The sequence below is a fragment of the Companilactobacillus kedongensis genome (assembly GCF_003946625.1).
In the GTDB taxonomy this organism is placed as follows: domain Bacteria; phylum Bacillota; class Bacilli; order Lactobacillales; family Lactobacillaceae; genus Companilactobacillus; species Companilactobacillus kedongensis.
On sequence record NZ_RHOR01000005.1, the window covers coordinates 1 to 57,671 of the forward strand.

Annotated in this window: 51 protein-coding genes (1 of these 51 running past the window's edge); 18 read left to right on the forward strand and 33 right to left on the reverse strand. The window is 36.5% G+C overall.

What is annotated here, in order from left to right; translation table 11 throughout:
- On the reverse strand, positions 1 to 518 hold a 518-nt coding region (locus EKM60_RS04390), incomplete at its 3' end, for an RNA-guided endonuclease TnpB family protein (RefSeq protein ID WP_164508315.1).
- A 211-nt stretch (positions 519 to 729) separates the two neighbouring features.
- Here EKM60_RS04390 and EKM60_RS04395 point away from each other — a divergent pair.
- Positions 730 to 1,110, forward strand: coding sequence for a DUF4430 domain-containing protein (locus EKM60_RS04395; RefSeq protein ID WP_125712838.1), 381 nt, complete (start codon positions 730 to 732; stop codon positions 1,108 to 1,110).
- Positions 1,111 to 1,205: 95 nt separating this feature from the next.
- On the opposite strand, the gene EKM60_RS04400 is transcribed toward EKM60_RS04395, so the two are convergent.
- Positions 1,206 to 1,520, reverse strand: coding sequence for a bacteriocin immunity protein (locus EKM60_RS04400; RefSeq protein ID WP_125712840.1), 315 nt, complete (start codon positions 1,518 to 1,520; stop codon positions 1,206 to 1,208).
- 240 nt (positions 1,521 to 1,760) lie between these two features.
- On the opposite strand from EKM60_RS04400, the gene EKM60_RS04405 reads away from it, so the two are divergent.
- Positions 1,761 to 2,120: a nuclear transport factor 2 family protein gene (locus EKM60_RS04405; RefSeq protein WP_125712842.1), complete on the forward strand. Its 360-nt coding sequence runs from the start codon at positions 1,761 to 1,763 to the stop codon at positions 2,118 to 2,120.
- On the opposite strand, the gene EKM60_RS04410 is transcribed toward EKM60_RS04405, so the two are convergent.
- Both EKM60_RS04410 and EKM60_RS04415 read right to left on the reverse strand, forming a co-directional pair.
- Complete coding sequence (locus EKM60_RS04410) at positions 2,100 to 2,768, reverse strand: ribose-5-phosphate isomerase A (RefSeq protein ID WP_125712844.1); 669 nt, start codon at positions 2,766 to 2,768, stop codon at positions 2,100 to 2,102. The two genes, EKM60_RS04405 and EKM60_RS04410, sit on opposite strands and share 21 nt — an antisense overlap.
- A gap of 49 nt (positions 2,769 to 2,817) precedes the next feature.
- Positions 2,818 to 3,390 (reverse strand): TetR/AcrR family transcriptional regulator, encoded by a 573-nt coding sequence (locus tag EKM60_RS04415; protein ID WP_125712846.1) that lies wholly within the window; start codon positions 3,388 to 3,390, stop codon positions 2,818 to 2,820.
- 210 nt (positions 3,391 to 3,600) lie between these two features.
- On the opposite strand from EKM60_RS04415, the gene EKM60_RS04420 reads away from it, so the two are divergent.
- Positions 3,601 to 3,867, forward strand: coding sequence for a hypothetical protein (locus EKM60_RS04420; protein WP_125712848.1), 267 nt, complete (start codon positions 3,601 to 3,603; stop codon positions 3,865 to 3,867).
- Positions 3,868 to 4,022: 155 nt separating this feature from the next.
- Positions 4,023 to 4,940 carry an L-lactate dehydrogenase gene (locus EKM60_RS04425; protein WP_125712850.1) on the forward strand — a complete coding sequence of 306 codons (918 nt, stop codon included), beginning with the start codon at positions 4,023 to 4,025 and terminating at the stop codon, positions 4,938 to 4,940.
- Positions 4,941 to 5,204: 264 nt separating this feature from the next.
- On the opposite strand, the gene EKM60_RS04430 is transcribed toward EKM60_RS04425, so the two are convergent.
- Positions 5,205 to 6,533, reverse strand: a complete 1,329-nt coding sequence (locus EKM60_RS04430) for an enolase C-terminal domain-like protein (protein ID WP_125712852.1) — start codon at positions 6,531 to 6,533, stop codon at positions 5,205 to 5,207.
- A 178-nt stretch (positions 6,534 to 6,711) separates the two neighbouring features.
- Between EKM60_RS04430 and EKM60_RS04435 the strand changes: the two genes are divergently transcribed.
- The gene (locus tag EKM60_RS04435) at positions 6,712 to 7,608 is read left to right on the forward strand and encodes a LysR family transcriptional regulator (protein WP_125712854.1); all 897 of its coding nucleotides are present in this window, start codon (positions 6,712 to 6,714) and stop codon (positions 7,606 to 7,608) included.
- A gap of 52 nt (positions 7,609 to 7,660) precedes the next feature.
- Here EKM60_RS04435 and EKM60_RS04440 read toward each other — a convergent pair whose 3' ends face one another.
- Complete coding sequence (locus EKM60_RS04440; RefSeq protein WP_125712856.1) at positions 7,661 to 8,788, reverse strand: lactonase family protein; 1,128 nt, start codon at positions 8,786 to 8,788, stop codon at positions 7,661 to 7,663.
- A gap of 30 nt (positions 8,789 to 8,818) precedes the next feature.
- A complete protein-coding gene (locus tag EKM60_RS04445) occupies positions 8,819 to 10,036 on the reverse strand; it encodes a mandelate racemase/muconate lactonizing enzyme family protein (protein WP_125712858.1) in 1,218 nt (405 codons plus the stop codon).
- A 355-nt stretch (positions 10,037 to 10,391) separates the two neighbouring features.
- Between EKM60_RS04445 and EKM60_RS04450 the strand changes: the two genes are divergently transcribed.
- From EKM60_RS04450 to EKM60_RS04460, 3 genes are all read left to right on the forward strand, one after another.
- Positions 10,392 to 11,369 carry a hydroxyacid dehydrogenase gene (locus EKM60_RS04450; RefSeq protein ID WP_125712861.1) on the forward strand — a complete coding sequence of 326 codons (978 nt, stop codon included), beginning with the start codon at positions 10,392 to 10,394 and terminating at the stop codon, positions 11,367 to 11,369.
- 31 nt (positions 11,370 to 11,400) lie between these two features.
- On the forward strand, positions 11,401 to 12,798 hold the full coding sequence (locus tag EKM60_RS04455; RefSeq protein WP_125712862.1) for an SLC13 family permease: 1,398 nt from the start codon (positions 11,401 to 11,403) through the stop codon (positions 12,796 to 12,798).
- 99 nt (positions 12,799 to 12,897) lie between these two features.
- Positions 12,898 to 14,235 carry a gluconate:H+ symporter gene (locus EKM60_RS04460; RefSeq protein ID WP_125712864.1) on the forward strand — a complete coding sequence of 446 codons (1,338 nt, stop codon included), beginning with the start codon at positions 12,898 to 12,900 and terminating at the stop codon, positions 14,233 to 14,235.
- A 143-nt stretch (positions 14,236 to 14,378) separates the two neighbouring features.
- Here EKM60_RS04460 and EKM60_RS04465 read toward each other — a convergent pair whose 3' ends face one another.
- Complete coding sequence (locus EKM60_RS04465) at positions 14,379 to 15,371, reverse strand: alcohol dehydrogenase catalytic domain-containing protein (protein ID WP_125712866.1); 993 nt, start codon at positions 15,369 to 15,371, stop codon at positions 14,379 to 14,381.
- A 221-nt stretch (positions 15,372 to 15,592) separates the two neighbouring features.
- Between EKM60_RS04465 and EKM60_RS04470 the strand changes: the two genes are divergently transcribed.
- On the forward strand, positions 15,593 to 17,218 hold the full coding sequence (locus EKM60_RS04470) for a bifunctional aspartate transaminase/aspartate 4-decarboxylase (RefSeq protein WP_125712868.1): 1,626 nt from the start codon (positions 15,593 to 15,595) through the stop codon (positions 17,216 to 17,218).
- 46 nt (positions 17,219 to 17,264) lie between these two features.
- On the opposite strand, the gene EKM60_RS04475 is transcribed toward EKM60_RS04470, so the two are convergent.
- From EKM60_RS04475 to EKM60_RS04485, 4 genes are all read right to left on the reverse strand, one after another.
- Complete coding sequence (locus tag EKM60_RS04475; protein WP_125712870.1) at positions 17,265 to 18,611, reverse strand: NCS2 family permease; 1,347 nt, start codon at positions 18,609 to 18,611, stop codon at positions 17,265 to 17,267.
- 186 nt (positions 18,612 to 18,797) lie between these two features.
- On the reverse strand, positions 18,798 to 18,926 hold the full coding sequence (locus tag EKM60_RS11285; protein WP_263853086.1) for a hypothetical protein: 129 nt from the start codon (positions 18,924 to 18,926) through the stop codon (positions 18,798 to 18,800).
- 20 nt (positions 18,927 to 18,946) lie between these two features.
- A complete protein-coding gene (locus tag EKM60_RS04480; protein WP_125712872.1) occupies positions 18,947 to 21,028 on the reverse strand; it encodes an AAA family ATPase in 2,082 nt (693 codons plus the stop codon).
- 12 nt (positions 21,029 to 21,040) lie between these two features.
- Positions 21,041 to 21,262, reverse strand: a complete 222-nt coding sequence (locus EKM60_RS04485; protein WP_125676834.1) for a transcriptional regulator — start codon at positions 21,260 to 21,262, stop codon at positions 21,041 to 21,043.
- A 134-nt stretch (positions 21,263 to 21,396) separates the two neighbouring features.
- Here EKM60_RS04485 and EKM60_RS04490 point away from each other — a divergent pair, with 134 nt between their 5' ends.
- A complete protein-coding gene (locus EKM60_RS04490) occupies positions 21,397 to 23,106 on the forward strand; it encodes a DUF6792 domain-containing protein (RefSeq protein WP_125712874.1) in 1,710 nt (569 codons plus the stop codon).
- 37 nt (positions 23,107 to 23,143) lie between these two features.
- Here EKM60_RS04490 and EKM60_RS04495 read toward each other — a convergent pair whose 3' ends face one another.
- The 6 genes from EKM60_RS04495 to EKM60_RS04525 all read right to left on the reverse strand — a co-directional run bounded on the left by EKM60_RS04495 (position 23,144) and on the right by EKM60_RS04525 (position 30,319).
- A complete protein-coding gene (locus EKM60_RS04495) occupies positions 23,144 to 24,346 on the reverse strand; it encodes an SLAP domain-containing protein (protein WP_125712876.1) in 1,203 nt (400 codons plus the stop codon).
- Positions 24,347 to 24,460: 114 nt separating this feature from the next.
- Entirely contained in the window at positions 24,461 to 25,852 is a 1,392-nt protein-coding gene (locus EKM60_RS04500) for an SLAP domain-containing protein (protein WP_164508316.1), read from the reverse strand.
- A 166-nt stretch (positions 25,853 to 26,018) separates the two neighbouring features.
- The gene (locus EKM60_RS04510) at positions 26,019 to 26,627 is read right to left on the reverse strand and encodes a TetR/AcrR family transcriptional regulator (RefSeq protein WP_125712880.1); all 609 of its coding nucleotides are present in this window, start codon (positions 26,625 to 26,627) and stop codon (positions 26,019 to 26,021) included.
- Between the two features lie 10 nt (positions 26,628 to 26,637).
- Entirely contained in the window at positions 26,638 to 28,002 is a 1,365-nt protein-coding gene (locus EKM60_RS04515; RefSeq protein WP_125712882.1) for an Nramp family divalent metal transporter, read from the reverse strand.
- A 305-nt stretch (positions 28,003 to 28,307) separates the two neighbouring features.
- Positions 28,308 to 29,648 carry a glucose-6-phosphate isomerase gene (locus EKM60_RS04520; RefSeq protein ID WP_125712884.1) on the reverse strand — a complete coding sequence of 447 codons (1,341 nt, stop codon included), beginning with the start codon at positions 29,646 to 29,648 and terminating at the stop codon, positions 28,308 to 28,310.
- A 53-nt stretch (positions 29,649 to 29,701) separates the two neighbouring features.
- Entirely contained in the window at positions 29,702 to 30,319 is a 618-nt protein-coding gene (locus EKM60_RS04525) for a VanZ family protein (protein WP_125712886.1), read from the reverse strand.
- Positions 30,320 to 30,424: 105 nt separating this feature from the next.
- Between EKM60_RS04525 and EKM60_RS04530 the strand changes: the two genes are divergently transcribed.
- Complete coding sequence (locus tag EKM60_RS04530) at positions 30,425 to 32,569, forward strand: LTA synthase family protein (RefSeq protein ID WP_125712888.1); 2,145 nt, start codon at positions 30,425 to 30,427, stop codon at positions 32,567 to 32,569.
- 483 nt (positions 32,570 to 33,052) lie between these two features.
- A complete protein-coding gene (locus tag EKM60_RS04535; RefSeq protein ID WP_225426996.1) occupies positions 33,053 to 34,447 on the forward strand; it encodes an amino acid permease in 1,395 nt (464 codons plus the stop codon).
- A gap of 44 nt (positions 34,448 to 34,491) precedes the next feature.
- Here EKM60_RS04535 and dagF read toward each other — a convergent pair whose 3' ends face one another.
- From dagF to EKM60_RS04590, 11 genes are all read right to left on the reverse strand, one after another.
- Entirely contained in the window at positions 34,492 to 35,232 is a 741-nt protein-coding gene (dagF, locus tag EKM60_RS04540; RefSeq protein WP_125712890.1) for a 2-dehydro-3-deoxy-phosphogluconate aldolase, read from the reverse strand.
- Between the two features lie 18 nt (positions 35,233 to 35,250).
- Positions 35,251 to 35,907, reverse strand: a complete 657-nt coding sequence (locus EKM60_RS04545) for a DUF4310 family protein (RefSeq protein ID WP_125712892.1) — start codon at positions 35,905 to 35,907, stop codon at positions 35,251 to 35,253.
- 13 nt (positions 35,908 to 35,920) lie between these two features.
- Complete coding sequence (locus EKM60_RS04550; protein ID WP_125712894.1) at positions 35,921 to 36,700, reverse strand: DUF4311 domain-containing protein; 780 nt, start codon at positions 36,698 to 36,700, stop codon at positions 35,921 to 35,923.
- Positions 36,701 to 36,702: 2 nt separating this feature from the next.
- A complete protein-coding gene (locus EKM60_RS04555) occupies positions 36,703 to 37,068 on the reverse strand; it encodes a DUF4312 family protein (RefSeq protein ID WP_125712896.1) in 366 nt (121 codons plus the stop codon).
- 9 nt (positions 37,069 to 37,077) lie between these two features.
- The gene (locus EKM60_RS04560; protein WP_125712898.1) at positions 37,078 to 37,431 is read right to left on the reverse strand and encodes an SFCGS family glycine-rich protein; all 354 of its coding nucleotides are present in this window, start codon (positions 37,429 to 37,431) and stop codon (positions 37,078 to 37,080) included.
- 12 nt (positions 37,432 to 37,443) lie between these two features.
- Positions 37,444 to 37,782: a PRD domain-containing protein gene (locus EKM60_RS04565; RefSeq protein ID WP_125712900.1), complete on the reverse strand. Its 339-nt coding sequence runs from the start codon at positions 37,780 to 37,782 to the stop codon at positions 37,444 to 37,446.
- A gap of 5 nt (positions 37,783 to 37,787) precedes the next feature.
- Positions 37,788 to 38,888 carry a DgaE family pyridoxal phosphate-dependent ammonia lyase gene (locus EKM60_RS04570; protein ID WP_125712902.1) on the reverse strand — a complete coding sequence of 367 codons (1,101 nt, stop codon included), beginning with the start codon at positions 38,886 to 38,888 and terminating at the stop codon, positions 37,788 to 37,790.
- Entirely contained in the window at positions 38,888 to 40,015 is a 1,128-nt protein-coding gene (locus EKM60_RS04575) for an amidohydrolase/deacetylase family metallohydrolase (protein ID WP_125712904.1), read from the reverse strand. The genes EKM60_RS04570 and EKM60_RS04575 overlap by 1 nt, the downstream gene beginning before the upstream one ends.
- Before the next feature lie 64 nt (positions 40,016 to 40,079).
- Entirely contained in the window at positions 40,080 to 40,784 is a 705-nt protein-coding gene (locus EKM60_RS04580; protein ID WP_125712906.1) for a GntR family transcriptional regulator, read from the reverse strand.
- Positions 40,785 to 41,365: 581 nt separating this feature from the next.
- Complete coding sequence (locus EKM60_RS04585) at positions 41,366 to 42,853, reverse strand: sensor histidine kinase (RefSeq protein ID WP_125712908.1); 1,488 nt, start codon at positions 42,851 to 42,853, stop codon at positions 41,366 to 41,368.
- A gap of 3 nt (positions 42,854 to 42,856) precedes the next feature.
- Complete coding sequence (locus tag EKM60_RS04590) at positions 42,857 to 43,600, reverse strand: response regulator transcription factor (protein WP_125712910.1); 744 nt, start codon at positions 43,598 to 43,600, stop codon at positions 42,857 to 42,859.
- Between the two features lie 93 nt (positions 43,601 to 43,693).
- Between EKM60_RS04590 and EKM60_RS04595 the strand changes: the two genes are divergently transcribed.
- Complete coding sequence (locus EKM60_RS04595; protein ID WP_125712912.1) at positions 43,694 to 44,470, forward strand: Cof-type HAD-IIB family hydrolase; 777 nt, start codon at positions 43,694 to 43,696, stop codon at positions 44,468 to 44,470.
- A gap of 60 nt (positions 44,471 to 44,530) precedes the next feature.
- On the opposite strand, the gene EKM60_RS04600 is transcribed toward EKM60_RS04595, so the two are convergent.
- Together EKM60_RS04600 and EKM60_RS11185 are read right to left on the reverse strand one after the other, a co-directional pair.
- On the reverse strand, positions 44,531 to 45,523 hold the full coding sequence (locus EKM60_RS04600; protein ID WP_125712914.1) for a zinc-binding alcohol dehydrogenase family protein: 993 nt from the start codon (positions 45,521 to 45,523) through the stop codon (positions 44,531 to 44,533).
- Between the two features lie 104 nt (positions 45,524 to 45,627).
- Positions 45,628 to 46,299 (reverse strand): hypothetical protein, encoded by a 672-nt coding sequence (locus EKM60_RS11185; RefSeq protein ID WP_225426997.1) that lies wholly within the window; start codon positions 46,297 to 46,299, stop codon positions 45,628 to 45,630.
- Between the two features lie 278 nt (positions 46,300 to 46,577).
- On the opposite strand from EKM60_RS11185, the gene EKM60_RS04610 reads away from it, so the two are divergent.
- Together EKM60_RS04610 and EKM60_RS04615 are read left to right on the forward strand one after the other, a co-directional pair.
- Positions 46,578 to 47,126 (forward strand): NADPH-dependent FMN reductase, encoded by a 549-nt coding sequence (locus EKM60_RS04610; RefSeq protein ID WP_125712916.1) that lies wholly within the window; start codon positions 46,578 to 46,580, stop codon positions 47,124 to 47,126.
- Positions 47,127 to 47,266: 140 nt separating this feature from the next.
- Positions 47,267 to 47,593, forward strand: coding sequence for a RodZ family helix-turn-helix domain-containing protein (locus tag EKM60_RS04615; protein ID WP_125712918.1), 327 nt, complete (start codon positions 47,267 to 47,269; stop codon positions 47,591 to 47,593).
- Positions 47,594 to 47,604: 11 nt separating this feature from the next.
- On the opposite strand, the gene EKM60_RS04620 is transcribed toward EKM60_RS04615, so the two are convergent.
- Entirely contained in the window at positions 47,605 to 50,196 is a 2,592-nt protein-coding gene (locus EKM60_RS04620) for a glycoside hydrolase family 3 protein (protein WP_125712920.1), read from the reverse strand.
- Between the two features lie 374 nt (positions 50,197 to 50,570).
- Between EKM60_RS04620 and coaBC the strand changes: the two genes are divergently transcribed.
- Together coaBC and EKM60_RS04630 are read left to right on the forward strand one after the other, a co-directional pair.
- Positions 50,571 to 51,773: a bifunctional phosphopantothenoylcysteine decarboxylase/phosphopantothenate--cysteine ligase CoaBC gene (gene coaBC, locus EKM60_RS04625; RefSeq protein ID WP_125712922.1), complete on the forward strand. Its 1,203-nt coding sequence runs from the start codon at positions 50,571 to 50,573 to the stop codon at positions 51,771 to 51,773.
- Between the two features lie 418 nt (positions 51,774 to 52,191).
- On the forward strand, positions 52,192 to 53,814 hold the full coding sequence (locus EKM60_RS04630) for an APC family permease (protein WP_125712924.1): 1,623 nt from the start codon (positions 52,192 to 52,194) through the stop codon (positions 53,812 to 53,814).
- Between the two features lie 42 nt (positions 53,815 to 53,856).
- Here the strand turns inward: EKM60_RS04630 and EKM60_RS04635 are convergent, their stop codons facing one another.
- On the reverse strand, positions 53,857 to 56,883 hold the full coding sequence (locus EKM60_RS04635) for an MMPL family transporter (RefSeq protein ID WP_125712926.1): 3,027 nt from the start codon (positions 56,881 to 56,883) through the stop codon (positions 53,857 to 53,859).
- Between the two features lie 294 nt (positions 56,884 to 57,177).
- On the opposite strand from EKM60_RS04635, the gene EKM60_RS04640 reads away from it, so the two are divergent.
- Positions 57,178 to 57,671 carry the 5' portion of a TetR/AcrR family transcriptional regulator gene (locus EKM60_RS04640; protein WP_125712928.1) on the forward strand. It continues 85 nt past the right edge of the window, so 494 of the gene's 579 nt are visible here — the first part of the coding sequence; the start codon lies at positions 57,178 to 57,180; its stop codon lies beyond the right edge, outside the window.

Below are 57,671 nucleotides of genomic sequence, written 5' to 3' on the forward strand. Positions count from 1 at the left end.
TGGTTCTCGCAATCAAGAGATAAGACGGCGTAGTATTTGTTGGTACTAGACTTACGAATTGTGACTGCTTTGATCTTGCCAACTATCTTTCGACCGGCACGATAACGCAAGTAGCCTAACTTAGGTAGCTTAATGAAATGATCATCTACCACTTCAATGTTATTTTTAACAAACTTACACTGATAGCTTTGCTTAGGAAATTTCTTACTTTTGAATCTAGGGTACTTCCTGATGTGTTTGAAGAAACCTTTGTAGGCTTCAATTAAATCATGATCAGTAACCTGTAAAGCTGTGCTTTCAGCCAGCTTTAACCAGATATATTCCTTCTTTAATTGAGTAAGCAAGTAGTTCAAGTCATACGCACTCAAGAAGTCAGAATCAGGATTATTATCATATCTTTGTTGGATCATATCCAGCATTTGATTCCAAACGAAACGGTTAGCACCAAAATTTAAAGTAATATGTTCAACCTGTTGTTTGTCAGGATAAATACGGAGTTTGATACCTTTTAAAACCATTGTTATCACCTCTTTTCTACCTACAATTATACATTAAAAGAACATATGTTTGTATAAAGCATTAAGAAAGAAACAAAAGTGCAGTTGCTCAAGACGATGATTCATCTAGCAAATAAATTAACGAGTTTTCTTATCTACCAACTCGTATAAACTAATTCTCTGATATAATTAGAAATCGTTGAACTATAACGACAAAAGGGAGAGTTCATTTATGAAAAAAAGAATTACTATTCTATTGATGTCATTGTTGATGCTTGTTAGCGTTATTGCACCAGCAACCGCCACAACCGTTGATGCTAAAACGAATAACATCAAGGTTACTTACATTCTAAAGAAGAACAAGAAACAAATTGCCAAGAAAACTGTTACTTTAAAGAAAAATGCAACAGTTATGGATGGAACAAAGAAAGCCTGGAAAGTTAAGCAAAAAGGCGGCTTCATCTCGGCCATTGATGGCAAGAAACAAAATAACAAAAAGAAAATTTATTGGACTTTTACAGTTAACGGCAAGCAAGTTAACGTCAGTGCTGATAAGAAGAAGTTGAAGAACAAAGATAAGGTTACTTTCACATTATCAAAATATAACGGTTAGTTTCCGCCTCCAAGACTGAAATTAATTTAGACATAAAAATAGGAGCTGTATCACAATTGATAAACAAATGTGATACAGCTCCTTTTAGTTAATTTTTAAAATTGTGCTCTGGGATCAGTTGGTCCCAATGGTGAACCTTGAAATCCTTCAGTTTTAGCTAACATTATCAATTGTTTCAAACGTTTCCAATTAGTTTCATCTAGTTTTGACTTACTAACTGTATTAGCTAACAAAATTCCATTAACTGTTTTAGAAGCAATTATTTGCGGAGCACTCTTCTTTTCACTTAAATAGATACCAGCTGTCATTAAAGTCTTAATAATTTCTGGATCAGTGTCCTCTTTTTTAGATAAAGAATTATACATTTCGTCAATAATTTCAAATACTTGTTCATCAACTGACTTTTTCATATAAATTTGTTTTTCCCCCCCCCTTAAATAATATACGCTTATATAGCCAGGGAACGCTAGCGAATACGCCAACAGTAAAATTGCTTTGAACGACAAAGTTGTCCTTACGTAATCAATGATTCTGAAATTTGCGCTCGCACAGCAGGCAAATTCATTGGTATTCGGAGACGGATTCATTTTAACTGACTATTTCTAAAAACAGTTTATACTAGGCGTTAAAAATACAAGAAGGTATTTGTTATGGATAAAAATATCGAAACGATCAAAAAATACTTCGAACTATCTGATTTAGCATCTAGTGACGAAAAAGCTCTCACTGAAATAATCGACTTATTCGCAGAAGACACGTCTATCAAATCAGGATTAAGTGAAACAGCTACTGGTAAGAAAGAAGCCTCAGAATTTTTTAAAACATTCTTCAATCGCAACAAAGAATTAAAACACTTATTTAAAATAGAATCCTTCACTGACTACTATCAAGCTGAATGGGCAGTTGCCGGTCTTAAAATCGATGGATCACTATTTTCATTACATGGCTTCGACTATTACAAATTCAACGATGCAGGAAAAATAACTTCTCTAGTCGTTAATATTAGCTGAGACTGATATTACTTTTTCCCCATCTGCTAATAAAGCCTTTGTGATCAAATTATGGAAATAAGATGTTCCAACAACCCCGTTGAACTCACTTAATTCTTGATCGATCACATCGATCTTTTCCCAATTATTAAACGTACAATCAACCAAACAGTTGCCTAATCTCGTTCGCACAATACCGGCTATATCCTGTGACTGGCGCACTTTTGCGTGTCCACCTAAAGCGGTTACTAATTCGATCACCTGTTCAATTGCTGGTTCGATTACTTCTAAACTTAAGAATACATCCGCATTCAATTGTTCCCGCATACGTTCTTTAGGCCCTAAAATTATATAATCCTTAGCTAAATTGGCATAAATCTTTTCATATGTATGAATTCCGCCATTACTTTTTAAGGCGTTTAGATTCCTGTCTAATGAATCGCAACCGTCAAAGGCTAGGTCACTTTTATCAAGTTGATTCAATTCTCTAACTTCTAAACCTAGTTTCTGACAAGTGTCTTTGGTAACTTCGGATGGTGTACAGACAATAATATCAAGCTTTTTAGCAGCTACTTCATGTAAAAGTCTGCCCACTGTATTTCCACCACCAAAACTGACGATCATTTTTGGTTGAATCAATTTAATTGCTTCTTCAAGTAATTTTTCCATATTTTCCTCATAAAATTTGAGTGGTCATATCTGATCACTCTTTTTTTGTCTAATCTTCAGGTTGAATCTGTAACAAGATTGCTTTACGGATCGTATCAACTGCAGCGGCCACGTCATCAATTTCTCCATCACCATGAGACAACGCCCATTGAATAACTGTCATTTGAACATTCATCCCCATAGACGCCATCAAATCCTCTGGAACTTTCATTTTCCCGCCGGATTCTTTGATAAATCGTTTCCACTCTCTTAGTAGAAGCGTTCTGAAATTGGCTTCCAAATCGGCATTAGGCTCATGAACTGTAAATAATGTCAAAAGTGCATCACGATTATCTGCCATATCCACAGCCAACCCACGCAACAAATTGTCAGTTTCACCATTTATGATCTGCTTAAAACGGAGACCCACTCTATTTTCAAACAATTGAGTAAATCCATCTACTATTTTATCTAATAGATCATATTTATCTAAATAATGTGCATAAAAAGTTGATCGACTAGTCATAGAAAGCTGACATATATCGGCTACAGTGACTTGACGAAATGTCTTTGAATTTAATAACGTCAACAATGCTTGCTGAATATCACGTTCCGTTTTGATTTTTCGGACATCTTTTGACATGATGATCCCCCAATTATTTTATTAAATTCAGCATAACACAATCAATTTCAATTAAAATGTATCTTTTCGAACAAAATGTACGAAAAGTGTCCGTAATCCAACAATAGCAAGATTATTGCTAGTGTACCCATTGGTATAACCGCCCTATTATGTAGTTGTTGAAAGCAATGGGAACAGCTTTCAAATTTAAAAAGAAATGGGGTAATCAATATGTTTACATGGATGTTTTGGATCTTAGCAATTTGGTTTATTGTTAACTTTGTATGGATGTGGTTCGATCTCGATGACCAAAAATTGCAAAAGACTTTTGCATGGATCAACGTCGTCGCTGTCATCCTTGGTTTTTGGACTTTCTACGGAGCAACTCCTGTGGATAGTTTATCAACCTGGTTCCAAGTTCTAAACTGGGTCAACGTCGTGTTAGCTGTCACTCAATTCTACTTCGGCTATCGTAAGTTGGAGCACAAAGTAGCATAATTAAGCATTTATTACAAAAATTTAATAAACAGTTCAATGAATACCCCTTAATCTTCTGATTATGGGGTATTTGTTTTGCACAATTTGTCGGATATTGTTTTTACAAAGGCGGATCTTTGGTACACTAAAAGAAAAATGAAAGAAGATCTTATAAAATGAGAAAATTTGGCATAATCGGTATTGGACATGTTGGAGTAACCATTGCCTATACCCTCGTTACTAAAGGTATTGCAGACGAATTAATTTTAATCGACAATAATGAGAAAAAAGCAGTGGCTGAACAACTCGATCTTGAAGATGCACAGGCAAGATTAGATACAACTACTCAAATCAAAATTCAGGACTATTCTGAATTAAAGGATGTTGATATTTTATTCTTAACTGCCGGCAAGATCGATGCCGCAAAGGAAACTGGTAGTCGTTGGGCTGAATTTGAGTTCACTAACGCTATGGTCAAAGAAGTTGCACCAAAAATCAAAAAATCAGGATTCAATGGTGTTGTGATAGACACAACTAATCCTTGCGATGCAATTACCCAATATCTTCAAAAATCTACCGGACTTTCTCAACAACAAGTCTTTGGTACTGGAACATTCTTAGATACTGCCAGAATGCAACGTGTAGTCGCTAAACAATTTAATGTCAACTCCAAAAATATTGCCGGTTATACACTTGGTGAACATGGTGATTCACAATTCGTCGCCTGGTCAGGTGTTACTGTAAATAGTCATCCTCTAGTGGAATTTGCCAAACAACAAGGAAAAGATCTCGATTATACCGCTCTTGAAGAAGAAATCAGAAAAGGCGGCTGGTCAGTATATCAAGGTAAAGGATATACTAGCTACGGAATTGCTACATGTGCCGTCAAATTGGCAGAAGCTGTCCTTTCAGATGCTCAATTGGAATGTCCTGTATCCTGTTATGATAAAGAATTTGATACTTATATCGGCCAACCAGCCGTAATTGGTAAAAATGGTATCGAATATGTCAATCCAGTTACTTTAACTGATGATGAAAAAGCTAAATTTAAGAATTCAGCTGAGACTATTAAGAGTAAGTTTTCTACTATGTAGGATTCCGTCTACAGAACCGAAAATATTCACCTGCTATGCGGAACGGGGCGAGCCATGGTCTCGCCTCCTCGGTTTGAAGCCTTGCAAAGTTCAGCAAGTCTTCGAACACGCCCGGTGGTGTAATGGCTAAAGCCATAACGCCACTGTCATAGCTGGTGGATATTTTCAGTTCTTCCGACTAAATTATCCTTTCAATAATCTATATAAATACAAAGATGGAGTTGTATCACACTAATAAAATGTGATACAACTCCATTTCAATTTTTACCTAACCATTGCTGGTTTCTTTGAATCAAATTTCCAACCTGGAATTAAGAATTGCATTGCGGCTGCATCGTTACGTGCACCGAGTTTCTTTTCAACATACAATTGGTTGGCTTTCTTGATGCTATCGAGATCGATTTCAACGCCCAGACCTTCGTTGGTCTTTGGCACTGTTAATTGGCCGTTTTCGATCTTGTATGGATTCTTAGTTAGATTTTGACCATCTTGCCAGATCCAGTGAGTATCAACATCGAAGACACGTCCGGGAGCAGCAGCGGCAGCATTAGCTACCATAGCTAGTGAGATGTCAAAATGATTATTTGAGTGAACTCCCCAATTAAGATTAAATTCATTACACAATTGAGCTACTCGAACGGCACCTTCCATGGTCCAGAAGTGTGGATCGGCTAATGGGATCGAAACTGAATTCAAAGCAATTGCATGTGACATTTGGCGCCAGTCAGTATCAACCATATTTGTAGCTGTTGGCATATGTGTGATCTTTTGAAATTCTGAAAGGATCTCTCTTCCGGAGAATCCTTCCTCAGCTCCACATGGATCTTCAATATAATGAAGAATATCTTTCATTTCATCCGCATAGTGTAAAGCTTGTTTCAATGACCAAGCACCATTTGGATCTAAGTCTAATTTAGCTTCAGGGAATGCCTTGTGAAGTGCTTTCATAGCGGCAACTTCTTCTTCACCGTCAAAGACACCACCCTTTAACTTAAAGGTCTTGAAGCCGTATTTATCATAGGCAGCCTGAGCAAGTTTAACAATTGATTCAGGGTCCATTGCTGGTTTACGACGTAATTTGCCCCAATCACTAGTATTATCATCATCTTGAATATATGGTAAATCTGTCTTGCTGGTATCACCAACATAGAATAGATATCCTAACACTCCGACCTTTTCTCTCTGTTGACCGTCACCTAGTAGTGCGGCAACTGGAACGTGAAGGTGTTTACCTAATAGATCAAGAAATGAGGTTTCAATAGCGGTAAGTGCATGAACCATAATTCTCAAATCAAATGTTTGCTTACCTCTTCCACCTTTATCAAGGTATGAAAACTTCTCTCTTACCTTTTGCAATACATCTTTATATTCACCGATCGAACGACCGATAACTAACTCTTTAGAAGCTTCCAAAGTACTTGTGATTTTTTCACCACCAGGAACTTCACCAACACCAATTTGACCTTCATCAGTTGTCAGTACAACGATATTTCTTGTAAAATATGGACCATGTGCACCACTAAGGTTCATCAGCATACTGTCATATCCAGCAACTGGATAGACATCCATTTTGGCTATTTTAGGAATACTCATAATAATATCTCCTCTTATTTGTTTGTGATTTAATTAACAATTTTGCTTAACTCTATTATATTGTGTCTATTTCAACTAAAACAGTTACTCTTTGGACGTATGATGAACCAAAGGTACACACAAGCCTTAGTGTATAATGATCATCACTAAGTATAGTTAAAGTTTAGGGGCTGAAAACATGGATATAAATAAACTAAAAACCTTCTTGACCGTATCGAAATCGGGCAGCTTTAAATCTGCTGCCGAAAAGTTATTTCTTTCGCCACGAGCTGTTTCCAAACAAATGGACCAAATTGAAAACGAATTAGGTGTAGAATTATTCACTCGTAACAAAAATAGCACTGAATTAAACGCTACTGGTAAACAATTCATCGTTACGGCCCAAGATATTGTCAATAGCTATAATGATGCTTTGACACGATTAAAAACTGTCGATGAAACTCCTAAAAACAAACTAGAAATAGGCTTCTCATCAATGAATCAAGCTACTATTTTGCAAACGACAATACTTCCCTTTATGACTAAGAATCCCAATATTGAAATCGAGCTAAAAGAAGAAAGTGGTAAACGTCTAGTTCACTTGGTAGAAAAAAATGCCATTGATTTTGCAGTGACTCCTTATTATGCCTTAGATAACGATTTTGACGATTACGAAACTGTTCAACTAATCAAACTTACTGAAGGCGAGTTGACCCTTGGAATTAGTCGTTTAAATCCTTTAAGTGACGCTGATTCGATCAGTTTAAATAAGATAAAGGATATGAAGCTTCTATATTACAGTTCATCTGACTCAATTTATTTACGAGATGTTTTTTATAAGAAATTCTCAGGATACTTTGAAAAAGAACAGATCAGTCGTGTTTCTTCTTTAGAGCAAAGGGACATGTTAGTTGCGTCGAACAACGGTGTGGGATTTTATCCAAGTCCTTTACTCACAAAAGAAAAATCACAGAATCCCATGATCAAATTTCTCAAGATCAAAGATGACGTAAATAAATATTATGCTTCAACCTTCCTATACAATAAGAATAATAAAAATCCTATCTTAAAAAAATTAGTTGAAAAATTATCTTAGATAACAATGGTGATACTTGAAGAAAACTTCAGATATCACCATATTTTTCTGCTTACTTCAAGAAATCAGTTGCTTCTAAGACACGTACACAAGCATCATGCTTAATATTTCTTTGAGCAACAGTTAAATATCCGCTTTTTTTGTCACGTTTATAAAGGATCAGATCATTAGTATTTTGATTTGCACAGAGTAAATAATCTTCGTTATAGCTCAAACTAAAATCACGTGGGAAAACTCCTTCTGTCTTGATTTGTTGAATCTTTTCGAGATGTTTTCCACCATCAATGACCTTGTAAACCGTCAATGAATTGTGTCCACGATTTGAAATATATAAGAACTTTTCATCTGAAGTTAGACGAATGGCAGCTGAACCGTTGTGTCCAACATAACCTTCAGGAATATTAGAATAATCGGCGATACGTGATAAAGTTCCTGTCTTAGGATCATATTTAACAACACCGACACGACTTGCCAATTCACCTAATACATAGATATAATTACTGTTTTTAGCAATTGCCAACTGACGAGGTCCAAAACCTGGCTTCGTATCAAACTCTGAAACTAATGTGATTTCGGCATTATCAAAATTAACATCATAAATAAATAATTTATCACAACCTAATCCACAGACCATCAATCTACCATCGGGCAATTGTCTAGCAAAGTGAATATGTGCATGATCTTGTTCAACCAAGGGACCATTGCCTTCAATTGGATATGTATGACTGTCAGTTATCTTGTAGTCATCGTCCATCTTATAAGTATGAATAGCATTAGTATTGTAATTTGCGGCAAATAATACCTTGTGTTTAGTATCAATTGAAATATAGGAAGGAACTGTATAAGGCAATTCATTCCAGAAGTAGAGATTCTTAGCAGCATCGTAGGCTTCATATGAACCATGCTTCTTTGGCAAATAGCTGGCAGAAATTAATTTACCAGTCTTTACATCAACGATACCTACTCCACCTTGATTATTATCTTTTGTCAAAACTGTAGCAATTTTTTGATCGGTATCTGATAAATTAAAGAATGCTGGATTTTCTACTTTTGCCAACAAACTAATATCAGTAATTTCTCCTTTATCAGTGTCCAATGTGGCAGTATAAACACCATCGGATTGATTATTTGGAGTGTAATTGTCCTCGGTATATCCACCTAAAATAAATTTATCTAACATTATTAAATTCCTCCATTTATGTTTGGTATGCTATTTGATCGTGACCATCTTACATTTGGCAATAACTTCTGGCTTTAATTCTTGGCCGATACCTGGGCGATCAGGAATATCAATAAATCCGTTAACTGGTTGATAGTCATCATATAGACAGGTTGCACGATCTTTGGCATTGATAGCACGTTGATAGACTTCATGGATCAAGAAGTTTGGAATTACAGCCTCAACTTGTAAGGCTGCGGCAATCGCAATTGGTCCACCACAAACATGAACTTGAGCATTGATATCATATGTATATGCCATATCACAAATCTTTTTAGCTTCAGAAATACCTCCAGCCAAACAAAGATCAGGTTGTGCAACTTTGATAGAACGATCTTCAAAGAACTTACGGAACCCAAAACGAGTAAAGACACGTTCTCCAGCAGCAACAGGAATATTAACTTTTTGGGAAACTTCTAATGTATTATCAGGATTCAAGGTGCTGACTGGTTCCTCATAATAGAGAATATTCAAATCTTCTAGCGCTTGCCCAATCTTAATAGCAGAAGTCGTATCTGAATTAGCATGCATATCAATAATGATATCCATATCATCCCCGCCAGCTTCACGCATAGCTTTAACACGATTGTAAGCAACATCGATCACGTGCTTTGAAACAGTACCTTTAGTGATCCATTTTCCACCGCCGTCTGGTTGATCACTAAGCATGATCGGATCAAACTTCAAAGCATCATAACCCTCTGATCTAACTTTCTTGGTAACCTCAGCATAATCCTCTGGTGTGATCAGCTTTAACTTATCAATATGTTCACCCCAGTTATATTGCAGCTGGCTGGCATAAGCACGCAAGTGATCATTTGTCTTACCGCCAAGTATTTCGTACGTAGGAGTGTTGTAATACTTACCTTTAATATCCCAAAGTGCAATATCAATGGCACTAATAGCAGCATCGACAACTACGCCACCTGCAATACCCCAATAAGTAGTAGTTAATAACTTATCCCAGATCTTTTCGATATTTAATGGATCTTCTCCGATAATAACTTCGCTAAAATCTTGAAGCATACCGAATCCACCGCGCCAGCCTTTGCCATATGCTAAGCCGGCTTCACCGAATCCAGAAATACCCTTATCAGTATTAACTCGAATTACTAATGGACACCAATCTTCTTTGGAGCCTTGTCCATTACCACTAAAGCTTGGATCTTCGCTTGGAACCTTCATTATATCTACACTAATAATTTTCATTTTCATCCTCCGTTCTCATTTACGATTGCGGTAACCGTTTACAGCTTCGATTATAGTTAAGGATTTCACTAGTTCACAGTTCCGACTCATTCCCCTGCTGAACCTTTTATGTATCTAGACCAGTTTGTTTTCATTTTTATAATATGAATAAATCATTGATAAACCACTATTGTTCCTATACTAGGGGCTTTTTTGTTTTCATAGATTATTTTCACATGTCATATTTAGTTCGGCTGGCGTCCATTCCGTAACTGTGTGTTAGTGAATTTGTTAACTATAATAATATTTGAAAGCGTTCCATAGCTTAAAGAATCATCGCTACATAAAAAAAGAATCTTACTGGGAGGATCACATTATGAAGAAAGTTCTATTGAGTGAAAAAATAGACGACAAAGGAATTCAACTTCTAAAGGACAACGGATTTGAGGTAAAAGTTTCCGCTGATACAGATGTTGAAACTATGAAATCAGAAATTGCTGATGCATACGCAGTCATCATGCGTTCATCAGAATTGCCAGCCGAAGTTATCGACGCTGGTAAAGAACTGAAAATCATTTCTAGAAATGGTACTGGGATCAATAATGTTGATGTAACCGAAGCTACTAAGAAAAATATTATGGTAGCTAAAGTTAACGGAGCCAATGCCTTTTCCGTTGCCGAATACGTTATTACTACTATGTTGATGTTGAGTCGCAAGATCATGCCTGCTGACAAACTCATCCATGACAAAAAAGAAGAACTAGCAGCTGATGGTTCACTACCTGGCTTCTCAACTAAATACAATTTGAATGGTAATCAATTAAAAGACAAAACTTTAGCAATTTTAGGTTTAGGTAAAATTGGTCAGGTTTTGGTAAAACTAGCCGAAGCTTTTGGTATGAACGTTGTTGGTTATGACCCATATATCAAAAATTCACCTGTTAAACTTTATGACAACTTAGAGGATATCTATAAAGTGGCCGACTTCCTATCTATTAACATGCCATTAACACCTGAAACTAAAAACATGATCACTAAAAAAGAACTAAAAACTATGAAGAACAATGTCTTCATTATTAATTCTGCTCGTGGTGGGATCATCAATGAAAATGATCTTGCAGAAGCATTGAACAACGATGAAGTTGCCGGTGCTGCTATTGACTCATTCAATCCAGAACCTCCAGCTCCAGATAACCCACTATTTACAAGTAAGAATACTATTCTAACTACACACTTGGCCGGTACTACTGTTGAAGCCAACCAAGCTTTAGGATTAGGTGCTGCTCAAGCTATCATTGATTTTTCAAACGGCAAAACACCGGAATTTCCAGTCAATGCAAAGGATTTGAAATAATTAATTATTCATAAAAAGGAGATCTTCCATTATGAAACATAAAAAAACAGTTGCCGGCATTATTGGAATAATTTTAGGAGTTATAATCGCCTTCTTTATCCCTACGCCAGATGGACTGACACATGCCGGGATGATCGTTTTGGCATCACTTGTTACCGCAAATATTTTCTGGATCTTTAATGTTATTCCAAGTTTTGCAACTGGTCTACTAATGCTATCCTCATGGGTCGCATTAGGGGCCGTCAAATTTGAAGTATCTTTCGCTATTTTCTCAACGACTACTATGTGGATCATCATTGGTGGTTTAGGTTTAGGAGCCGCAGCTACCAAAACAGGTTTGATCAAACGGATTGCTTTAAAGATCATGACCTATTTTCCAGCTAACTTTAGAGGTCAGACTTTGGCTTTGTTCACAGCCGGAACAATTATTGCTCCAATGATTCCCAGTGCCCATCCTAAAGCTGCGATGAGTACTCCGATTGCTAAAGGTATCAGTAACGCTTTAGGCTACAAAGAACACGATAAGGGCAGTTCTGGTATTTTCTTAGCTGCAATGTGGGGCTTCTTCGTCACTGAAGCAAGTTTTTTGAGTGCTACTGCTCAAAATTATGCATTTAAAGGTTTGATCCCTGCTAGTGCTCAAAAAATTTTGAGCTGGGGTAATTGGTTCGTCATGATGATTCCTTGGACGATCATTATTTTAGTTGGTGGTTACTTCTTGCTTAGATTTTTATTTAAACCTAAGGATGATAAACCTATTTCAAAGGAATTCATTTCTAAACAATTAACTGAATTAGGACCTATGTCACGTGCAGAAAAAATTACTGCTGCAGTTATTCTTGTTTCTATCATTTTCTGGATCTTAGAATCAGTTGTTAACATCCCTGCCGCTGTTACAGCTTTGATCGGTGTCAGTGTCTTGGTTGCTACTAAAGTTCTTACACCAGATGATTTCAAGAACCGTCTCAGCTGGAGTACGATCATCTTCATCGGTACTGTTATGGCTTTAGGAAATGTTATGCAATCTGCCGGTTTGACTACTTGGTTACGTACCGTTTTGCAACCAGTTATCAGTCCAATTATCGGTAATGTTTACATTACAGTTATTGCTTTACCTATCATTATCTATCTATGTAAATTTGTCGTTGTCTCATTGATCTCAACTGGTACTTTGATCACGATCGGTTTACTTCCATTCTTCAGTACCATGAGTTTTAGTCCAGCCATTATCGCTATCATTGTTACAACTAGTGTTAACGTTTGGTTGCTATCTTACATGAATGCACCATTCTTAACTGGTGGTGCTGCTGTAAATGACAGTATGGTATCAAGAGGTGCCATGGCAAAATCATCACTTGGTTATATGCTGATAAATATTATTGGTTTACTAGTCTGTGTCCCACTTTGGCAAATTATGGGAATTGCTTAGGACGCAAAAAAGGGAATGCATTATGCAGTTCCCTTTTATTTTAAAATTGTATGTGAAATAAATCACTTTAAAAATAGAGGATAGAAAGGAGGATTTATCATGTCTATCTACATCATGTTACTTGGTGTTCTAATACTATTCTTTTTGATAATAAAATTAAAATTGAATACATTCTTTTCATTAGTTATCGTTTCCGTCATTGTAGGGTTATTATTGGGAATTCCTTATACAAAACTACCTGAAGTCATCGAAATGGGGATCGGTGATCAGGTTGGACATTTGATAATTATCTTCGGTTTAGGATCAATGCTTGGGATGTTGATCTCAGATTCTGGAGCCGGTATTTCCATTGCCAATACTTTTACTAAACGGATCGGTCGGAAATATATCGTCTGGGCGGTAGTCCTGACGTCATTTATTATTGGATTAGCACTATTCTTTGAAGTAGGATTAGTTATTTTACTACCTATCATCTTCGTTATAGCTGAAGAACTAGATATTGCCTTTCTCTATCTAGCTTTGCCAATGGCAGTTTCATTAAATGTTGCGCACTCTTTTCTGCCACCACATCCTGCTCCAACAGCCGTAGCCGAAATACTAGGTGCACCAATCGGACATGTTATCCTATTGGGGATCTTGGCAGCAATTCCTGTTACTATTTTAATGGGTCCAGTCTACAATCACTATCTAAAGAAAATCTATCCAAAAGTTTATCGTAAACATATCAAGATACCATCATTAGGAAATATTAAAACCTCTGCTAAAGATGACAAAATACCAAAGTTTTCCGTCAGTATTTTAACTGCAACTATGCCGCTGATATTGATTATTCTAGCGACTATCTTTAAATACATTTTGCCAGAAAAAAATCCTGTCAATATGGTCATTCAATTCATTGGTAATGCTGATATAGCCATGATCATATCCTTATTGATTGCCATTTATACTTTGGGTATTGCTCAAAAGACACCGATGAAACAAATTGGTATAACTATGGAAACTGCTATTAAACAAATTTCGATGATGCTCCTGATCATCGGTGGTGCCGGAGCTTTTAAACAAGTATTAATTACTGGTGGGGTTTCCAAAGATGTCTCTAGCCTGTTCATCAACTCTAACTTTCCTGTCCTGATTGCAGCTTGGTTAATTCCAGCCGCACTTCACTTCTGTCTTGGCTCTACGACAGTTGCTGCATTAACTGGTGCTGGACTTGTCGCACCTTTAGTTGTCAGTTCAACCATTAATCCAGCTCTAATGGTACTCGCAGTCGGTGCTGGATCAGTCTTTTGTGATCATGTTAATGGTGCAGGTTTCTGGATGATCAAGCAATATTTTGGATTATCACTAAAAGAAACTCTCCTTACGTGGACAATATTATCAATGGCCATGTCTGTTACTGGTTTAATAGTTGTCCTATTGCTGTCACTGATTTTTTAAATTCTAAAAAGGGGCTGTGACATAACTATTTTCACCTTAAACATGTAGACATAGCTTTTTCAGGTTAAAGCAAATGGCTCCGTAATCCGGCTTTGGATTACTGGAGCCATTTTCCTTAACGCTCGAAAACTAACCATATCTCACTATTTATTTACTAAAGTTATCTTACCAACGTTATGACCAGTCTGTAATAAGTCCAATGCTTGATTTAATCCATCTGCATTTATACCCGTAATAGTCTTCGTATCAATTCTCTTCAAAATACCACTATCAATCAAATCAGTTACCTTACTTAAAATTTTACTTTGAGTAGAAACCTGATAATCCTCAGCGGCCTTCGTGAACATCAACTCCCAGTCAAATGATAAAGATTTTCTCTGCATGGGTGTGATATCTAGTGGACCGTCTACACCAACAATTGTTCCAATATGACCAAACGGTTTAGTTAATCTGATCATTTCAGGTAAATAACTGCTTATGTCGTAGAAACAAACTGTTGCATCAAAACTACTATCATCCAAAATCCGCAAAAAATTGTCACTATCTACGTGATAGTCAATTGAATGATCGACTCCGTGCGACTCCAACCAGTCAAAGTTCTTTGGACTTGATGTCGCATAAACACTAAGTCCGGACCACTTAGCTAATTGGCCAGCAATTGAACCAACACCACCTGCACCATTGATGATCAGAATTCTTTTACCTTTGTTGACATTTTCCTCTGGAACGAATCCAAATTTTTCAAACAGCATTTCATAAGCCGTCAAACTTACTAATGGAAAACCAACTGCCTGTTCTGGAGTTAAATTTTTTGGTGTACGGCTGACTAATCTTGAATCTATCAGTTGTTCTTCTTGAAAGCTACCGTTTCTTAAATTACTGCCGGCATAGTAAACTACATCACCTACTTCAAAATCAGTTACTCGCTCGCCTTTTTCTAAAATAGTTCCTAATCCATCATAGCCAACAATCTTAGGTCGTGACGGATTTAGATGTTCTACTTTTCTCACATCAGCGGGATTGATAGAAACTGCCTGAATTTTTACTAGCAAATCTAATCCATGAACTTCCTGACTATCTTCAATATCATCGACAAATTTATGATTCTCTATTTTAACTACTCTTCTCTTTGACAAATTGATCACTTCCTAACTATATTGTACCAAAAATTTAGTTCTAACAAAAAATATGAAACGTCACGATAGACATATGTTCAGTATTCAAAGAAAGTAAAACGATTACAAAGATTGAATGCAGTTATCGTGACTTTTTTCACATTTAAGACAAATTTTAGTATCTTTTTTGCTATTTACCGTTACAATAAAATTGATGGAAAGTATTTAGCAGGAGGATACTCATGAAAGTTTCTGAAGAAAAAAAGCTTGAAGATCTGGAATCATTTGTTATCAGTAGCAAGATGACCTCACTAGCTAAGGAAAATGCCAAAAATAACATTTTTCTAGACGCTGGTCGTGGTAATCCGAATTGGATCAATAAAAAAGCTCGACTTGCCTTCAATCGCCTAGTTGAATTCGGCATTATCGAATCTGAACGTACTATTAACAAAGGCGATATGGCTGGATATACTGAACAACATGGTATGCGCCAACGTTTTGAAGCCTTTCTAAGACCGGAAGAATATAAAATCGATGACTTCTGGTTAAGTGTTTTGGATTATATTCGTGACGATATGAAACTCAATCAGGATGAAGTTATCAAAGAGTTCGTTGATGGCGCTATTGGTAATAACTATCCTCTACCCGCTCGCTGTTTGAGAAATACTGAAAAAATCATTAATCAATATTTGCAGACGACACTTTATAATGGTGTTGATCTGAAGGATGAGACTAGTGTATTTACTACCGAGGGTGGAACGGCTGCCATTGTCTACATCTTCAACACATTACGAGAGAATAAATTGATCCATTATGGTGACAAGATAGCTATCAATACTCCTATCTTTACACCTTACATTGAAATACCAACTTTAAATGACTACCAAATGGTTGAGGTTGATTTAAACTCTGATGCTTCCAATAATTGGGAAATTGCTCCCGGAGAAATCGACAAATTACTTGATCCCTCTATTAAATTATTTGTTGTTGTTAATCCAAGTAATCCCGGTTCTAAGGCTTTTAGCCAAAAAGATCTAGCAGAGATAAAAGAAGTTATCAAAAAACGTCCTGACCTAATGATCGTAACTGACGATGTTTATGGTACCTTTGTGGAAAACTTCCAGACTTTATACAGTGTGGTACCAAATAATACGTTATTAGTTTATTCATTTTCAAAATTATTTGGAGCAACTGGCTGGCGTTTAGGATTAGTAGCTGCACATGATCAAAATGTCTTTGACAAAATTATTTCAGAATTGCCTGACAAGGATAAAAAAGAACTCGAGAAACGTTACGGATCAGTTGAATTTGATCCATCCAAGATGAAATTTATCGATCGATTAGTAGCTGACTCGCGTTCAATAAGTCTTTATCACACCGCTGGACTATCTACACCGCAACAGATAATGGAAGATTTATTCAGTCTGACGCATCTCGTTAACAAAAATCAAACTGATTCATATATCGAAACTTCCAAGCGAATCGTTGGTAAACGTTATACAGATCTACATGATTCTCTCAATTATCCTAAAGATGAAAGCGGCGATAATTCTAAATACTACTCAATCATCGATATCTATAATGTTGCAGAACGTAAATACGGCAAAGACTTCCGTAACTACTTGGAGAATAATTTTGAGCAATTAGACTTCTTAGTTAACCTTGCTCAAAAGAATGGTGTTGTTTTGATGGATGGTGTCGGGTTTGGTACACATCCGGGATGCTTGCGTGTTTCACAGGCCAACTTGCCAACTGAAGATTACCGTCTGATCGGTAACCAGGTCATGCAATTACTAGCCGACTATCACAAACAATTTATTGAGCATAAAGTAAAAACTAGCAACGAATTTATGGCTCCAAAGAACTAAAGAAAACGCAGTTGAGAAATTAATCTCAACTGCGTTTTCTATTTATTTAACTGTGTGGTAAAACATTAATAATATAAAGCAATAATGCGAAGACGAAGAATAGACCGTACATAATTCCATTAACTTCTTTTCTTCTACCCGCTGCGATCATTGTCAATGGATATGCTAAGAATCCAAAGGCAATACCATATGTGATGTTATATGTAAGTGGCATTGCTAGAACAGTCAAGAACGCTGGTAAAGCAATCTCGAACTTTTCCCAGTGAATACCTTTCATTGATTGTGCCATCAAAGCACCAACAATAATTAGAACGGGTGCCGTTACGTTTGATGTAACGACTGTCAAAAGTGGTGAGAAGAACATTGAAATTGCAAATAATCCTCCGACTACTACTGAAGTTAATCCTGTTCTACCGCCAACTGCGATACCTGCACTTGATTCAACATAAGCTGTTGGAGGTGTTGTACCCATGATAGCTCCACCAACCATTGAGATAGAATCAGCCATCAAAGCACGTCCGATTCTTGGCATCTTGCCATTTTCCATCAAATGAGCCTGTTCAGCTAATCCGATCAAAGTACCTGCAGTATCAAAGAATGCTACCAATAAGAAAATGATAACGACCGCCCAAAGTTGTGGCTGTTTAATATCACCAACGTGTGCAATACCAACGCCAAATGTTGGCTTCAAACTAGGAATACCAGAAACAATATGACTTGGTAATGGAATAAGTTTCGTAGCTAATCCGGCAATCGTAGTAAAGACCATACCAATAAAGATAGCACCGGGAACTTTACGACACATAAGTCCAGCCGTAACGATCAAACCAGCAATAGTTAGTAATGTTGTTGGATTTGTGAATGAACCGATCTCAACTAATGACGATTTACTGGCTTCGATCAATCCTCCACCTTGTAAACCAACAAAGGCAATAAATAACCCTAAACCAGCTGAAACAGCTAATTTTAAATCTTGCGGAATTGAGTTGATAACCAATTCACGTAGTTTCAATAATGAAATAACCAAGAAAATTATACTAGCAACAAAAACACCTGCCATCGCTGTTTGCCAAGGAATACCCATTGCAATAACAACTGAATAACTGAAAAAGGCATTGTCACCTAATCCTGGTGCAATAGCAATCGGATAGTTCGCTAAGATCCCCATTAAAACTGATCCGATCACACCAGTTAGTGCTGTGGCTGTGAACAAGGCACCCTTGTCCATACCTGATGCTCCTAAAACTTGTGGATTAACAAACAAAATGTATGCCATTGACACAAATGTCGTCAATCCTGCTAGAAACTCACGCTTGATCGTAGTTCCAGCTTGATTAAGATGAAATAGTCGTTCAATAAAGCTTAAATTCTTTTCATCATTTAATGATTCCAAAATAAACGCCCCCGAAGAAAGATTACGAACTTATCTAGTATTACAGAAACATTTTGATTTTACAAGACAATTAGAAACATTTATTACATAAATCAAATTATAGTTCGTGTTTTACAGAACGTTAGCTTGCTACTTTCATAAAAAAAGACACCTTACATTTATCTGTAAGATGTCTTTAAAGAGTTTTTACGCTCTTTGTTTTAATTTATCAACGGCCTCTTGAATCGTTCTACCGTTCTCAAAAACATTCGAATCATTCTTGTCCACAGCCGTAAATAATTGATCTTTTAAATCTAACAAAATCCGATACTTCACGATCAATTACCTCCTTAGGACTAGTTTTTTACAATTTTAATAGTACCCTCAGCTAATTCAGCTTTAAGACTCTTAACATCCAAGTTATCCAAGTAGAATTCAGCGACTTTATCTCTGATCTGTTGCTCGATAACTCTTCTCAATGGTCTAGCACCCATAGCCTCATCGTATCCTTCATCGATCAGCCATTCTTTTGCTTCGGGTGTAACTTCCAAAGTAATTTGCTTCTTAGCCAAATTCTTATTCACATCATCCAACATCAAATCAACGATCTGATTCAAATCTGCTTTAGATAGATGTGTAAATTCAACTATACCATTGAATCTATTTAGAAATTCAGGACGGAAGTATGGTGCTAATTTATCCATTAATTTTTCATCTTTAGTAGCTTTTTCACCAAAGCCTGCATTAGATGTAGCAATGATGATCGTATTCTTGAAGTCGACCACGTTACCTTGTCCATCAGTCAAGCGACCGTCATCCATAACTTGTAAAAGTAACGTCAAAACTTGTGGGTTAGCTTTTTCAATTTCATCTAGTAAAACAATGGAATATGGATTACGTCTTACTCGTTCAGTCAAAGTATTACCGTTATCCTCATATCCAACATATCCAGCAGATGTACCAATTAATTTAGATACAGCTGTTAGATCAGAATACTCACTCATATCCAAACGAATTATGGCATTCTTACTGCCAAACATGTCACTAGCTAATTGTTTTACAAGTTCTGTTTTACCGACACCTGTTGGACCGACAAATAGGAAACTACCGATTGGACGATTTCCTTCATCAAAGCCTGCACGGTTACGCCGAATTGCTCTAACGACCATATCAACAGCCTCATCTTGACCGATGACATGACCCTTCAATCTCTTGCCCATATCCTTTAATCTCTCGATATCACTAGCACCCATTTGAGAAACAGGTACACCAGTTAATCTTTGAACAGATTCAGCAATATCATTAACTTTTGCTATTGGTTCCGCTGGATCATCGTTATTTAACTTTTTATTGATATCTTCGATCTGTTTCTTAAGATCAGCGGCCTTTTCAAATTCTTCATTCTTAGCGGCTTTTTCTTTGTTATTTTCTGCTTCTTTTAAAGACTTCTCAAGACTGACCTTGTCAGTTACAGGATGTTTAGCGGCCAAATGTGCAGCCGTCATATCGATAAGATCGATAGCTTTGTCAGGCAATGATCTCTGTGGAATATATTGTACTGAATAATCCACAGCTGCCTTCAAAACATCATCAGGCAATTTAACGTTATGATGGTCTTCATAGGCTTTGCGCAATCCCTTTAAGATAGCTACTGTTGCTTCTTTACTTGGTTCATTGATCGTTACATCATTGAATCTTCTTGCTAAAGCAGCGTCTTTCATAATCGTGTTACGGTACTCATCTTGCGTTGTAGCGCCGATAACTGCTAGATCACCACGGCTCAAAGCTGGTTTGATAATATCGGATAACCCTTTACTACCAGCCTCTCCACCAGCAGCTCCAGTTCCAATGATCTGATGGATCTCATCAAAGAATAGAACCACGTTACCAGCTTTTTTGACTTCTTTAAGTAAATTCTGAACATTTTCTTCAAATGAACCACGATATTGTGTACCAGCTTCAAGTGCCGATACATCAACGGAAATAATCACTTTGTCCTTGATAGCAGCTGGAACGTCACCTTTGACAATAGCTTGTGCTAAACCTTCAACAACAGCGGTTTTACCAACACCAGCATCCCCAACAAGAATAGGATTATTTTTAGTACGACGGCTCAAGATTTCAGCCGTTTCTTGAATTTCTTTATCACGACCAATGACGGGATCAAGTAAACCATCACGAGCCTCTTGCGTTAAATTACGTCCTAATTTATCTAGTAATTTACCGTTTCCGGTACCTTTACTGTCTGCTTTTTGCTCTTCAACCGGAATATTTTTACCAGCCGTGCGCATTTCTTGATATCTTGCCAATTCTTCAGGTGTCAATTCATGGCCGTTAACATAATACTTCGTACCACCTTTTTGACCCATTAAACTGTTAAAGATATCGTCCATATCGTTATTTGAAAACAAATCGTCATCCCAAAATGATCTTGCCATATAATTGCCTCCTCACTTCAGATAATGTAACTCCAAATCACGTAAAACTCTCCACATCTCAATATCCTGCGCTTTGGCAATCGCCTCAATATCACGCAGATTAAGTGGAGTCGCGGAAGATTGGTCTTTGTTAAACGACTTATGCAGAGTGGTATAACCATACCCGCTCTTCTTCGCTATGAAGTAGATTGTTAAGTGCTTATCTTCTAAGTACGATTTAATGTCTATTTCCATATCTCCAACCTCCACAACTACAGTATAGCACATATGTGATATATTACAAATGTGAAGTATCACAGACGTGACATATCTTTTCTCGTTATTATTAATCAGAATTTTGTTACACTGGTATTAACAGAGGTGATCAGATGAAAGAATTACTTAAATCATTGGATAAATTAAATCGTATTTATGATCAATTTGACCTGTTGAATTTTCGAGCACATAAAGTAATGCCACTGACTTTTAACAAAAAAGACAGCAAAAAATTATTGCCTCAAAATAAACGGCTCTATTTTAGTTATTCATATCTTGATAAAGAAAAAACCAGATTAACAAATCTGATCCTTTCGCAAGCTATTGATTTAAAAGATCCACTATTCAAACAGAATAAAGAACTGCATCCTGCTTTGATCGACAAAGCATTGAAACTAAAAAACATCGATGAAACACATAAAAAAGAAATATCTGAACTACCAAACAGAAATCGTAAGATCAACAAATTAAAACGCCTGATCACAATGATCGAGGATGAAAATATTGGACTGTGCCAAGGATATTTAACGCAAATGAAAGTCCTTTTATATCAAAATAAAGATTCTCTATTTATCGAACGCACACAAAAATATCAAGCAAAAGAACTGCTTGATGACGCTGACTTTAGAATGAAGCTCATGCAATTTGATTATGACCGTTACCTATATGAGGACTTCACGCCAGAGAACTTCTTGAACTATCTGATTTTTGAAAAGGTCCAAAGGCATGCTAGTTTCATCAAATCATATGACGCCCGTGTTTTATTGCCTGAAGCTGAACAATGCGGCTTTTCTGGTATCGCCTATGAAGTTGAGATAGACGGAATTCGTGAATGCTATGTTACTTTCAAAGGTACAGAAGCCGATATGGATTATACTGAAAATTCCCGAAGCAAACGTTTAGAGAAGTTTTTATTGGAAGGATATAAAGACTGGAATTATAACGTTAAAGCTATTCTAGTCGGCACTTCTGAGGAATTAGATCAATTAGCCGTCGCTAGAAAATTCATTGATTATTTACAGAAAAGTATTCAAGATAAGTGCTTCATATATGGTCTTGGTCACTCATTAGGTGGACATTTCGTCCAAACCTTACAACTGACTGATGATTGCTTTAAAGCCGGTTACACCTTAAATTCTGCCCCTGTGAACCTAAAACAAGTACAAGAAGTCACTCCAGAACTGTTTGATGAACAGACCTGGAATAAATTATTTGAGTTGACTAATCAAAAAACGGTTACCAATATTCTCAATCGAGAAATCAAACATTTGTTGCCTAGAGAATATCCTGAGATAATCAATCAGAGTTTTGAACAGGATCTGACCCAAGTATTCTATGAGATACCATATACGATTTGGGTCGGACAAAAGTGGGAATACAATCTCAATACTTGGAAGTATCCTTTCAAGCATCATTTAGCATCGTACCTTACTGAAAGTGAGATCCATTCCTATCAACATTTCTTTGCACAACTATTCAATTACTTGCAAGATTCCACAACTGGACCACAAGTAATGCGTAATACTCTGGGATTCATGCGTGCACGTGTAAAGATTCTCCAAGATGATATTGATAAACCTGAAACAGCTGAATTCTTCTATGACTACTCTAATTATCTTTATGAATCAGGAATATTTCTCGATCGACCACAGGAAGTGACCGATGACTTTAGCAAGTCACAGCCAACTATGTGGAAATCATCAAGACGAGAATGGCCATTCTTGAAGAGTTTGAATATGGACATGCTGGAATTGTCAGTTTACTTCCATATTATTTCCGGGGTTAAATATTTCTTGAATCACACACCTAAAAAAATTGAATAAATGAAAAAAGCTGCCAATCATTTGATTAGCAGCTTTTTTAGACGATGTCGTTTGCAAACAACCATTCATTTGTTGAAACACGATAAGCATGTTTTCCATTGATAGTTGATGATTTGTCAGTTTTCCAAGATGAATTAGGTGCTACAGCTCGATTCCTTATTCTCTGACCCTTGGCATTGTATAAGAATTTTGCCTTGCCATTTGAAGTAGTTACCGAGGTTGAAATGGTTGTATATTCAAAAACATCACTAGCCTTAACAAATTCTTCAGTTGAAACTCCATAGTATGTTTCACCGTTGATTGTCATTTTTTTATCTGATAACCAATCGGAATTTTTGGCAAGTCCTCTATTATGAACAACCTTACCATCCTGTGTATAAAGTTTTGATACATCGTGCGTTGTGATATTACCCTTGAATAAAGTAATATTTGCAGTTTTTTTGACAAGTTTGATTTCTAAGTCTTTCTTAGCTTTATCGATCGTAACCTCTTTTAGTTCGTTTTCTGCTAAGTCGTAGCCTTCCGGAATATCAAGTTTGTATTTTTGTCCGTGAGTTCCAGATAGATTTAGTGTAGTTACTTTTTTGTTTGTTGATTTGTCTATGAAATTTACTGTTGTGTTGAATTTTTGGACTGGTTTACTGGGTTTTGTATTGACAAGTTCATTTGCAGTTATATTGAGATAAACCGCTCCATTTGAAATTGGTTGTGATAACGCCCCACTATGACCGGTATAATGATACCCCTTAGGAAGTAAATCATCAGTTGAAATAATATATTCATCATCCTTACTAACCATTATAAAAATTGGATCAACTTTTTCACCTGACTTTGGATCCATAATGTCATAATTTACAGCTATCCTAACCTTTTCCTTAGATGGAATTTTTTCAGTAACCTTTCTCATTTCTACAATAATTTTATTTTCAAAAATATTAAATTTTTCTGTATTATAATCATCTAATACATAGGAACTGTTATTAACTATGGATTCCAGTTGTCCCTTATCCAAATAAGTAGCATCCTTGTCAACCATAAACGCTAATCTTCTAAACTCTTTATTATTAACATTTAAAATAATGGTAATAAATCTCCTATCATCTATTTCTCCTTTGTTGACACTTATCTCAGGCTGAGATTTACTATCAGCATAAACAGTAACACCTTGATTAACTAATGGACTAAATACCATAGTACTAAACATCAATCCAGATACGGCTAGCGACTTTGTTTTATTCATTAATTTCTCCTAAACTTGCATATTTTTATATAAAAAAAGACCATCATAAGGACTGGCCTTTACTTGGTTTTGTTGAGTTTTAAGTGTGAATATGAAGGATGGTATCAGATGAATTTAGCCTAGATCACTAGCAAATACCCATTCGTTTGTTGAAACGCGATAAGCATCTTTGCCGTCAATTCTTGTTGTCTTATCTGTTCTCCAGAATGTGTTAGGTGCTAACGCACGATTACTTACCATTTCACCTTTACTATTATAAAGATGCTTTGATACGCCATTTGAAGTTTTGATAATTGTATTTACTGTTTGGTATTCAAAAATGTCACTAGCCTTAACGAATTCGTTTGTTGAAACACCGTAATATGTTTCGCCGTTAAGAACCATTTTTTTGTCTGCCATCCAGTCACTGTTTTTACCAAGACCTCTGTTAGCAACTTGCTTACCGTCCTTTGAGTAAAGTACAGCTGGATTCTTAGTTGAGATCAAACCTTTGAAAGCAGTAATTTGAGCTTTAGCTGATTTAACAACCTTAACTTCTACAGTTTTCTTGTTCTTATCGACAGTTAGTTGCTTAGAAACACCTTTAGCTAATTCATAGCCTTCTGGAACAGTTAAAGTAACTTTTTGTCCATGTTTTCCAGATACACTGGCTGTGTTAACTTTCTTCTTTGTTGCTTGATCAATAAAGTTAACTGTTGTTTTGTATGTTGTTTTATCGGTTGATGGCTTTGGTGTTGGTTTTACTGTTGAACCTGGATTAGGAGTAACGTCCTTTACTAAAATAATCTTGATTGACTTTTTACTGTTATCAGTCGTAATATCGTATTTATTTTCAGAAGAAATTGTATATTTTGATAGGCTATTTTTAACTAGTACTTCTTGAATGCTTTCTTTGGTTATTTTGTTGTTATCGACCTTGAATTTTTCTGTAACATTTTTAATTTCTTTATTAGTCTTTTTATCAATAAAACTTACTGATACAGATTCTTTTTTCGTAAGTTTAACTGTAACTACATTGCTGTCATCCATTGTATAAACTGCATTCTCTTCAGCTAAAGTATAATCTGCCAAATCTCCAGTAGCATACTTTGATAAAAATTCAGTAACATCCTTCTTATTGACAATATTAATTTTATTATCAGTACCCTTTGATAGAGTTACTGAAACTTTTTCTTTAAGAGACTCTAAATCAGATATTTTCTTATTATCCTTATCTACAAAGTTAAATGAAATATCCTTTTTTGTTTCTGGTGTTGAACCTGGTGTTGAACCTGGTGTTGAACCTGGTGTTGAACCTGGTGTTGAACCTGGTGTTGAACCTGGTGTTGAACCTGGTGTTGAACCTGGTGTTGAACCTGGTGTTGAACCTGGTGTTGAACCTGGTGCTTCTGTTGACACAGTCGCACCATCAGCAGCTTGGACAACCAAGCCTTGAATGGTACTTGGATTTAAGGCCATGGCACTAAATAATAAACTCGTTATAACAAGGGACTCTGTTTTCTTCATAAAATCTCTCCTAAGGGTTTAATAATTTGTTACGAGATAATCATAAGTGACAGTTGTATATTTAATGTAAATGGGATGTAATGTTAGAGTAAATTTTCAGAAAGTATTTGTAAAAACTTATAACTTACAAAAAAAGGATCGAGCAAAAGTTTAATTTTGCTTGATCCTATTTTGTTAATAATTTTATCAACAGGCTTATTTCAGCTTCTGTTTTCTTCTTAATTTCATTACTTATCATTTCTTTGTTCTTCAAGATGAGTTCATCGTAAAGTGATTTTTGGAAAATCGCCACGATGGCTCCTGTCGCATTAACGAGATCGTCTTCATTGATTTTAAGAAGTGGTAACAAAGTATGAAACTTTTTACCTAACTTTATCTGGATATTATCCAATATCTTAATCAACCAATCGGACTGCGCATCACTAAGTAATGGACGCTCCCTAATGGTTATCATGAAGGAACGATAACCATCCTCATCTTCAAAGATCGAGCATATCTGCTCATATAAACCAATAATCTGAGCTTCTAATTCTTCGACGGTCTTAATATCTGAAAACCAATCGTCTATTATTAAAGTTCGACTTTCAATTCCTCTTTGTACAATGGTATCAAGAATTTCTCGTTTACCATCTGGAAAATAATAATAAAGTGAGCCATCAGAAATATCAGCTTTTCGACTGATTTCCCGCGTTGTTGTAGCATCATAACCTTGTTCAGAAAACATGCTTTGAGCAACTTTGATTATCTTATCTTTTTGAAGTTCACTTTTTTCCATAAGCTTGCCTCTACATTCCTGCTATTGTTTGAACAATCAGATAAACGTTTAAGATGATCAGAACAATCGTAGCAAACCAGGCACTGTACTTGACCCACTTCTTATTAATGAACTCGCCCATTAGCTTCTTATCACTAGTAAAAATAACTAATGGAATAATCGCAAATGGCAAGGCAACACTCAAGAATACTTGTGAGAATGTCAAAAGATTTTCGATTTTTGCTTCATTATCATGATAGTAGATAGCGAAGATCAAAACTGGTGTAACTGACAAAAGTCTTGTCAAAAGACGTTGTGCCCATAGTGGCATCTTTAATCTGATGAAACCTTCCATGATGATTTGTCCAGAAAGTGTACCAGTAATAGTTGAACTTTGTCCTGATGACAACAAGGCAACAGCGAATAACATACTTAGAATAGGACTGGCAATAGCACCAACGACTTGTTTGTTGCTTAAAGCATTGAACAAATCAACGAAACGTCCCAAATCACTATTTGTTCCATAGAACAAAGCGGCACCTAAGATCAATAGTAAACTGTTAACGATGAAGGCAAGAAACAATTGAATATTTGAATCAATTGTTGAGAACTTGATTGCTTTCGCAATATCCTTCTTATTCTCACGATCAACTTTTCTAGTCTGTGAAATAGATGAACCTAAGTACAAATCATGCGGCATAACTGTTGCACCAACGATACCTAGTGAGAGGTAAAGCATCGATTTGTTAGTAATAATGCTGCTGGCTGGAACATATCCGCCAATAATACCTGAAACACTTGGCTTTGCTAAAAATACTTCGTATAAGAACACTAATAAAATAACTGCAACTAAGGTAGCAACGATAGCTTCGATCTTACGAAATCCTAATTTCATCAGTAACAATAGGATCAAAACATCGGCTGCTGTAATCAAAATACCAACGATCAACGGTATATTGAACAACAATTTAATAGCAATACCGGAACCAATAATTTCAGCAATATCGGTAGCCATGATGGCAAGTTCGGCGATGATCCACAAAATGAATCCACCAACTTTGGAAGTTCTTTCTCTAGTTAATTGAGCAAGATCTTTTCCAGTTACGATACCTAATTTGGCAGACATTGACTGCAATAACATCGCAATCAAACTGGAAATAAGTACAACTGACAAGAGTGTGTACTTGAATTGTGCACCACCGGCGATAGATGTGATCCAGTTACCAGGATCCATGTAGCCAACAGCAATTAAGACACCTGGTCCAGTGAAAGTCATCAAAGTTCTCCAGAAACCAGCGCCTTCTGGAACTTCAATACTTCCATTGATTTCGTCCAAACTCTTATTATCAGCTGAGCTTGAGCTTACAAACTTCTTTGTTTCACCACTATTTTTCATAGTAGTACCTCTTTTCTATTGGTTTAGAAATTCGGCGATATATTATCATTTCAACTTATGACGTTATCTCCGTATTTTTCAGGGGAATTGAGCACACGATCAAGCTATGCAGTCTAAAAAGCTTTTAATATTGAATAATTTGAGCGTGCGCTCAATTGACCATTGATACTATATCACGATTTACTGAAAAATACAGTATTTTTCTTTGTGAAACCTAAAAAAAATTTATGGAAAATAAAAAAAAGATGATAACCAATTGGCTATCATCTTTTATGAATTATTTTACTTTAAGCATTAATTACAAATTATAGACGTTCGTTTAATTCCTTGCCAAGTTCTTCAAATCCAGGTTTGCCAAGCAATGCAAACATGTTCTTCTTGTATGCTTCAACACCTGGTTGGTTGAATGGGTTGATACCATTCAAGTAACCAGAAATACCAACGGCAATTTCGAAGAAGTAGATCAAGTAACCTAATGTGTAAGCATTTTGTTCTGGAATGTGAACACTCATTACAGGAACACCACCATCTGTATGGGCAAGAACAACACCTTCGTAAGCACGCTTGTTTACGTAGTCCATTGTCTTTCCTTCAAGATAGCCAAGACCATCAAGATCTTTGTCTTCCTTAGGAATTTCAAGTTCAAAACGAGGTTTGTCAATCATAACAACTGTTTCCATCAAGTTACGACGACCCTCTTGGATATATTGACCTAATGAGTGAAGATCAGTTGAAAAGTTAGCTGATGATGGGTAGATACCTTTTTGGTCTTTACCTTCTGATTCACCCATCAATTGCTTCCACCATTCACCGAAGTATTGTAGGTTTGGTTCGTAGTTCTCAAGAAGTTCTGTTGTATAACCTTTACGATACAAGATATTTCTCAAAGCAGCATACTTGTAAGCTTCGTTCTTTGTAAGATCAGCTGATGAATAATCAGTACGTGCAGCAGCAGCACCTTCCATCAACTTATCAATGTCGACACCAGCAACGGCGATTGGCAATAGACCAACAGCTGTAAGAACTGAGAAACGACCACCGATATCATCAGGAACAACGAATTCTTCGTAGCCTTCTGCATCAGATTCACTCTTAAGAGCACCTTTAGCACGGTCAGTTGTAGCAAAGATACGTTCCTTTGCTCCTTCCTTACCATACTTTTCAACTAATTTAGCTTTCAAAATTCTGAATGCAATTGAAGGTTCTGTAGTTGTACCAGATTTTGAAATAACGTTAATACTGAAATCACGATCACCGATAACATCGATCAAGTCAGAAAGATAGTTAGGAGAAATTGAGTTACCTGCAAAGTAAACTTCTGGAACATCTTTACTGTTTTTAATGTTATAGAATGATGAGTTTAAGAAATCGACAGCAGCACGAGCACCTAAGTATGAGCCACCGATACCAATTCCAACAAATACTTCTGAGTTAGATTGGATCTTTTTAGCAGCTTTCTTGATACGTGAGAATTCATCCTTGTCATAATCAACGGGTAAGTCGATAAAACCACGGAAGTCATTACCAGCACCAGTACCCTTACGTAATTCTTCGTCAGCGGCGTTTACAAGTGCTTGCATTTCGCCAAGTTCATTTTCATGAACAAATTTGCCCAACTTAGAATCGTCAAATTTAATGTGTGTCATATTATCTCCTCCATATTCTTCAAAAACTAGATTAATCATTTTCGATGAAAATTTCAAATATTTATTCGTCTTTTTACTATGGAACATATCAAATATAACAAATATCCGACAACGGTTCCAATCGTATTAAAGATAACATCATCGATATCTGTTACACCTGTATTGAGCACAAACTGCATAGCCTCAATTGATACAGAGATCAGCGCCCCTGTTAATATAACTCTAAAGAAACCTTTTTTAATATTCAACGCCGGTATGAAAAATCCCATTGGAATAAACCAAAAAATATTTCCATAAAGATTATAAATAAAATCAACTAATGACTTTCCACTCGCCAGTTTCAAAGTTTCCACCATTGGTTTAAGATTTATTTGCCACAGTGGTCGATGCCAGTAGAATTTAAATTGCCAAATAAAATAACCATCCCTAAAGACGGTCAAGGCAAATAAGAGTAAAACATAGAAGGCAAAGACAACGATCCAGAATTCTCTGACTGGTTTTACCTTGCGGTGTTTAACCTTGAGCCAAATAAATCTTAATATAATAAAAAATATCGTATATAATATGGCTTTGTCTATTGCATAGAAAGAAAGACGAATCAAAGGAAAATGATTGATTCGCGTTGCATAAGTGTTCGCGATATAGTTATATAACGGTCCTAAAAAAATCATTTTCCCATTCTCCTCCCATTTTTTACTCAATACGTATTATACTAGCAATTAAGCAATTTATTTAGAAGTAATTATAAGGAATTTTAATAAATAAGGGTTTTTTAAATGAATAAAATCAAAAAATTTTTAAATAAGCGATTAGGGTTCATGACTCTCTTGATTATTTTTCTCTGGATCAAGTCTGTTATTGCCTATTACATCGACTTTTCTCTAGGTGCAACTGATCCACTTCAACATCTAATTATGATCATTAATCCCATCGCTACAGCGGTGATTTTGTTAAGTCTAGCGTTATACATTAATAAAACGCTGATATCTTACATCGTTATGGGAATAGTCTATATTTTGGAAACAATCTTACTCTATGCAAATATCCTCTACTATCGAGAGTTCAGTGATTTTATTTCCTTTAATACAATCATGGGAGTTTCTAAGGTTTCTAAGGGTCTTGGTAACAGTGCCATGAATTCAGCCGCTCCTCATGATTTTATCTACTGGATAGACTTTATCGTTATAGCATTACTATTTATCTCTCATTTTATTAAGTTAGATAAACGTCCGATAAGAAAGTTAACGGCCGCCGCAACTACTATTTTGGGAGTTATGCTATTCTCATTTAACTTGATGTTAGCTGAAAGTAACCGTCCACAATTATTAGGTCGTACTTTTGACCGTGCTTACATTGTTAAATATCTAGGATTCAATTCATTTTTGGCTTATGATTCGATCAAGACGGCTCAGAACAATCAAGTCAGATCATCTGCCGTTGGTACTGATATGGATACCGTTTTGCAGTATACTAACAACAATTATGCGGCACCTAATCCTGTCTATTTCGGTAAAGCTAAGGGTAAAAATATTATCATTATCCATCTGGAGAGTTTCCAACAGTTCTTGATCAATATGAAGGTCAATGGTCAAGAGGTCACTCCGTTTTTGAATAGCATCTATTCTGACAAAAGCACCATGTCATTTGATAATTTCTACCATGAAGTTGGACAAGGTAAGACCAGTGATGCCGAAACTATGCTAGAAACTGGGCTCTTTGGTACTTCTGAAGGATCATTCTTCCAATCACTCGGTGGTGACAACACCTTACAGTCAGCTCCCGCAATCCTTAGCCAAAAGGAAGGCTATACTAGTGCTGTCTTCCATGGTAATGTGGGTAGCTTCTGGAACCGTGACAACGTATACAAGAATATGGGATATAACTATTTCTTTGACGAATCCTATTACAATCAAACCGACAATTCCAATACGGGTTATGGTATGAAGGACAAGTTAATGCTGTCCGAAAGTGTTAAATATTTGGAACAATTACAACAGCCTTTCTACGCTAAATACATCACTGTAACTAATCATTATCCATTTGAATTATCCGATGAAGATAATGATGGCTTTGTTAAACCAGACACTAACGCGGACACAGTTAATAATTACTTCTTAACTGCACATTATTTGGACAATTCCTTAAAAGAATTCTTCAACTATCTAAAAGACAGTGGGCTATATGACAACTCAATGATTGTCTTATATGGTGATCACTATGGTATCTCTGACGATAAGAATCCTGATTTGGCTCCACTATTAGGTTATGACGCTGATAGCTGGAATGACTTCAATAATTCTCAACTGCAACGTGTTCCATTCATGATCCACATGAAAGGACTTAAGGGTGGCATCAATCACACTTATGGTGGTGAAATTGACGTCTTGCCTACAATCATGCACCTGGCTGGTATTAATACTCAAAACTACGTTCAAGTTGGATCTGATCTATTATCTAAGCAGCACAAATCTCTCGTTGCCTTTAGAAATAAGACTTTCGTTACAGCTAAATATACAGTTTTAAAGGGGAACAATGGTAAACCTGAAGTTTACAACAATAAGACTGGCGAACTGATCGACTTGGAAAATGATCCTAAATTAAAAGGACAAGTTAAAAAGTGGCAACAAGAAGTTAACCAAAAGCTCAAAATATCTGATGTCACAAATAACAAAAACTTACTGAGGTTCTATACTCCAACGGGCTTTACACCAGTTGATCCTAAGAATTACAGTTACCAAGACGAGATTCAGCAATTGATCAAAACTAGAAATAAGTTAGGTCTGAAATCAACTAGTGTCTATTCTAAGAATGGTAATCAATCAACTACCCCTCTTTATAATACCGATGCACCAGAAATTGGTGACGATCGAACTAATATTGACAGCTGGGAAAATGTTTTAAAAGACGATGCTAAAAATTAATAATCAATCCTTTAGGTCTAAAAGCCTAAGGGATTTTTTATTAGATAAAATTAGTTATATTATCACAATTGTACATTATAAGAGCATTATACGGTGTATTATCAGTATCCCATAATTAAAATATTCTAATTTAACTTGACATCTTTTTTAATAATGACTATATTGAATAGCAACAAGAAAAGTTCAAACAATAAGATTCGGAAAGTAATTTCGATTAAGTGAGAAAGAGAGTTGCCGTTTGGTGTGAGGCAATCACTTATGAAAGACGAAAATGGCCGATGATTGGTTAGTATGATCGTCATGAGAATGCTAAACGGTTTGGTCCACGTTACTCGGACACGCCTTTATTTTATATGAAGGTTGTTAAGGCTTATTTGGGCAACCAAATAAACAAACCAGAATGGTAACGTGCTAGAGCACTTCTGTATATGCAGGAGTGCTCTTTTTTTATTGTTTGGCTTTGGAAAAAGAGGCTTGATAATATTGTTAAGTAAAACTAGTGAAATTGGAATAAACGCAGATGGCACAAGACGTGGTCTATCTAATTTAGCTGTACAAATGATTGCTTTCGGGGGATCTATCGGAACTGGATTGTTCCTTGGTGCTGGTAGTACTATTCACAAAACTGGTCCTTCGATTATGCTGATATATCTTGTGATCGGTGTCTTCTTTTTCTTCATGATGAGAGCCATCGGTGAAATGATGTATTCGGATCCAGAGCAACATACCTTCGTATCATTTATTGGAAAATATATTAGTCCTCGTTTTGGATATTTTGCAGCCTGGAGTTATTGGGCTGAGTTGATCCTCGCTGGAATGGCTGAACTTACTGCCATCTCAACTTACATCAAATATTGGCTCCCCGGTACACCTGCTTGGCTAGTTCAACTTGTTTTCTTAGCTGTATTAACAGTCGTTAATCTTTCAATGGTTCGTTCATTTGGTAGATCTGAAACTTTCTTATCTGGTATCAAAATTGTTGCCATTCTAGTTTTAATTATTGTTGGTATCTACATGATCGCTACTCATCACGAAAATCCTGCTGGAACACACGCATCCCTAACTAACTTAACTGATGGATTTACAATGTTTCCTAATGGTTTCCATTCATTCATAAATGCCTTTCCAATGGTTTTCTTCGCCTTTCAAGGAATGGAATTTGTTGGTATTACAACTGCTGAAACTAAACAACCTCTAAAGGTTTTACCACACGCCGTAAATCAAATTATCGGCAGAATTCTTCTATTTTATATTGGCGCCCTATTTATTATCATGACTATCACGCCTTGGAGATCCCTTAGTCAATCACAAAGTCCTTTCGTTCAAATCTTTGAACTAGCTGGTTTACCTGCAGCTTCACAAATCATCAATTTAGTTGTTATTGCCGCTGCTTGTTCCACTTTAAATAGTGCTATTTTTTCAACTGGACGTCACTTATATCAATTGGCTCAAGAATCAACTGGTAAATCTCTCAAACCATTTGAAAAAGTTTCAAAGAGTGGTATTCCATACGGAAGTGTCCTCTTCTCAGCCGGTATGATGATCCTTGCTCCAATCATCAGTTCATTCAATGGTCTTGGTGCCGCCTTTACTTTTATTGCATCTATTTCCAGTGATATTTATATCTTAGTTTGTATCTTAACCATGGTGGCACATTGGAAGTATCGTCATTCAGAAGACTTCCTCGAAAAAGGATTCAAGATGCCTCATTATCAATGGACTAATCCACTGACAATTGCTTTATTCGTCGGTATCTTCGTTACACTATTCTTCAATAAGGAAACCTTACTACCAGCCGTTGGTGCTTTAGTTTGGTTAGTTGGCTTCAATATCATCCTATCTATATCTAATAGAAATAAAGTAGTCTTAGATGAATAAAAAAAGCCTGATTCAAAAATCTGAATCAGGCTTTTAATGTGAAATTATTTAACTAGTTTTTCGACAATTTCAAACAATTTTTGAACGTCTTGTGGTCGTGTATCATTGGTTCCTTTATCAATAATTGAACTGTAAATATGAGGAATGATCTTCTTAACTCCGGCATCTAACGCAATTTGAAGAATTTCTTCAAAGTTTTCTAAGTCAATCCCGCCAGTTGGTTCAAGTGAAAAGTCATTATCTGCACAAGCTTTAGCAACGACTTTAAATTCGTCAACGTGGGCTAAACCTTTCATAGGGAAAAACTTGATTGAACTTCCACCCATATCTTTAAGCATGGCGATAGCTGTTTCGATAGGAACATCAGCAGCTACTTCTTGACTACTCAAAGGACCAGTAGCAACGTTAACATAACCTAATTTACCAGTTGGTGAAACTAGACCATTGATAAATGTTTCTGATTGTCCTAATAGAGCACGACTAGTACCAACACCAGTGAATACTTGATTGATGTGTTGTGGTTGTAATTCAGCGGAAATTCGGCTTACCATTTGACTTTGGTTAGGATCACCAGCACCCAATCCAACAGATAAAGCATTGTTTGTTTCTGCTTGATAACGTTTCATATCTTCGATGGCAGCTTCGTCAGAATCATAATTCTTTGACAAAACTCCTAAAACAACGTGGTGTTCGGCTGCTTCATAACAGTCTTTAGCATTTTGAACTGAATTTGCTAAAACATTTAGGCAAACACGATCTTGATAAAAGTTTGGTTTATTTGACATAATTTTCACCTCAAGTTTTTATTTTAATGATATTGGGAAGAAGGCTCCAAGAACCATAGCCCCTAAAATAGCTCCACCAGCAATTGGCTTTTTCCAAAGATAAAAGATTACGGCACCGATAATTGAACCAATACCAATTGGAATTGAAGCCGTTGCGGCACTGATCAAAATCAATGGGCCAAGGAAACGTCCAGATGAGTTACCCGCACCCATCATGACGTCAGCTCCAAAACTAGCTTGTGATTGATTAATCGTATACTTACGAACTAAAGTGATGATCCCACCAATTGCGAGTCCTAAAACTAACCCAGTCGCAATCGCAAATGAAAAATTAGTTATTGGTGCTTTCCAGCCGACACTTAACATAATGGCCGGTATACCAATACCAACACCAGTCAGGATCGAACCACCCAGATCCAAAATACCAACTAATGAACCTTCCAAAATTCTGGCAAACAAGAAACTAGCTCCAAAAGCAGCGGCAGCACCATAAGAACCGCCATCCATACCAGCCTTTAACATGGCTACGATAGCCACTTCATTAAAAGCTCCTACTCCATACTGATAATACATATGTGTTCCGGCAAAAACCCCAGCTGACATCAATCCGACCAGAATCGGAAAGGACCATTCGGAGTACCAGAAACTCTTCTTATCTATTTCCATCGATTCCATTTAATTTACTCTCCTATTTCACATTAAATAATCCGTGCAAACTGTCTAACCAATTTGGTACAGGCAACTTGAAACTTTCGATCATTTGAACATCGAAACCTCTAAAGAAAGCGCTAAGAACGAATAGCACAATGATTACTGTAAACATGATCTTTGTAAGTTTTACCCAACCTAATTCATCGACACCTTTACCGATCAAGATACCTAGAACGACACCAGGAACAGCATTTCCCATGATCATGGCTGATAAGCCACCAAAAACTGTTGCCCAGAGTCCACTTCTTTTACCAGCATCAATAGCGGCCAACCAGAAAATAATCGGCATAACAATGTTGATCAGCAATTCAGCAGCTGGCACCAAAACCTTGACCGCTGTTATTTGTAATGACTTAGGAATTGCTGAAGCAGTGGTATTTAGGAAAACAACGACTACGATACCAATAAGAGCACTGGTAAAGGCCATCTTCTTAGGATCATGCATTGTTTCTTCAATCTTTTTATTACGTACTAACAAAGCTGATGCAGCCCAGTTAGGAATTACACGGTGAGTAATATCCTGTGTGAAAGCACCGGCACCAACGGTTGATGCCCAGGCATTAAAGAAAAAACCTAATCCAAATGAGAAATGTGATGCTGGATCTCCTTCACAGGCATTCATTTCTCCAAGTGTTCTAAAAGCACCTAAAGCTTGCACATTTGGTGCATTAAACATTCTGGCAGCTCCCATTCCGGCAGCAAAACCTACCAGACCACCAATCAAAATCGATTTCAATAAAATTAGTACAAACGTCATCTTTATCCCTCCCTTTGCCAACTCCAAAATCTTGGTAACTGTAATCCATTCGGATCAGCTACTTGATTTTTGATAAACTCAATTTCATTTAAATCTAAATATTTTACTTCTGTTGCTACCCTTAGTTTTACTTGATACATTTCACGTTTTCTTGGCAAAAAGAAAAATAGAAAATGTTCGATATATTGGTTCACCTTAGCTTCTTCTATCTCAACAGAAACTGGTGTTATCTGAATTGTCAGATCCATATCTTGGCTGATCGTCTTAGATACCTTGGCAAGTGCATCGGCCATGGCTTCCTTTTTACTGCCGCCGTTACCTGATACCGTCAAAATTTTCTCTACGATTTTTTGAGAATCTTTCTTCATTGCTGACCCCTAACCGTTAACGCGCTTATATGCTTCAACCAGTTTCTGACCAAGTTCTTCAGTATCCATGAATCCAAATCCTAAAGCTTGAATACCATCTTCAATAGCAGTGACACCTTCTTGAACTGATCTCATACTGTGACGTTCTGTATATCCATATTTATTCTTAGCAGTAATTGCACCAGCACCACCACTACCACAGAAAGAAATACCAATATCGGCTTTTTCCTGATTCATTACATCACCTAAACGCATATCTGCACCCATACCTGGGACCACTACAGCAACTCCTCCAGCTTTTTCTACACCAGCGGCAACGTGTTGGCCTTTTCCCATTCGATCTGCTATTACAACTTTTGTCATTTATATGTTCTCCTAATTTTTTGCCACTTCAAAGTGAACGGCTAAAATATATTTTTCTTGTTCATTCAAATTACCAATTCTCTTAGCAACACGATCAGCAGCGTCTAAACTGTCTTGTGACAAGCTATGAAACATTGCAATATCAACCTCTTCAAGAGTTTCACCTGTTTCAGAACGGTTGACCATTTCAGCTAAGTGATTGGTTAAAACCTCAACTTGAGTTTCATCAGGACTAGCATCAATAACTTCCATTTCCTTCAATGCCTGGTCCAAAATTTGTTCAACTTTTTCAGAATACGGACTATCATTAATTATTTTCTTGGTATTTTCACTAACTGGTATCAGCTTCATTATTCTTACCTCATGATTTTTGTTATTTTTTCAATAATTGTCTTCATTTCTTGTTCATGTACAGCTCTAACATCAAACTCAATGATTCCCATATTGGCACGATATTCACGTGTATAAATAGCTGGACTGTCAACTTTCATCTTAGCTATCAACTCTTTTGCATCAATCGGAGAATTCTTATCCACCGTTACGCTAGCGCGATAGATATCTCTACCGGCCGAATCTTGAGTGATTTTAGCAGATAGATGATCAATACTATTGAGTTCTTCCACAAAAGGAGCAAGTCTTGTTTTCATTGAATCGCCATTCTCAGGACCAAATTCAATATAATCTTCAATAGCTCTAGTCAATCCTAAGATATTATCCTTACCAACCTTCATCGCACGGCCGATACCTTTAGACTGCATTCTGATCCATTCAATATATGGTTTCTTACCCAAAACTAAACATGATGAAGGACCTGAAAATGCTTTAGCACCACTATAAATCACAATATCCACACCCATATTGATGTATGTATATAAATCTTCTTCTGCGGCTGCATCAAGGATCAAAGGCAAATTATTGTCATGAGCAACATCAAGTGCTTCTTTGATCGACAACATACTTTTTTGTACCGCATGGTGACTCTTAACGTAGAGGATCGAACTAGTCTGTGGAGTGATCATCATTTTTAGATGTTCGACTGAACACATATTGGCATATCCAGCTTCGATTATTTTTCCACCACCGAGTTCGATCATTACTTCTTCGGGAGCACCATAGTCAACATTTTGACCCTTAGGAATAATTACTTCTCGATCAGTATATTTTTCACTGAACGGGTGATAAACGTGATACATACTGCCCTTACCAATAATACCGGCGATACTTTCTGCGATTGCAGCTGAAGCAGATGGTAAGATAACCCCGTCTTCTGAACCAATTAATTTGGCAAGATGTTGACCAGTTTTTAAAACTAGATCACTCATTTCAAAGAAATGTTGACCACCAAATTTTTGAGCTTCTAAAACTGAATCAGAAACCTTTGAAACACCAAGAATAGTCATTTTCCCACTGGCATTTATTACTTGTTTTAAATCATATTTTTCATAAATATCACTCATTAAAATTCCTCCAAATTTGTTTCATAGACCTCACCGGCAACGACTGCAAAATGCGGTACAACGACCATATCAGTCGTCCGTTCATTACCGTTAGAGTCAGTCAAAACTTTAGATTTATTTTCAACATCAAAAATCGTTAAATCTCCGTCAAATCCTTTTTTAAGCTGTCCTTTGTTACTCAAATGAAAATTGTCAGCTGGATTTTCGGTGATCATCGGTAGAATTTCACCCAGTGTATAACCGAGGTACAGCATCTTATCCAAACAAGTTGCCAAATTATAAACGGGACCATTCTCACGATTTCGATGATATAGATCACTACTAATCGACTTAGGTCTAAGTCCCATACTGCGTGCTTCTTGGGCTACGTCGAAATTAAAACTATCCGTACCATGACCGATATCAAAAATAATTCCACGGTTATATCCTTCGATAGCGAAATCTTTGATCTGATGAAGATCTAAATTCATAATTCCGTTCGGCTTACCGTTATAACAGTGTGTCATAATATCTCCAGGACTCATTAACGACATGATGTTGCTCAACTCAGGAGGATTGGTTCCAATATGGACCATCAATGGCAGATCGTCGTTTAACCTTTGAATTTCTTTAGCTCGTTCTAAGGGATGAATGCCGTTGCCAGATACAACCGACTTGCTCATTCGTGCCTTAATACCAACTACAAAATCAGGATACTTCTCGATCATCTCTTTGACTAAGTTGTTATCTATCTTAGTCATATCACCAAGCTCATCCTGAGCAACAATACCTGTTTCAGAAATATTACACATTGCATAGACATTGGTTCTGACATTTTTACTCAATTCGTAAAAATCAGGTAAGTTGTCATATCCTGTTGATCCAGCATCGACCACCGTTGTAACGCCGGCATCAACTCCATCTAAATCTGGTTTATCATAATATAAAGTTAATTTCTCGTAACAATGAACGTGATCATCGATCCAACCAGAACTGACATAATACTTTGAATGAAGATCAAAAACTTTTTTAGCTTCAACAGTACCGGCAATCTTGGGTGCAACTTCAACGATCTTGCCTTGATCAATTAATACTTCTATCGACTGACCAGTGATAGTTTTTCCATTTTTCACATATAAATCGACCATGATATCCTCCTATTTATTATTCGAATAGATAATAACATTATAATGTTTATATGTAAAACGCTTTCTAAATCTCATATTTAATTTTATATGGATTTAGAGAAGTTAAATAAATGGCCTCTGAATATTCAATCATTTTCCCTAAGTGATTATAGGACTTTCTAATCCTTCTAATACCTATATCTTCAGTAGTTTGGAGTTGTCTTTGCTCATCGGAATTTAATTTATAAGCGAAAAATTCATCATCAAAATTATTGACCATTTCGCCAACTTCTTTAATAACTTGGTAAAGTGACACCTTTTCTAATTCATATTTCATCTCATCAGTTAACTGAAATGGCAAATAATGGTGTAACAAAATATATGGCTTACCATTGAGATCGTATATTTTACTGATCCGTGAAATATGACCAGTTAAACGATTTAAATCAAACTGAACTGGACTATCTTCTGAGGAGACTTCATCGATCGATAAAATTCTCTTCTCCAGTTGACTACCCTCATGTTCCAAAATGCTGCTGAAAGATTGGGCTTTTGACAGACGATTAAATAAAAGGTTACTAATAACCGTCGTACCTTTACCACTCTGTTTTTCAACGTAGCCTTCACTAACCAATACTTTTATAGCGTTACGAACGGTGATTTTACTAACGCTATAAATTCTTTCAAGTTCAGTTTCAGTTGGCAGAAAATCCCCAACATCATATTCACCAGATAAAATCTTTCTCTTCAGATCATCAGCAACTTGTTGATATAAAATAATTCTTTCCATAAATTTTCTCCACTAGTTAATACTTTCTATAATCATTATATTATCATAATCATTAATTTAATTGTTAGAAATTCGATAAAAATCGACTTATATCTTTATTAATAGAGCTGTATTCGTCTCCAGGCCTGAGAATATTTACCTTCTATTCGGAACGATCCGAGCCAAAGTCTCGAATCTCGGTTTGAAGCCTTGCAAGCAAGTCTCCAAACTCGCCCGGTGGTGTAAGAGCTAAAGCTCTAACGCCACTCTCACAGCAGGCTAATATTCTCAGACCTTCCGACTTAGTTTGTTTTTTTATATTTATTCACAATAAAAATAGGAGTTGAATCAAACTTGAAATAAATCAAGCATGATTCAGCCCCTTCCTATTAAGATTAACTTTCGATATTACATAAAAAACAATATAGCAAACGATTTTGAGTCATGGAACCAGTTGCGACTGTGGCGTTAGAAGGTGTATTTCCTTCTTACACCACGAACGATTCTGAGATTTGCGTTAGCAAAGCTTGGAATCGAGGTCCAAGACCAAGGCTTGGACCGGTTCCGTAACAGGTGGAATTACTCAAAATCGTATGCGGAAGTTATTTCCCATCTGCAGTATGTTCATACCCATCATCAAAGAAAGTAACCGTAAAGGTAGTACCTTTATCCAGCTTACTCTTAACATCGATCTCGCCACCATGGTTTTCGATCAACTGATGAACGATCGACAATCCCAAACCAGACTCACCGTATTTACGATTCTTACGCGATGGATCGGCTTTATAATAACGATCCCAAATATTCTTAACTTGATCTTCGGACATCCCAATACCGGTATCCTCGATCGTAAAGATCGAAGCGTGCCTATCATCAGCACGATAACCAGTTACGACAACTTCACCATCATTGGTAAATTGAATCGAGTTTTGCATGATATTGAACATAACTTGAACGAAACGATCATAGTCAGCATAGGTCATCAATTTATCTTCCGGAGTTTCCAAAATCAATTTATCATTAGATTCTTCAGCTTTTTTCTTAAGTTGTGACGTAATATCTCTTAACGGAACATTGGCGTCAAATTCTCTTCTAGCTAAAGTAATCTGATTAGTTCTGATTTTTTCATAATCAAGATTTTCATTGACCAAACGAATCAAACGATTGGTCTCATTTCGCATCAATTCAATACTTTGGCCTTTAGATTCCTCAGGAATGGCATCATATGCCAGACCCTCCAGCAATCCATTGATAGTGGTCAAAGGTGTCCTCATTTCATGTGATGCATCGGCCATAAATTCCTTACGACGTTGTTCTTGACGTTTGATTTCTTTATCTGAAGCTTCCAACGACTTAACCATCTTATTAAAGTCATCGGCCAAATCATCCAATTCATCCCGATTCTTACTTTCGATTTGAACTGAAAAATCATTATTGGCAACTCTTCTCGTTGCACTACGCAATCTATTTATTCGGTTAACTTGATAGCGTGACAATAAGAAACTCAGAATTATCGCAGCTAATAAGGAGATCAGCAAGGCAAAGTACAGCCGGCTATTGATCTCACCAATATTAGTTTGTAATTCACTCACATCAGAACCCGCCCAAACGGCGGCAACTAATTTACCATTCTGAAACCACGGCGTCAGCACATAAACATAACTGATGTCGCCCTTCTTGCTTAGTTGTGGATTGCCCTCGGTACCTTCTGGTTTCTGAATATTTCGAATAGTTTTACCTTGTTTTAATTTATTCCAGTACGACTTTTTCAAATGTAATTTCACATTATTAGGATGTGCTGGATAAACTTGATTATTCTTATAATCAAACACAGCAAATTGAACATTACGTTCTGACAAAACTTGCTCGACAGTACGAATGTTATCGCCGGTAATATTGTGGATTTCACCTGTATTAGGGTCTGTTTTAAGTGCTATTTTTTCCAAATTTCCTGCGTAACTCTCCAAGCTCTTGTAAGTTCGGTTATATTCCCAAGTCGTTGAAGTACTGGTAACTGAATAGAGAATAATTCCAAGAGTCGTCAAAATAACGATCAAGAAACTCAGCATATTTTGATAAATTAATTTCATATTCTAATCAGCCTTGACTCCTGAGTCATCAAATTTATATCCAACACCCCAAACAGTTTCAATAACTTGAGGCCCAACTTTCTCGATCTTTTGGCGTAATTTCTTAATATGAGCATCAACAGTACGCTCTTCACCAAAGTAATCGTAGTCCCAAACTTGTTCCAAAAGTTGTTCTCTTGAGAAAACCTGTTTAGGTTTGCTTGAAAGAGTCTTCAATAAATCAAATTCCTTGGGTGTTAAGTCAGGAATTTCTTTACCATCCAGAAAGGCTTCACGTGTATTGGAATTCAGCTTAAAGTAACCTGTATTGATGTCAAAACCTTCAGTATCTTCTTCAGCAGTTTTTTCGCTGCTAGTTTTGGCAACTTCTTCAGCAATATTTTCGTTTCTTCTATGAATAGCTTTCATTCTGGCAATCAAAGTTATCGGGCTGAATGGTTTAGTAACATAATCATCAGCACCAAACTCCAATCCCAAAACTTGGTCACTTTCAGTGTCACGTGCTGTTAGCATAATAATCGGAACGGTTTTTGAAACTTTACGAATTTCTTTAGCTACTTCCATACCATCTTTGCCCGGTAAGTTAAGATCCAAAGTGATCATATCCCACTCATCAGCAGATTCATTGAACATATCAACTGCTTCATTACCATCATAAGCAAAACTTGCATCCCAATTCTCTTTTTGGAAAAACATACTCATCATTTCGGAAACAGATTTATTATCTTCTATCATTAGTATTTTCATTTATATTCCACTCCATATAGTTAGCACTACCTCAAACGGTCAAAACTTGTTACTATTAGTAAGTAAGCAAAATTAATTGAGGTTGGTGATTTTTTGAATAAGAACTATCAAGGCACAGTATTCTTTGATCTTGACGGCACTTTATTAAACGAACACTCGCAAGTTGATCCCGATGTAGCAGACGCAATTCATCAACTACGCGAAAATAACTATCTTCCAGTTATCTGTACAGGCCGTGCACCTGACGAGATTGTTGATATAACAGATGCAACTGGTATTGATACTAATATTACTTTAAATGGCGCACTTGTCCAATCAGAACAAGAAATTATTTATGAAAATATTCTTGAGCCTGAATTGATCGAACAAGTTATCGACACAGCCACTGACTTTGGCGATGTAGTTGGTATGCATTCATATACTACAACAAAGATCAATCGCAGAACTGATGTAGTTGAGGACTTCTATGATATGGTACATATCGACTTACCCAAGGTAGATGCAGATTTTTACAAGAAGGTAAAAGTCCCAATGATCGTAGTTGTTTCTCCTGAAAAAGAAGACCGCTATCAAGTTCAATATCCATCATTAAAATTCTATAAGACTGGTACTTACTCAATTGACGTTGTCAAAAAAGGTATCACCAAAATGAGCGGTATCCAAAATCTTATTAAGAACATGGAATTGACTGACAAGCCTGTCTACGCTTTTGGAGACGGTCCTAACGACTTAGAAATGATTCAATCGGCAGATTACAGTATTGCAATGGCAAACGGAACTGATGAAATCAAGAATTCCGCTAGCTATGTAACTTCCGCTAATGTTGACAACGGGATCAGAAATGGTCTCAAACATTATAACTTAATTTAACTCAGAAAAGGATTCGTTATTTACGCTTAGTAAATTACGAATCCTTTTTTAGCGTAGGAACTAGGCAATAACAACTACCTTTCCCTTCATATGTCCTGCCTCTACTAGTTTAGTTGCTTCTTTTAGTGAATCTAAATTAAAGCCTTTGATAACTTTAGTGGTCGTTGACTTAATGACACCAGAATCAAGATCTTGTGCTAATTGTTGTAAATACTGGCCTTGTGTAGACATTGAGTCCAAATGATAAAACGCTTTGGTAAACATCCATTCCCAGTTAAAGTTAACTGACTTACTCTTCAAATCTGAAACATTTGATTCTCGTAAATTAGTAATCGTGGCAAAGGTTCCAAATGGCTTGATCAATTCGACAATTTCTGACCAATGCGGATCATTATCACTTAAACCTAAGATATAATCAACATCTTTTATATTCAAATCATGTAATTGTTTAATTAAATCTTGATGGTGGTCAATAACTAGGTCTGCGCCCAATCCTTTGATCCAATCCACCTTAGTACCAGTGGCAGTCGCAATAACTCTTAGACCGGCCAAATGAGCCAATTGAACAGCGATAGAACCGACTCCTCCAGCACCATTAATAATTAAAACAGTTTTATCAGAATTATCTGACTTTGGATCAATATTTAATTTTTCATATAACAGTTCACTAGCCGTCAAAGTTATCAAAGGCATCGAAACACTATCTTCAATAGATAACTTTTTAGGTGCTAAAGCAACTAGTCTTTGATCGATCAACTCATATTCTTGATAACTACCCTCACGTGAATAATCTCCGGCAAAGAAAACAGTCTCACCAATTTCAAACTTATCAACTTCAGGACCTTTTTTAACGATCTCACCATAGCCGTCAAATCCAACTACTTTGGGATCAGTCAATTGGTCTTTAATATTCTTTCGAGTGGCAATATCTACTGGATTAATGGACACACCATCGATCTTAACTAAAATATCTTGTCCTTTAGGTTCAGGGACATCTCTAATTATCTCGGTCAAACTATCTAAATCACTATTTACAAATCCATATGTTTTCATTCAGCAACACGCCCTTTCGTTGATATTTTACAACAAATAACGCTAGTTACCAAAAAAGACCAAAGGAAACAATTTCCCCTGATCTCTTTGATGTGATTATTATTTTAAACAATTTCAACTGTTGCACTAGTGATCCCATATGATGGAATCATATTGTTTGGCATAGCAACATCGATCTGGTAAGGATTCGATGCTGCAAATGTTCCTGTATCGTTAACAGTTCGATACCAAACATCCCCTTGTGCAGTGGTAATTTTCAAACGTGAACCGCGTGGAATAACTCCCAAGTTAGTTGCCACACCGCCATAACCCATGTTTGATCCTAAAACAGCTGGATCATAGAAACTAATTTTAAAAGTTCCAACACTATGAGTCGTTTGAGCTTGTTGAGTTGTTTGTTCTGGTGCTTGTGTTGCCGCTTGTGTAACCTGCTGTTGGGCTGGTTGTTCTGCGGGTGTTTCTACTTGATTCACTACTGGTGTTGCCTTTGGTTCTGGTGTGAGATCAACATCTTCCATATGATGGTCTTTCTCACTATATTTAATACCAGGAATAAATTCTTTATTACCTGGTAAAGAGATTTTCTCGTTTAGTTTTTTAGCATTTTCTGCATTATCAGTTAAACCTGACAATGTGCCATTAAAATCCCCTACATTACTTGCTGTTGAATCGATACTGTTTTGAGTTGCAGCATATGCAGTAACTGTACATCCTGTACCTGCAATTAGCATTAATCCTGCTACAAATAATGCTTTAATTTTAGTTTGCTTAATCAACTAATCCCCCCGGTTTTTTTCTTAATCACCAGAAGACACTATACAAGATGAATATTTCAAACATATTACGCTGAGAATAAAAAATTTCGAGGAAAGGTCAATTTTGTAACATTCACGTAACATATATCATATTTGCAATATTTATTTTTAAATTAATGACATTATTAACTATTGACCAAAATTTGTAGACAAACTTGATGTTTTACGAGAACAATAATTTGTTCAATAATTTTATTTATGCTAAGTTGGATATATAGAAGGAAATGGAGGAATTTAGTATGTCAAAGAAAATTGCTGTTATCGTCGGTAGTTTGCGTAAGGGATCATTCTCACGTCAAATTGCTAATAACTTGGTAGGACTATTCCCAAGTGAGTATGAACCAGAATTTATTGAAATTGGTAACTTGCCACTTTATAACGAAGATATTGATACACCAGAAAACGTACCTGCTGCTTATACAGAATTCAGAAAACAATTGAAGGATGTTAGTGGTGTATTGTTCGTGACACCTGAATATAATCGTTCAGTTCCTGGTGCTTTGAAGAATGCTATTGATGTTGGTTCACGTCCTTATGGTGCAAATATGTGGGACGGTAAGCCAGCAGCTATCGTCAGTGTTTCACCTGGTGCTATCAGTGGATTTGGTTCAAATCACCACTTACGTCAATCATTGGTATTCTTAAATATGCCAACATTGCAACAACCAGAAGCATATCTTGGTAATGTTACAAATATCTTGGACGAAAACGGAAAAGTTTCTGATAAGACTATTGGATTCCTACAAAGCATTATTGATGCATATGTTGATTTGTTAAATCGCTATTAATAAACAAAAGCGTCTCCTATGAGGCGTTTTTTATTTGCATATATATACTACTAATAAGTTATATTACATTTTATCAACAGTTTGCTCTGTTTCCTTGTAACGAGTAAAAAATATGATAATTTAAATATATTGCAAATTCCATGTTAGTTTTCGAAAAAAAGTCACACTTTTATGGTAAAACAACATGTATAGAAGATGGAGGCAATGTTGGTTGTATGGTAACTATTGGAAAATATTTGAGAACAAAAAGGTTCTTTAAAGAAATGACCTTACAACAGGTAGTTTATGCTGCTAAACATGATTATAATTTATCAACATCAACTTCTGTTTTAAGCGCCCTTGAAACAAACAAAACTCGCACCATGGACGGAGCATTATTATTTGTCCTAGCCGACTTATATGATATTGATTTAAATGAACTTCGCTCAGTTATTCTTGAGGGTAAAAAAGAACAAGACTTAAATTAGTCTTGTTCTTTTTATTTGTCTTCAATTAGTTTTTTAAACTTATCAGTTTTCATAATAACTTTTAAAATATGAATTGCCGACTTTTGTAAATCGCCTAAATTCAAATCATTATTATCTTTCCATTTACCTTGAATCAGAATATGGCTGTCATCAAGTATCTGCACATCTCCATTGAAGAATAGTTCTTTAATTTTATCGTCAACCTCATCAGAAATTTTTATTTTAACTAAAACATCCCCATCATCATCAGGAACAAAATCATTCCACAATTTTACTGTATCAAGTTTCATTTCAGCTACATTCAAGACTTTCTTTGTCGCAATACTGCCATCACCATTAAATCTTGGCTTCAAGTCATTGATTGCCGCAAAGAGTGTATCTTTAGAGTCTCCTGGCATGATCAGATCATTACCCGCATGAACACTCTCTTTAGGGTCAGCCACACTGAACCAATCAGTCATGACCATGCCCTCAAAATGCCATTCATCACGTAAAATATTAGTCAATAATTCAAAATTAGCACCTGAAAAATAATTGTTTACCATATTATATGACGACATAGCAGCTAAAGGTTGAGCGTCTTTAACGACGATCTCAAAATTCTTCAAATAGATCTCTCGTAACGCCTGCTCACCAATAATACTATTACCGATATTGCGAAAGCTTTCTTGATTATTCCCAACAAAATGCTTGATCGTAACACCTAATCCAGAATGACTCTGAACGCCTTTAGTTTCAGCTGCAGCAATTGTTCCAGATAAGAATGGATCTTCTGAAAAGTATTCAAAATTACGTCCGCCTAAGGGATTTCGATGAATATTCATCCCCGGAGCTAGCCAGAACGTTATCCCTAATTGCTTCATCTCATCACCGATTGCAGAGCCGATTTTTTGAATCAATTCACGATTCCATGTTTGAGCTAGCAATGTCCCGACCGGCCAAGCAGTGGTTTTAGCATCTAAACGTAACCCTGCTGGTCCGTCAGCATTAACCGTGGCTGGAATACCATGTTTTTTATTCTCAACTGTCTGACCAGCAGCACCTTTCACTAAACTAGATCCATTACCAATAATACTGCCACCACTAGGTTTCAAGTCACCTTCGACAATATCGACTAATTCTTGATCTGTTAAGTTCGCTACAAAGCTTTCAATTGAGATTTTTTTGTTGTAAACGTCAGCCAGCGTAAAATCAGTCAATTTATTTTTGGCAACTGTCTTCTCATCCAAATATTTTCCCGGAAGAACTCGATCATTGACTGTATAAGTCGTCACATCAGACTTCTTTTGATACTTCACAGGTTCATCTTGTCCAAAATTCTCTGACTTCAACAAGAACAATGGCACACCAGAAGTACGATGCAATTCAACCTCATTTTTTCTCAATTTAGTGGGATCAAATTGTGGCAGCATCTTGTGTTCGACTGTTTTAATAATAGTCTCACGGTCCAATTTAACTTCACCTACGACTGTTGTATTACGAGAACTATTACCTATTCTTAGGATATAAACTCCTGGAATTAATACAAAGGCTGCTCTTCTCTCATCGTAAACGGCTAGATCCTTAGTCTTGAAGTTAAGCGTTAATTCTTGTGATTCATGGCGTTTTAAAATTTTAGTTTTAGCATAAGCATGTAAAACTTGATATGGAGTAGGAATATCCGATTGAGGATTAGATACATATGCTTGAACTACTTCTTGGCCCTGAAACTTATCACCGTCATTTTTTACTTCGACTTTAAATGAAATATGATCTTCATTGACTGAGACTTTTTCAGTCTTAATATCAAACTTGGTATAACTCAAACCGTAGCCAAATTCATATCTAGGTTTAATATTGAAACTGTCAAAATATCTATAACCAACGTAAATCCCTTCAATATATTCAGGATTTCTAGTGCCAAAGTCATTACTTGAAGGATAATCCTGATAATCAGCCCAAGTATCAGTCAACTTACCAGATGGTGTTTTAGTGCCATCTAGTATTTCTGTAACAGCATTTCCAGCCGTCATTCCCGGTTGTGATATCAACAAAATACTATCTAATAATGGGCATTGGTCGACAAAACTAGTATCGATCACCCCACCAATATTCAATAACAAAATACTATTTTCATAAAATTCACTCAAACGTTTGATATTTGAAAGCTCATTTTCTGATAATTGAAAATCACCCGGTTCATCCTTACGGTCATAACCTTCACCAGAACTACGTGAAATAACATAAATTCCAACAGTTCCCTCTTTGAAGTCGTCGATTTCTGGATCATCCATATCAAATGCTGGTGATAAGATATTAGCAGTTTTGTTATATTCAGACTTCTTAGATTCATAATACCTTTGAAAACGTGTCAACCATGCCATTGTAGTGATATTAAAACCAGAGTTCTCTAATCCTTCAACAATACTGATCGTCTTTTGATCAACATCTCCAGAGCCGGTTCCACCTTTGACTGTCGCAAAAGCTCCACTACCGTAGAGTGCAACGGTTTTATTACTCAAGGGTAAAACGTGATGGTTATTTTGTAGTAAAACCATCCCCTCTTGAGCTGCTTTTTTTGATAGAAGCACATTTTTTTCACTATTTAAATTCGTATTTTCCATCTCATTCCTACTCCTTTGGTGGAAATATATCTATTACTTTCAATTTTACACTTCTCAGTTGCAAAAAAAGAGTCATTGCCGGTAATAATTATCGACAGACTCTTATTTTTTACTAAATATCTTCTTTAAAACTAATTTGTAGATCAGATAAACTGCGATAAGTATAATAATACCGATGAATATTTCGCTCGTCCAAAAATTAAAGCCTACATTTTGAAATAATTTTAATAACGGATCATTCCCAACTAGAAATAATAAAATGGCAACAATTATAATAATGGTCGAAGTATACATATTGACCTCCTATTACTAAAAATATTATCACATAACAAAACATGTATAATAGAAGAAAGAAAGTTTTTTGAGGTGAAATTATGTTAAAGGATAAACATGTAACTCTTTATGTTTCGGGGGGCATCGCGGTTTACAAGGCACTCGGTGTTGTTCGAGAATTGATCAAGGCCAATGCTCAAGTTCAAGTAGTCATGACAGAGGCTGCACAGAAATTTGTCACACCACTAACCTTTGCTACTCTCAGTCAGCGACCAGTTCTAACCGACAATTTCTCGGCTCAATCAAGTGCTGATGACTTTATCCCTCATATCAAATTGGCACGCTGGACAGATTTAGCCATTATTCTACCGGCAACAGCCAATATCATCGGAAAAATTGCCAACGGTATCGCTGACGATTTAGCAACAACTACTTTATTAGCCACTGACGCACCAAAGATCGTCTTTCCTGCCATGAACACAACCATGTGGGAAAATCCCGCTGTTCAAAAAAACCTTCGTACACTAGACTTAATGGACATGACTGTAATCGAACCAGCATCAGGATTTCTAGCTGAAGGTGAAACGGGCAAAGGTCGCTTACCAGAATTAACCAATATCATGGTAGAAATTTATAAGACCTTCACTAAACCAGTTTTGGCCGGCACAAATGTCGTCGTTACAGCCGGAGGAACTAAAGAAGCTATAGATCCAGTAAGATTTATCGGTAATAAATCATCTGGGAAAATGGGTATTGCTCTAGCCAATGTGGCCGCAGATATGGGCGCACATGTTACTCTGATCAGTACCGTTCATGATCCTATAAATTCACCAAACATTGAGGAAGTTCATGTTTCAACTGCCATCGAAATGCAAAAGAAACTGGAAGAAGTCTTCCCGATAAACGATGTCTTAGTAATGGCCGCTGCCGTATCAGACTTCAGACCTGTACATAAGGCTGATCAAAAGATCAAAAAGAATAATGATCAAGATATTTACACGATCAATCTCCAAAAAAACCCTGATATTCTAAAGGAAATTTCCAAGAAAAAAACAAATCAATTCGTAGTAGGCTTTGCAGCCGAAACCGAAAACCTAGTTCCATACGCACAAAAGAAATTAAAAGAAAAAAATGTTGATATGATCCTAGCCAATGACGTTTCAAAAGCCAGTTCAGGATTCAACGTTGACACAAACGAAATCACAGTTATCCAACCAGAAAAAGATCCAGTAACATGGCCACTAATGTCAAAAGACGATGTAGCTGCCAAATTCTGGGAATACTATCAAAACAACGTAAAATAATAAACATAAGTGGTCATCTGAAATACAGAGACCACTTTTTTATTACCACCCACTATATATTTAGCCGGAGAGTACAAGAAGAATGGCAGCAGTGAAAATGTCGTTAGGACGGTGGTTTACCGTTCTTACGACATCGGCGATTCTGAGATTTGCGAAAAGCAAAGCTCAAAATCGAGATTCCAGACCTTGGCTGGAATCGGCCGCACAGCAGACCATTCTTCTTGTACTCGTAGGCGGCTTGCTCAACGCTACTCCTACATATATGAAAGCGATTACAAAAACTTAGTCTTTTTCCCTAAAATCTATTGTTTTTTACTGAAAAAATTGATATAAAAATATATGTTGTTACTAATTTGAGACCACAAGTTGTTTAAACATTGCATCACAAAAATTGTTTAAGTGATTGGGGGCTTCTATTATGGAAGATCCGCGTAAAAAATATATTAACTGGCCCACACTAGCATTAATGGGTTTCGTGACTGTCGTCGGATTTGACGACTTGATATACAATTTTCAGAATCAAGGATTAAGCGTCATCATCTCTTGGATCCTGATGATCGTACTCTATGTTGTACCGTATTCGATGATGGTAGGACATCTGGGTTCGGCATTTAATCACGAGACCGGTGGACTGTCATCGTGGGTACGTGGTACTAACGGTGATTTTATGGGTTATTTGACAGCTTGGACACACTGGGCGGCCTCCATTCCCTATATCGTTGATACAGCCAATACGATTGTTATTGGGATCGGTTGGTTGATCAAAGGTAATGCTAATCTACAAGATCAATTATCAAACAGCGGTTTTGCTCTTCTAACTTTAGTCGTATTCGTCGTTTTCATTTATATTCAATCAAAATTTAAAAATTCAATGGAATTTCTGAGTAAAGTTGGCGGTATCGCAATGTTCAGCATGACCGTACTATTCGTAATCATGACCTTCGCAGCATTATCCATGGGTGGACATATTGAAACTGAACCCATTACGGCAAAAGCTCTCATGCCAAAATTTGATTTTCATTATCTAACAACCATTGGTTTGTTGATTTATGGAATCAACGGTGCCGAATCCATTGCACCGTTCATAACCAAGATGCGCGATCCTCAAAAAGAATTTCCTAAAGCAATGATCATGTTGGCAGCCATGACCGGATTTTTGACGATTTTTGGATCATTCTCATTGAGTGTTTTTTTCAACGCTTATCATTTACCAGCAGATCTCAAAATGAATGGCTCATACTACGCTTTTCAAGCACTAGGACAGCATTTTCATCTTGGTAACATTTTTATGTATATTTTTGCTATTACTGAAATTTTTTATCTATCTGCTTTATTAGCTGTTCTTTTGGATGCGATGACCAGAATGCTGATTTCAGATACTGGAAGCAAATATATTCCCAAAGTACTCCAAAAAACCACTGATTCGGGTCTACCGATCAATGGTTATCTTTTGACGTGTGGATTAAGCGTTTTCATAATGATGTTGGGAATTTTTCTACCAAGTATGCTGGATGTTTTTGACTGGCTGCTTAATCTCAATGGAATCATATCTCCAGGTGTTACTTGCTGGGTCTTCTTCGCCTTTATTCAAGCTCGTAAAAGAAGCAGTGAATTTCCTTCCGATTACGTCTTTATAAAGAATGACATAATAGCCCAAGCAATCGGCTGGTGGTGTTTAATCATCACTCTAGCCGCTACGATTTTTGGTATCGGTCCAAAGGATGTCCCTTCGATGTCCGGCACTTGGTGGTATGAATTGATCATTAACGTCGTCGCTATCGCCTCTCTAGTTGGACTTGGCGCTATATTACCTTATCTGGCTAAACGTGAGGGACGCAGCAATAAAGGCTCTGCCTTTACTCAAAAACAGTGGATCGCCATTTCAACTGCATTATTAGCTACGATCGTCGGTGATCTATATATCGGTGGAACTCATGTTAAAAATTCTACTTGGTTAATGATTTTAATAACAGCTATCGGAGTTACATTAATATACATTTGTGGTCATAAACAACACGATTTAAAAGAAGTGAATATATAAAAAATAGCCTATCGGATTTCCGATAGGCTATTAATTTACTCATTATTCAGTTGTTTCTGGTTTCTTCTTTTTCTTACGATCATTGAAACCTTTTTTAGGCTGTGCAACTCGATGAATCCGATTTTCATGCCAAGTCGTCATACTGATCAACGACGAAAGTGTTAGTGGAAGGGCTATTACTAAGATAACTAATCCGAAGATAACACCTAAAGCAACTTGAATCAAAGTAGTTACGCCTGATGGGATCAAGGCAGCAAAGGTACCACTCAAAATAATGGCAGCTGAGATTACGACTGAACCAATTGCGGTAGCCGCATTCAACATTCTGACCTTGAGATCAGGTTCCTTTTCATCCTTGAAACGAACCATCAAGAAGATACTGTAATCGACTCCGAGGGCCATCAACATAATAAATGTAAAGAACGGAGTATTCCAACTTAACATTGAATCTCCAAGTGCAACACGAGAAACAAAACGTGTGATTCCCATTGATGCTTCATATGTTAACAATAATGTTCCAATAATTGTCATTGGTTGCAAGATCGACTCTGTAACAACGATCAACGCAATACCGATACCAATTGTCATAATAGTAGCTGTACGAACAAAGTCGCCATTAGCTAATTTACGTAGATCATTATTTTCAGATGTTTGTCCACCCACGGCAACTTTGGTACCCTTTAGAGCACTGTGCTTCAAGTGAGACTTCATATCTGATTGAATAGTCTTTAATTGTCCTGAAACTTTTTCGCTATTTGGATCACCCTTGAAGACAAGAGTTAATTCTGCGATCTTACGATCTTTATCCATATATGCGTCTAGAGATGGTTTGAAGACTGAACTTTGAATTGAAGCCTTTGGAAGATAGAAATCATTTCCAATGTATGACTTCTGTACTTCAGTAAGATAAGACTTCATAGATGTATTACCTTGTGCCAATGTATCAAGGCCATCGGTTGCGCTAGTTAATCCATCTTCAAGTGCAGTAACTTGTGAAGCCATTGCTTGAAGTTGAGTATTCATTTGTTGAACACCACTGTTTACCGTAGCACCTCCACTGGCAACACTTTGGCCACCGCTAGTTAATGTAGAACCTGAGGCTGCTAAAGTGCTTGTACCGTTAGCTAAAGTAGACATACCTGAAGTTAATGCTGGTACTTGACCTTGCAACTGTGTCATACCACCAGAAATTGCTGCTGAACCAGATGACAATTGACTAATTGCACCTTGTAAAGCACCCATTTCAGCGGCTGCAGTTGAAGTATTTTGACCAGTACTTGCTAACAAGGCTAGAATCTGACTAGCTTGTGAAGATAAAGCACTAACCTGAGTCTGTAATTGAGACAAGCCTGAAGTCAATTGTTGTGAACTGCTTGCTAAAGTAGAAACGCCGCTTGTCAAAGCAGGCATTGAACTGTTAGCACTTTGAAGTCCACTATTGACGCTGGAGACTCCACTAGTGTATTCATTAATACCACTAGACAACTGTTGGGCACCACTTTGTAATTGACTAGTACCATTAGCTAGCTGTTGAACCTGGGCGGTACTTCCACTAATATTAGCGGCTTGTAACTGATTACTTGCTGATGTCAAACCAGCTTTGATCTGTTCAATACCTTTAGTTGAAGCATCCAAGCCACTATTAATAGTAGCTAATTGATCTTTTAGATACATACTCTTTATCTTGCTACCGCCTGGTTGAGTTGCAGAAGCAACTGTTTTAACACCAGGTTCTTGCTTAAGATATTGTGTTAAATCATCAATAGCAGCAAGTTTAGCTTGAGTATTTAATTTAGAATCACTTTGAATATAGACTGTTGCGGGAGCAGACATACCCTTGCTAAAGTGATCTTGAATTACTTCATAACCACGTTTAGCTTGATACGTATCTGGAACTTCATCCGCATTATTGAAATTCAAACTTGCGTTTGAATTGATCAAGAATGGGATTCCAACAGCTGCTATAACAGCAATGATAACAACTGGGTAGGCCAAAGCTGATCTGGACAAACCATACCAGATACGACTCTTACCTGAACCACTTGTGACCTTGCTTGGCCAGAACATCTTTTCACCAAGTGTTTCCATGAAGAACATATTCAATGTCAACAAGACACCAAGTAAGACTAGAACACCGATCGCAACAGCGACCGCACTTTGATAGAATTCAAATTTAGCTAAAGCTAAAACAGTAAATCCGATCAAGACGGAAATACCACTGTACAAAATTGTACGTCCACCATGTCTTTGGGCATCGTGAGCAGCTTCGACTGCCGGTAATCCTCTGGAGAGCGCTCCCTTGAAGTAGTTATAAAGCAGGATATTATAATCTGTCCCAATTCCGAATAGTACAACTACCAAGAATACTTGAGTAAAGTTAGAAATTGGAAAGTTAGCTTTCTCTGCCAGATTCATTACGATACTCAATGATGTGACAAATGCTACACCAACGTTCAATAGTGAAATCAACGGAACAATTGGTGATCTGAAGACAAGGATCAAGACGATAAAGATAAAGATAACCGCAATGACTTCAGTCTTTTGGATACCTTTTTCAGTAACAGTCGTAAAATCATCATTTAAGGCATCAGCACCTGTAACATAGGTCTTAATACCAGAAACTTTCAATTGAGTTTGTAATTCATCAACCTGTTTACTGATATCTCCACTACTCTTAACAGTGATCTGTGCCAATTGTGTTGTCTTATCTTTGGCAATCAACTGTTTCTTAGTTTGAGCGTTATCGCTCGGACCCATTACCTTCTTAATTTTAAGGTAACTTGTATTTTGTAATTGATTTAACTTGTCGGTAATATCTTCTGACTGACTCTTTGATAATTTGGTATTATCTCGATCATTAAAGACAGCCGTATATGTTCTAACCGACTTGTTCCCGTTAGCCTTTTTCTCAATCTTCTTAGCCTTTTGACTCTCAGTATAACTTGGTAACGTAATAGTACCGTTATCACGAACAAGCTGAGAAACATTTGGCATGGCAAAGATTGCAGCTAATACAACAACGACCCACAAAACAAGAGCCGCTGTGTATTTTTTAGTAATCCATTTCATTCCTATACTCCCAATCCCATAATCAATTCAAGTGTAAAATAATTGACAGTTGTCAAACACAAAGTTAATAATAAAATTAATTTCACATATAGGCAAGGGACAATCCAAAAATAACTGTTAAATTTTAGACATTTCTTAATATAATGCAAAGAAATGAAAAGGCATTTCCTAGTTAACATGAAAATTCAAAAATTCATTGAAAATTTAAATCGGTTACATTTTTGCACTTGTAAAAATATAAACATATGTTAAGGTCAAATTATTCAGATTTAGTGATATAGGGTGAAGTAAATAATGAAAATTGATGTAACTCAGCACCTGACTTTAGGGGCAAAGCGAACACTTAAAGCCTTTCGTATAGCGATGTTTGAAGCTTTAAGTGAAAAAGAATTCGATAAAATAACTGTCAACGACATTTGTAAGAAGAGTGAATATCCACGTGCAACTTTCTATAATTATTTTGACGATAAATACGATCTGCTACAATATTTTTGGTCCTACATTGGAAAAGATATCCTGTCCAAAATTCCAGATGATTCTGACGAAGAAGAAGGAATAATCAGTATTTTCAATTTACTATTGGATTTTTTCTCCAGTCACCAAGATTTAGTCAAAAATGTTATTAAAAATAATGGTGTCGACTCAAATCTCTGGCGCAGCATGTCCGGATATTTACGCCAAGAAGCAAATATTTTAGTCTACAATTACTGTTCAATCAATAAACAGATAACTGTACCAGTTAAATTGTTGGCTCGCTTTTATAGTGATCTGATTATTGCCGTACTCGA

What these genes read in the sequence shown, in the direction of transcription:
- EKM60_RS04435 (WP_125712854.1), top strand. Translation starts at nt 6,712, where the DNA reads ATGGATATAAATAAACTAAAAACCTTCTTGACCGTATCGAAATCGGGC.
- EKM60_RS04520 (WP_125712884.1), bottom strand. Translation starts at nt 29,648, where the DNA reads ATGACACACATTAAATTTGACGATTCTAAGTTGGGCAAATTTGTTCAT.
- EKM60_RS04580 (WP_125712906.1), bottom strand. Translation starts at nt 40,784, where the DNA reads ATGGAAAGAATTATTTTATATCAACAAGTTGCTGATGATCTGAAGAGA.
- EKM60_RS04510 (WP_125712880.1), bottom strand. Translation starts at nt 26,627, where the DNA reads ATGGAAAAAAGTGAACTTCAAAAAGATAAGATAATCAAAGTTGCTCAA.
- dagF (WP_125712890.1), bottom strand. Translation starts at nt 35,232, where the DNA reads ATGTCAAATAAACCAAACTTTTATCAAGATCGTGTTTGCCTAAATGTT.
- EKM60_RS04575 (WP_125712904.1), bottom strand. Translation starts at nt 40,015, where the DNA reads ATGGTCGATTTATATGTGAAAAATGGAAAAACTATCACTGGTCAGTCG.
- EKM60_RS04410 (WP_125712844.1), bottom strand. Translation starts at nt 2,768, where the DNA reads ATGGAAAAATTACTTGAAGAAGCAATTAAATTGATTCAACCAAAAATG.
- EKM60_RS04405 (WP_125712842.1), top strand. Translation starts at nt 1,761, where the DNA reads ATGGATAAAAATATCGAAACGATCAAAAAATACTTCGAACTATCTGAT.
- EKM60_RS04620 (WP_125712920.1), bottom strand. Translation starts at nt 50,196, where the DNA reads ATGGAAAATACGAATTTAAATAGTGAAAAAAATGTGCTTCTATCAAAA.
- EKM60_RS04395 (WP_125712838.1), top strand. Translation starts at nt 730, where the DNA reads ATGAAAAAAAGAATTACTATTCTATTGATGTCATTGTTGATGCTTGTT.
- EKM60_RS04495 (WP_125712876.1), bottom strand. Translation starts at nt 24,346, where the DNA reads ATGAATAAAACAAAGTCGCTAGCCGTATCTGGATTGATGTTTAGTACT.
- EKM60_RS04630 (WP_125712924.1), top strand. Translation starts at nt 52,192, where the DNA reads ATGGAAGATCCGCGTAAAAAATATATTAACTGGCCCACACTAGCATTA.
- EKM60_RS04550 (WP_125712894.1), bottom strand. Translation starts at nt 36,700, where the DNA reads ATGACGTTTGTACTAATTTTATTGAAATCGATTTTGATTGGTGGTCTG.
- EKM60_RS04565 (WP_125712900.1), bottom strand. Translation starts at nt 37,782, where the DNA reads ATGAAGCTGATACCAGTTAGTGAAAATACCAAGAAAATAATTAATGAT.
- EKM60_RS04615 (WP_125712918.1), top strand. Translation starts at nt 47,267, where the DNA reads ATGTTAGTTTTCGAAAAAAAGTCACACTTTTATGGTAAAACAACATGT.
- EKM60_RS04530 (WP_125712888.1), top strand. Translation starts at nt 30,425, where the DNA reads ATGAATAAAATCAAAAAATTTTTAAATAAGCGATTAGGGTTCATGACT.
- coaBC (WP_125712922.1), top strand. Translation starts at nt 50,571, where the DNA reads ATGTTAAAGGATAAACATGTAACTCTTTATGTTTCGGGGGGCATCGCG.
- EKM60_RS04420 (WP_125712848.1), top strand. Translation starts at nt 3,601, where the DNA reads ATGTTTACATGGATGTTTTGGATCTTAGCAATTTGGTTTATTGTTAAC.
- EKM60_RS04415 (WP_125712846.1), bottom strand. Translation starts at nt 3,390, where the DNA reads ATGTCAAAAGATGTCCGAAAAATCAAAACGGAACGTGATATTCAGCAA.
- EKM60_RS04500 (WP_164508316.1), bottom strand. Translation starts at nt 25,852, where the DNA reads ATGAAGAAAACAGAGTCCCTTGTTATAACGAGTTTATTATTTAGTGCC.
- EKM60_RS04525 (WP_125712886.1), bottom strand. Translation starts at nt 30,319, where the DNA reads ATGATTTTTTTAGGACCGTTATATAACTATATCGCGAACACTTATGCA.
- EKM60_RS04425 (WP_125712850.1), top strand. Translation starts at nt 4,023, where the DNA reads ATGAGAAAATTTGGCATAATCGGTATTGGACATGTTGGAGTAACCATT.
- EKM60_RS04430 (WP_125712852.1), bottom strand. Translation starts at nt 6,533, where the DNA reads ATGAGTATTCCTAAAATAGCCAAAATGGATGTCTATCCAGTTGCTGGA.
- EKM60_RS04610 (WP_125712916.1), top strand. Translation starts at nt 46,578, where the DNA reads ATGTCAAAGAAAATTGCTGTTATCGTCGGTAGTTTGCGTAAGGGATCA.
- EKM60_RS04585 (WP_125712908.1), bottom strand. Translation starts at nt 42,853, where the DNA reads ATGAAATTAATTTATCAAAATATGCTGAGTTTCTTGATCGTTATTTTG.
- EKM60_RS04635 (WP_125712926.1), bottom strand. Translation starts at nt 56,883, where the DNA reads ATGAAATGGATTACTAAAAAATACACAGCGGCTCTTGTTTTGTGGGTC.
- EKM60_RS04560 (WP_125712898.1), bottom strand. Translation starts at nt 37,431, where the DNA reads ATGACAAAAGTTGTAATAGCAGATCGAATGGGAAAAGGCCAACACGTT.
- EKM60_RS04400 (WP_125712840.1), bottom strand. Translation starts at nt 1,520, where the DNA reads ATGAAAAAGTCAGTTGATGAACAAGTATTTGAAATTATTGACGAAATG.
- EKM60_RS04515 (WP_125712882.1), bottom strand. Translation starts at nt 28,002, where the DNA reads ATGAAAAATAGTGGTGAAACAAAGAAGTTTGTAAGCTCAAGCTCAGCT.
- EKM60_RS04470 (WP_125712868.1), top strand. Translation starts at nt 15,593, where the DNA reads ATGAAAGTTTCTGAAGAAAAAAAGCTTGAAGATCTGGAATCATTTGTT.
- EKM60_RS04445 (WP_125712858.1), bottom strand. Translation starts at nt 10,036, where the DNA reads ATGAAAATTATTAGTGTAGATATAATGAAGGTTCCAAGCGAAGATCCA.
- EKM60_RS04590 (WP_125712910.1), bottom strand. Translation starts at nt 43,600, where the DNA reads ATGAAAATACTAATGATAGAAGATAATAAATCTGTTTCCGAAATGATG.
- EKM60_RS04600 (WP_125712914.1), bottom strand. Translation starts at nt 45,523, where the DNA reads ATGAAAACATATGGATTTGTAAATAGTGATTTAGATAGTTTGACCGAG.
- EKM60_RS04440 (WP_125712856.1), bottom strand. Translation starts at nt 8,788, where the DNA reads ATGTTAGATAAATTTATTTTAGGTGGATATACCGAGGACAATTACACT.
- EKM60_RS04455 (WP_125712862.1), top strand. Translation starts at nt 11,401, where the DNA reads ATGAAACATAAAAAAACAGTTGCCGGCATTATTGGAATAATTTTAGGA.
- EKM60_RS04545 (WP_125712892.1), bottom strand. Translation starts at nt 35,907, where the DNA reads ATGGAATCGATGGAAATAGATAAGAAGAGTTTCTGGTACTCCGAATGG.
- EKM60_RS04480 (WP_125712872.1), bottom strand. Translation starts at nt 21,028, where the DNA reads ATGGCAAGATCATTTTGGGATGACGATTTGTTTTCAAATAACGATATG.
- EKM60_RS04485 (WP_125676834.1), bottom strand. Translation starts at nt 21,262, where the DNA reads ATGGAAATAGACATTAAATCGTACTTAGAAGATAAGCACTTAACAATC.
- EKM60_RS04460 (WP_125712864.1), top strand. Translation starts at nt 12,898, where the DNA reads ATGTCTATCTACATCATGTTACTTGGTGTTCTAATACTATTCTTTTTG.
- EKM60_RS04570 (WP_125712902.1), bottom strand. Translation starts at nt 38,888, where the DNA reads ATGAGTGATATTTATGAAAAATATGATTTAAAACAAGTAATAAATGCC.
- EKM60_RS04490 (WP_125712874.1), top strand. Translation starts at nt 21,397, where the DNA reads ATGAAAGAATTACTTAAATCATTGGATAAATTAAATCGTATTTATGAT.
- EKM60_RS04555 (WP_125712896.1), bottom strand. Translation starts at nt 37,068, where the DNA reads ATGAAGAAAGATTCTCAAAAAATCGTAGAGAAAATTTTGACGGTATCA.
- EKM60_RS04450 (WP_125712861.1), top strand. Translation starts at nt 10,392, where the DNA reads ATGAAGAAAGTTCTATTGAGTGAAAAAATAGACGACAAAGGAATTCAA.